This is a genomic window from Gordonia sp. NPDC057258 (genome assembly GCF_042668985.1).
Classification (GTDB): Bacteria; Actinomycetota; Actinomycetes; order Mycobacteriales; family Mycobacteriaceae; genus Gordonia; species Gordonia hongkongensis.
This window is the reverse complement of sequence record NZ_JBHUXZ010000014.1, coordinates 1-56190: the sequence shown is the minus strand read 5'-3', so window position 1 is coordinate 56190 and position 56190 is coordinate 1. Positions and strand designations below refer to the sequence as shown.

54 protein-coding genes (1 of these 54 only partly in view) are annotated in these 56190 nt (G+C 68.6%); 24 read left to right on the top strand and 30 right to left on the bottom strand.

Going from position 1 to position 56190, the window contains the following annotated elements; genetic code table 11:
* The 3 genes in view from ACFUEJ_RS12335 to ACFUEJ_RS12325 are tightly spaced (at most 58 nt apart) and all read right to left on the bottom strand, a layout consistent with a single transcriptional unit that may run on beyond the window.
* Window positions 1-671: the 5' portion of a putative zinc-binding metallopeptidase gene (locus ACFUEJ_RS12335; protein WP_388029655.1), read on the bottom strand. Its footprint begins 481 nt before the window's first position; 671 of the gene's 1152 nt are visible here — the first part of the coding sequence; the start codon lies at window positions 669-671; its stop codon lies off the left edge, out of view.
* Between the two features lie 4 nt (window positions 672-675).
* The gene (locus ACFUEJ_RS12330) at window positions 676-1485 is read right to left on the bottom strand and encodes a transglutaminase family protein (RefSeq protein ID WP_058251255.1); all 810 of its coding nucleotides are present in this window, start codon (window positions 1483-1485) and stop codon (window positions 676-678) included.
* 58 nt (window positions 1486-1543) lie between these two features.
* Window positions 1544-2671, bottom strand: a complete 1128-nt coding sequence (locus ACFUEJ_RS12325) for an ROK family transcriptional regulator (protein ID WP_058251256.1) — start codon at window positions 2669-2671, stop codon at window positions 1544-1546.
* Between the two features lie 38 nt (window positions 2672-2709).
* Here ACFUEJ_RS12325 and ACFUEJ_RS12320 point away from each other — a divergent pair, with 38 nt between their 5' ends.
* Window positions 2710-3474, top strand: a complete 765-nt coding sequence (locus ACFUEJ_RS12320; protein WP_058251257.1) for an SDR family NAD(P)-dependent oxidoreductase — start codon at window positions 2710-2712, stop codon at window positions 3472-3474.
* 3 nt (window positions 3475-3477) lie between these two features.
* Here ACFUEJ_RS12320 and ACFUEJ_RS12315 read toward each other — a convergent pair whose 3' ends face one another.
* Both ACFUEJ_RS12315 and ACFUEJ_RS12310 read right to left on the bottom strand, forming a co-directional pair.
* Window positions 3478-4734 carry an Ig-like domain-containing protein gene (locus ACFUEJ_RS12315; protein ID WP_058251258.1) on the bottom strand — a complete coding sequence of 419 codons (1257 nt, stop codon included), beginning with the start codon at window positions 4732-4734 and terminating at the stop codon, window positions 3478-3480.
* Between the two features lie 63 nt (window positions 4735-4797).
* Window positions 4798-5400 carry a helix-turn-helix domain-containing protein gene (locus ACFUEJ_RS12310; RefSeq protein ID WP_058251259.1) on the bottom strand — a complete coding sequence of 201 codons (603 nt, stop codon included), beginning with the start codon at window positions 5398-5400 and terminating at the stop codon, window positions 4798-4800.
* Between the two features lie 47 nt (window positions 5401-5447).
* Here ACFUEJ_RS12310 and ACFUEJ_RS12305 point away from each other — a divergent pair, with 47 nt between their 5' ends.
* Together ACFUEJ_RS12305 and ACFUEJ_RS12300 are read left to right on the top strand one after the other, a co-directional pair.
* Entirely contained in the window at window positions 5448-6341 is an 894-nt protein-coding gene (locus ACFUEJ_RS12305; RefSeq protein ID WP_058251260.1) for a trans-aconitate 2-methyltransferase, read from the top strand.
* Window positions 6338-7315 (top strand): NAD(P)/FAD-dependent oxidoreductase, encoded by a 978-nt coding sequence (locus tag ACFUEJ_RS12300; RefSeq protein ID WP_058251261.1) that lies wholly within the window; start codon window positions 6338-6340, stop codon window positions 7313-7315. The genes ACFUEJ_RS12305 and ACFUEJ_RS12300 overlap by 4 nt, the downstream gene beginning before the upstream one ends.
* 33 nt (window positions 7316-7348) lie before the next feature.
* On the opposite strand, the gene deoC is transcribed toward ACFUEJ_RS12300, so the two are convergent.
* On the bottom strand, window positions 7349-8026 hold the full coding sequence (gene deoC, locus ACFUEJ_RS12295) for a deoxyribose-phosphate aldolase (protein ID WP_175404302.1): 678 nt from the start codon (window positions 8024-8026) through the stop codon (window positions 7349-7351).
* A gap of 27 nt (window positions 8027-8053) precedes the next feature.
* Between deoC and purU the strand changes: the two genes are divergently transcribed.
* Window positions 8054-8950, top strand: coding sequence for a formyltetrahydrofolate deformylase (gene purU, locus ACFUEJ_RS12290; protein ID WP_058251262.1), 897 nt, complete (start codon window positions 8054-8056; stop codon window positions 8948-8950).
* 516 nt (window positions 8951-9466) lie between these two features.
* Here purU and ACFUEJ_RS12285 read toward each other — a convergent pair.
* Window positions 9467-9595 carry a hypothetical protein gene (locus ACFUEJ_RS12285; RefSeq protein ID WP_264186680.1) on the bottom strand — a complete coding sequence of 43 codons (129 nt, stop codon included), beginning with the start codon at window positions 9593-9595 and terminating at the stop codon, window positions 9467-9469.
* A gap of 231 nt (window positions 9596-9826) precedes the next feature.
* Between ACFUEJ_RS12285 and ACFUEJ_RS12280 the strand changes: the two genes are divergently transcribed.
* Window positions 9827-10450 (top strand): hypothetical protein, encoded by a 624-nt coding sequence (locus tag ACFUEJ_RS12280; RefSeq protein WP_058251263.1) that lies wholly within the window; start codon window positions 9827-9829, stop codon window positions 10448-10450.
* Window positions 10451-10463: 13 nt separating this feature from the next.
* Here the strand turns inward: ACFUEJ_RS12280 and ACFUEJ_RS12275 are convergent, their stop codons facing one another.
* The 5 genes from ACFUEJ_RS12275 to ACFUEJ_RS12255 form a co-directional block, all read right to left on the bottom strand.
* Window positions 10464-11645, bottom strand: a complete 1182-nt coding sequence (locus ACFUEJ_RS12275) for a hypothetical protein (protein ID WP_388029647.1) — start codon at window positions 11643-11645, stop codon at window positions 10464-10466.
* Window positions 11642-12517, bottom strand: a complete 876-nt coding sequence (locus ACFUEJ_RS12270; RefSeq protein ID WP_388029644.1) for a carbon-nitrogen hydrolase family protein — start codon at window positions 12515-12517, stop codon at window positions 11642-11644. Before ACFUEJ_RS12270 ends, ACFUEJ_RS12275 begins: the two co-directional genes overlap by 4 nt.
* Window positions 12518-12527: 10 nt before the next feature.
* Window positions 12528-13226: a class I SAM-dependent methyltransferase gene (locus ACFUEJ_RS12265; RefSeq protein WP_226512403.1), complete on the bottom strand. Its 699-nt coding sequence runs from the start codon at window positions 13224-13226 to the stop codon at window positions 12528-12530.
* A gap of 110 nt (window positions 13227-13336) precedes the next feature.
* Complete coding sequence (locus tag ACFUEJ_RS12260) at window positions 13337-13849, bottom strand: DUF2505 domain-containing protein (protein ID WP_058251265.1); 513 nt, start codon at window positions 13847-13849, stop codon at window positions 13337-13339.
* A gap of 10 nt (window positions 13850-13859) precedes the next feature.
* Entirely contained in the window at window positions 13860-14366 is a 507-nt protein-coding gene (locus tag ACFUEJ_RS12255) for a DUF2505 domain-containing protein (RefSeq protein ID WP_137810494.1), read from the bottom strand.
* A gap of 38 nt (window positions 14367-14404) precedes the next feature.
* Here ACFUEJ_RS12255 and ACFUEJ_RS12250 point away from each other — a divergent pair, with 38 nt between their 5' ends.
* The gene (locus ACFUEJ_RS12250; protein WP_388029640.1) at window positions 14405-15499 is read left to right on the top strand and encodes a UDP-N-acetylmuramate dehydrogenase; all 1095 of its coding nucleotides are present in this window, start codon (window positions 14405-14407) and stop codon (window positions 15497-15499) included.
* A 13-nt stretch (window positions 15500-15512) separates the two neighbouring features.
* Here ACFUEJ_RS12250 and ACFUEJ_RS12245 read toward each other — a convergent pair whose 3' ends face one another.
* From ACFUEJ_RS12245 to ACFUEJ_RS12220, 6 genes are all read right to left on the bottom strand, one after another.
* Window positions 15513-16628 (bottom strand): alpha/beta fold hydrolase, encoded by a 1116-nt coding sequence (locus ACFUEJ_RS12245; RefSeq protein WP_137810496.1) that lies wholly within the window; start codon window positions 16626-16628, stop codon window positions 15513-15515.
* Window positions 16629-16686: 58 nt separating this feature from the next.
* The gene (locus ACFUEJ_RS12240) at window positions 16687-17505 is read right to left on the bottom strand and encodes a MerR family transcriptional regulator (RefSeq protein WP_388029636.1); all 819 of its coding nucleotides are present in this window, start codon (window positions 17503-17505) and stop codon (window positions 16687-16689) included.
* A gap of 6 nt (window positions 17506-17511) precedes the next feature.
* A complete protein-coding gene (locus tag ACFUEJ_RS12235) occupies window positions 17512-17835 on the bottom strand; it encodes a DUF2516 family protein (protein WP_058251270.1) in 324 nt (107 codons plus the stop codon).
* A 68-nt stretch (window positions 17836-17903) separates the two neighbouring features.
* Complete coding sequence (locus ACFUEJ_RS12230; protein WP_338856741.1) at window positions 17904-19106, bottom strand: heparin-binding hemagglutinin; 1203 nt, start codon at window positions 19104-19106, stop codon at window positions 17904-17906.
* A gap of 3 nt (window positions 19107-19109) precedes the next feature.
* Entirely contained in the window at window positions 19110-19631 is a 522-nt protein-coding gene (locus ACFUEJ_RS12225; RefSeq protein WP_065630156.1) for a helix-turn-helix domain-containing protein, read from the bottom strand.
* Between the two features lie 146 nt (window positions 19632-19777).
* On the bottom strand, window positions 19778-21118 hold the full coding sequence (locus tag ACFUEJ_RS12220) for a DUF445 domain-containing protein (RefSeq protein ID WP_058251273.1): 1341 nt from the start codon (window positions 21116-21118) through the stop codon (window positions 19778-19780).
* A 41-nt stretch (window positions 21119-21159) separates the two neighbouring features.
* Here ACFUEJ_RS12220 and ACFUEJ_RS12215 point away from each other — a divergent pair, with 41 nt between their 5' ends.
* The 3 genes from ACFUEJ_RS12215 to ACFUEJ_RS12205 are packed head-to-tail and all read left to right on the top strand — an operon-like array spanning window position 21160 to window position 23659.
* The gene (locus ACFUEJ_RS12215) at window positions 21160-21987 is read left to right on the top strand and encodes a TetR/AcrR family transcriptional regulator (protein ID WP_338857706.1); all 828 of its coding nucleotides are present in this window, start codon (window positions 21160-21162) and stop codon (window positions 21985-21987) included.
* Window positions 21987-22811, top strand: coding sequence for an SDR family NAD(P)-dependent oxidoreductase (locus tag ACFUEJ_RS12210; RefSeq protein WP_137810855.1), 825 nt, complete (start codon window positions 21987-21989; stop codon window positions 22809-22811). The genes ACFUEJ_RS12215 and ACFUEJ_RS12210 overlap by 1 nt, the downstream gene beginning before the upstream one ends.
* The gene (locus ACFUEJ_RS12205) at window positions 22808-23659 is read left to right on the top strand and encodes a PPK2 family polyphosphate kinase (protein ID WP_159370047.1); all 852 of its coding nucleotides are present in this window, start codon (window positions 22808-22810) and stop codon (window positions 23657-23659) included. Before ACFUEJ_RS12210 ends, ACFUEJ_RS12205 begins: the two co-directional genes overlap by 4 nt.
* 129 nt (window positions 23660-23788) lie before the next feature.
* On the opposite strand, the gene ACFUEJ_RS12200 is transcribed toward ACFUEJ_RS12205, so the two are convergent.
* Window positions 23789-24982: a benzoate/H(+) symporter BenE family transporter gene (locus ACFUEJ_RS12200; RefSeq protein ID WP_311277753.1), complete on the bottom strand. Its 1194-nt coding sequence runs from the start codon at window positions 24980-24982 to the stop codon at window positions 23789-23791.
* 73 nt (window positions 24983-25055) lie between these two features.
* Here ACFUEJ_RS12200 and ACFUEJ_RS12195 point away from each other — a divergent pair, with 73 nt between their 5' ends.
* Together ACFUEJ_RS12195 and ACFUEJ_RS12190 are read left to right on the top strand one after the other, a co-directional pair.
* On the top strand, window positions 25056-25580 hold the full coding sequence (locus ACFUEJ_RS12195) for an XRE family transcriptional regulator (RefSeq protein ID WP_311277754.1): 525 nt from the start codon (window positions 25056-25058) through the stop codon (window positions 25578-25580).
* A 142-nt stretch (window positions 25581-25722) separates the two neighbouring features.
* Window positions 25723-26661, top strand: a complete 939-nt coding sequence (locus tag ACFUEJ_RS12190) for a hypothetical protein (RefSeq protein ID WP_165630622.1) — start codon at window positions 25723-25725, stop codon at window positions 26659-26661.
* Window positions 26662-26819: 158 nt separating this feature from the next.
* Here ACFUEJ_RS12190 and ACFUEJ_RS12185 read toward each other — a convergent pair whose 3' ends face one another.
* The 4 genes from ACFUEJ_RS12185 to ACFUEJ_RS12170 all read right to left on the bottom strand — a co-directional run bounded on the left by ACFUEJ_RS12185 (window position 26820) and on the right by ACFUEJ_RS12170 (window position 31456).
* Window positions 26820-27605 (bottom strand): heparin-binding hemagglutinin, encoded by a 786-nt coding sequence (locus ACFUEJ_RS12185; RefSeq protein WP_388029629.1) that lies wholly within the window; start codon window positions 27603-27605, stop codon window positions 26820-26822.
* A gap of 288 nt (window positions 27606-27893) precedes the next feature.
* Window positions 27894-28760, bottom strand: a complete 867-nt coding sequence (locus ACFUEJ_RS12180; protein ID WP_159370043.1) for a 3-hydroxybutyryl-CoA dehydrogenase — start codon at window positions 28758-28760, stop codon at window positions 27894-27896.
* Window positions 28761-28922: 162 nt separating this feature from the next.
* A complete protein-coding gene (gene aceA, locus ACFUEJ_RS12175) occupies window positions 28923-30218 on the bottom strand; it encodes an isocitrate lyase (RefSeq protein WP_058251280.1) in 1296 nt (431 codons plus the stop codon).
* A 467-nt stretch (window positions 30219-30685) separates the two neighbouring features.
* Window positions 30686-31456: a hypothetical protein gene (locus tag ACFUEJ_RS12170; protein WP_159370042.1), complete on the bottom strand. Its 771-nt coding sequence runs from the start codon at window positions 31454-31456 to the stop codon at window positions 30686-30688.
* Between the two features lie 60 nt (window positions 31457-31516).
* Here ACFUEJ_RS12170 and ramB point away from each other — a divergent pair, with 60 nt between their 5' ends.
* Window positions 31517-32959 (top strand): acetate metabolism transcriptional regulator RamB, encoded by a 1443-nt coding sequence (ramB, locus tag ACFUEJ_RS12165; RefSeq protein WP_058251281.1) that lies wholly within the window; start codon window positions 31517-31519, stop codon window positions 32957-32959.
* Window positions 32960-33027: 68 nt separating this feature from the next.
* Here ramB and ACFUEJ_RS12160 read toward each other — a convergent pair whose 3' ends face one another.
* Window positions 33028-34440, bottom strand: coding sequence for a lipase family protein (locus ACFUEJ_RS12160; protein WP_388029625.1), 1413 nt, complete (start codon window positions 34438-34440; stop codon window positions 33028-33030).
* Between the two features lie 298 nt (window positions 34441-34738).
* Here ACFUEJ_RS12160 and ACFUEJ_RS12155 point away from each other — a divergent pair, with 298 nt between their 5' ends.
* On the top strand, window positions 34739-36145 hold the full coding sequence (locus ACFUEJ_RS12155) for a lipase family protein (protein WP_388029623.1): 1407 nt from the start codon (window positions 34739-34741) through the stop codon (window positions 36143-36145).
* 20 nt (window positions 36146-36165) lie between these two features.
* Here ACFUEJ_RS12155 and ACFUEJ_RS12150 read toward each other — a convergent pair whose 3' ends face one another.
* A complete protein-coding gene (locus ACFUEJ_RS12150) occupies window positions 36166-36630 on the bottom strand; it encodes a MaoC family dehydratase (RefSeq protein ID WP_388029620.1) in 465 nt (154 codons plus the stop codon).
* A gap of 25 nt (window positions 36631-36655) precedes the next feature.
* On the opposite strand from ACFUEJ_RS12150, the gene ACFUEJ_RS12145 reads away from it, so the two are divergent.
* Both ACFUEJ_RS12145 and ACFUEJ_RS12140 read left to right on the top strand, forming a co-directional pair.
* Complete coding sequence (locus ACFUEJ_RS12145) at window positions 36656-37192, top strand: carboxymuconolactone decarboxylase family protein (protein WP_247451241.1); 537 nt, start codon at window positions 36656-36658, stop codon at window positions 37190-37192.
* A gap of 16 nt (window positions 37193-37208) precedes the next feature.
* Window positions 37209-37853, top strand: a complete 645-nt coding sequence (locus ACFUEJ_RS12140) for a class I SAM-dependent methyltransferase (protein WP_247451239.1) — start codon at window positions 37209-37211, stop codon at window positions 37851-37853.
* Window positions 37854-37868: 15 nt separating this feature from the next.
* Here the strand turns inward: ACFUEJ_RS12140 and ACFUEJ_RS12135 are convergent, their stop codons facing one another.
* Window positions 37869-38753, bottom strand: a complete 885-nt coding sequence (locus tag ACFUEJ_RS12135; protein ID WP_388029616.1) for a DNA-3-methyladenine glycosylase family protein — start codon at window positions 38751-38753, stop codon at window positions 37869-37871.
* Window positions 38754-38757: 4 nt separating this feature from the next.
* A complete protein-coding gene (lpdA, locus tag ACFUEJ_RS12130) occupies window positions 38758-40143 on the bottom strand; it encodes a dihydrolipoyl dehydrogenase (protein ID WP_065630145.1) in 1386 nt (461 codons plus the stop codon).
* A 118-nt stretch (window positions 40144-40261) separates the two neighbouring features.
* On the opposite strand from lpdA, the gene ACFUEJ_RS12125 reads away from it, so the two are divergent.
* The 3 genes from ACFUEJ_RS12125 to ACFUEJ_RS12115 are packed head-to-tail and all read left to right on the top strand — an operon-like array spanning window position 40262 to window position 42645.
* Window positions 40262-40864, top strand: coding sequence for a TetR/AcrR family transcriptional regulator (locus tag ACFUEJ_RS12125; protein ID WP_058251287.1), 603 nt, complete (start codon window positions 40262-40264; stop codon window positions 40862-40864).
* A gap of 22 nt (window positions 40865-40886) precedes the next feature.
* On the top strand, window positions 40887-42146 hold the full coding sequence (locus ACFUEJ_RS12120) for an NADH:flavin oxidoreductase (RefSeq protein WP_388029613.1): 1260 nt from the start codon (window positions 40887-40889) through the stop codon (window positions 42144-42146).
* Window positions 42147-42156: 10 nt separating this feature from the next.
* Window positions 42157-42645: a DinB family protein gene (locus ACFUEJ_RS12115; RefSeq protein WP_388029610.1), complete on the top strand. Its 489-nt coding sequence runs from the start codon at window positions 42157-42159 to the stop codon at window positions 42643-42645.
* Between the two features lie 3 nt (window positions 42646-42648).
* Here the strand turns inward: ACFUEJ_RS12115 and ACFUEJ_RS12110 are convergent, their stop codons facing one another.
* Entirely contained in the window at window positions 42649-44226 is a 1578-nt protein-coding gene (locus tag ACFUEJ_RS12110; protein WP_065630142.1) for a serine hydrolase, read from the bottom strand.
* A gap of 212 nt (window positions 44227-44438) precedes the next feature.
* Between ACFUEJ_RS12110 and ACFUEJ_RS12105 the strand changes: the two genes are divergently transcribed.
* Entirely contained in the window at window positions 44439-46493 is a 2055-nt protein-coding gene (locus tag ACFUEJ_RS12105; protein WP_205334319.1) for a prolyl oligopeptidase family protein, read from the top strand.
* Here ACFUEJ_RS12105 and grpE read toward each other — a convergent pair.
* Window positions 46454-46963 (bottom strand): nucleotide exchange factor GrpE, encoded by a 510-nt coding sequence (grpE, locus tag ACFUEJ_RS12100; protein ID WP_277243861.1) that lies wholly within the window; start codon window positions 46961-46963, stop codon window positions 46454-46456. The two genes, ACFUEJ_RS12105 and grpE, sit on opposite strands and share 40 nt — an antisense overlap.
* A gap of 76 nt (window positions 46964-47039) precedes the next feature.
* Here grpE and ACFUEJ_RS12095 point away from each other — a divergent pair, with 76 nt between their 5' ends.
* The 5 genes from ACFUEJ_RS12095 to ACFUEJ_RS12075 all read left to right on the top strand — a co-directional run bounded on the left by ACFUEJ_RS12095 (window position 47040) and on the right by ACFUEJ_RS12075 (window position 54245).
* The gene (locus tag ACFUEJ_RS12095; protein ID WP_388029606.1) at window positions 47040-48716 is read left to right on the top strand and encodes an Hsp70 family protein; all 1677 of its coding nucleotides are present in this window, start codon (window positions 47040-47042) and stop codon (window positions 48714-48716) included.
* 27 nt (window positions 48717-48743) lie between these two features.
* Window positions 48744-50942, top strand: a complete 2199-nt coding sequence (locus tag ACFUEJ_RS12090; protein ID WP_388029605.1) for an Ig-like domain repeat protein — start codon at window positions 48744-48746, stop codon at window positions 50940-50942.
* A gap of 104 nt (window positions 50943-51046) precedes the next feature.
* Window positions 51047-51781, top strand: coding sequence for a tellurium resistance protein (locus ACFUEJ_RS12085; protein ID WP_078111705.1), 735 nt, complete (start codon window positions 51047-51049; stop codon window positions 51779-51781).
* Window positions 51782-51795: 14 nt separating this feature from the next.
* The gene (locus ACFUEJ_RS12080) at window positions 51796-52575 is read left to right on the top strand and encodes a cyclase family protein (RefSeq protein ID WP_065630168.1); all 780 of its coding nucleotides are present in this window, start codon (window positions 51796-51798) and stop codon (window positions 52573-52575) included.
* Complete coding sequence (locus ACFUEJ_RS12075; protein WP_068970975.1) at window positions 52575-54245, top strand: thiamine pyrophosphate-binding protein; 1671 nt, start codon at window positions 52575-52577, stop codon at window positions 54243-54245. The genes ACFUEJ_RS12080 and ACFUEJ_RS12075 overlap by 1 nt, the downstream gene beginning before the upstream one ends.
* A gap of 88 nt (window positions 54246-54333) precedes the next feature.
* On the opposite strand, the gene ACFUEJ_RS12070 is transcribed toward ACFUEJ_RS12075, so the two are convergent.
* Entirely contained in the window at window positions 54334-55578 is a 1245-nt protein-coding gene (locus ACFUEJ_RS12070) for a DUF222 domain-containing protein (protein ID WP_388029602.1), read from the bottom strand.
* Between the last annotated feature and the right edge of the window lie 612 nt (window positions 55579-56190).

Genomic DNA, 56190 nt, shown 5'->3' with positions numbered 1-56190 from the left:
CACCGGTCGAGGTAGCGTTCCGCGCCCGGGCCGGTCTCGACGAGGACGTGTTCGTAGTAGTGCCCGGTCTCGTGGCGGAAATGACCCAGCATGGTGCGGTACTGCTCGCCGAGGTCGACCCGGAGGCGCTCCCGATAGGCGTCCTGGGTCTCGGCGAGGTCGATGGTCACCACCCCGCCCGCGTGCCCGATCATCACCGGCCGGCCGAGGGTCTGACTCGACAACAGGTCGAAGGCCAGGCCGCCCTCGGTGCGCCAGAACGGCTCCACCGGCAGACCCAGATCGACGAGTTGGTACACCAGCAGCCGCAGGTCGAACGATGCCGGCGCGAGCTTCTCGAGCGCGAGCGTGTCCTCGGCGTCGGGCTGACGCCGGATCAGCGACTCGGGGAAACACCGACCCCGCAGGCCGATGCTGTCCTCGGTGACCTCGGCGAGGGTCAACCAGTTGCATTGCGTCCGATCACGATTCGCACACCACACCCACAATTGCTTCTTCGGCCCGCTCGCTCCGCTCCCGGCGCCGGCACCGTCGATCTCGACCCCCTCCGGCCCGACCGCGTACAGCGACCGCGACGGCAGGTGCACGCCCATGGTCGTCGCACAGTTCGGGCAGGTCTGACGATCGAAGCCCGACAACGCATTGCAGACCGGACAGGTGAGCGCATGCACGCGCTCACCCTATCCGGACGCGCCCATTCCCGTCGTCGATCGGCAGCTCGCCGCGCACCGTCGCCGTCACTTCGTAGGAGTTGAGGTTGATCGACCCGCGATGGTTGTCGAGGAACGCGGTGTCGGCGGCATCGCGGCCGGTCGAGATCCGCACGAGGCTCTGACGTGGGGCAAGCCCGGTCGCGTCGACCACCACCCACTCACCGTCGACGATCGCCTCGGCGACGGCGTGGAAATCCATCGGCGAACACCCTGGGGCGTACACCGCGACGAGGCGGGCCGGGATGTTCAGGGCCCGCAGCAGCGCGACGACGAGATGCGCGTAGTCGCGGCAGACCCCGGCACCGGCGAGCAGGGTGTCGGCGGCGCCGTCGATGGGGTCGGAAGTCCCGGGGATGTAGCTGAGGCGGTCCGAGACGTATGCGGCGACCTGGGTCAGGATCTCCCCGTCGGGCAACGATGCGTCGAACTGACCCGCGGCGAAGCCGAAGAACTTGTCGCACTCGGCATATCTGCTGGGCCGCAGGTACGTCGAGCGGTCGGTGATGTCGACGGGCAGCGGATCGGCGGGCGTGAGGACCGACGCCCGGTAGTCGATGGTCAGCAGACCCCGCTCGAGCTGCAGCCGATGGATCCGGGAACCGTGCGGCCCGATGATCTCCTCGGGCGTCACCGACTGTCCGTCGAATTCGACCTCGAGTTCTTCTTCCAACTGGAGGCCGGGCAATCGGGCGACGGTGATCTGCATCTCCAGTTCGGTGGGGTCGTCGACCCGCACCTCGAGCCGTGCGGATACATCGCGGGGCAGCGTCATGGACACACCGTAGGGGATGCGTGCGACGACGGCAGAGGCAGGCGGGCCGACGGCCTGTCTACAGCGTCGCCATCGCCGCGATCGGATCCGCGTAGATGACGCTGAGCGCCACCACGACCGCCGCGCTCTCCTGCACGCGCACACCGAATCTCGACGGCGCGATCTCCAGCGGCCAGGTCAGCGTGGTCGCCTCGTCGAAGGCCGCCTGCACCGGCGCGAGCCCGTGCGGGTGTGCGGCGAACGCGTCGCCGGCCACGACGATGGCATCGGGGTTGATCACATCCCGGATGAGCGCGACCGACTCTCCCAGCACCCGGGCCCGCTCGTCGGCGATCCGGGCCGAGGTCGGGCTGATCCCCAGCCGACGCGCCGCGACCTCCGCGGCGTCGTTGCCGATGACGTTCTGCAACCGGACCCGGGTGAGCCCGGGGGCGAGCACCGGAGCCGTGACCGGCAAGTGCGCGATGGTGCCCGCGCCACGCTCCGGTACGTGCACGCGGCCGTCGAGAGTCATTGCCATCCCGGCCGTTTCGCGGGCGTAGAAGAACAGCCCAGAACCCCCGTCGTCGCGCGGATGCGACAGGAGCAACTCGGCGGCCGCCATCGCCTCGACGTGCTCACAGACCGACACCGGCGTGTCGAGGCTCCCGGCAAGTGTTGCGCCCACGGCGAGTTGATGCCAGCCCAGGACCCGGTGGTTCACCACCCCGGTCTCGGCATCGACCGCGCCACCGACCGCGACACCTCCCCACAGCACCCGCCGCCCGCTGAACCGGGCGGCGAGTTCGGCGAGCAGTCCGCTGAGGTGCGCGAGCGCGTCCTCCTGATCGCCGGTCGGCGTCAGCACGGCGTGACTGTGCAGTGTGCGGCCGCCGAGGTCGGCGATGACGAGCACGGTCCGACGGGCACCGATGTGCATACCCGCGACGCACAGCGAGTCGCGGTCGATGGTCAGCGGATTCTTGGGCCGGCCAATCGCTTTCGGCCCGGCGAGATCGGGGCGTTCGACGACCAGACCGTGAGCGGCCAGCGCGTGCACCTGACGGTTGATGGTGGCCGGCGACAGACCCGTCGTCGCGGCGAGCTGATCCCGCGTCACCGGTCCGCCGACCCGGATCGCGTGCAGTACCGCCGCCGCCGGAGTGGAGGTCAGTTGCAGCGCCGCCGGGATCACTCCCCCACGCATGCGACGAATGTAGCAGCGCGGTCCGTAAGGTTGAGCCCATGAGCACCGACAACGCCTCCCAGTCGACGGACAACCGACCGATCGCCGTGGTCACCGGCGCCAGTTCGGGGATCGGCGCGGCCACCGCGCGACAGCTCGCCTCGCAGGGCTTCCACGTGGTGCTGGGGGCGCGCCGGGTCGATCGGGTGACCGCGCTGGCCGACGAGATCGGCGGCACCGGAAGACAACTCGACGTCACCGACGAGCAGTCCGTGGCCGCCTTTGTCGACGGCCTCGACACGGTGCACGTGCTGGTGAACAACGCCGGTGGCGCCAAGGGACTCGACCCGGTGTCGACCGCCGACCTCGACGACTGGCGCTGGATGTGGGAGACCAACGTGCTGGGGAGCCTGCGGGTCACCAAGGCGTTGCTCCCCGCACTCATCGCGTCGGGTGACGGCCTGATCGTCACCGTCACCTCGATCGCGGCGTTCGAGGCCTACGACAATGGCGCCGGGTACACCTCGGCGAAGCACGCGCAGGGTGTCACCCACCGGACCCTGCGCTATGAACTCCTCGGGAAGCCGGTCCGGCTCACCGAGATCGCGCCGGGCATGGTCGAGACCGACTTCTCCCTCGTCCGCTTCGAGGGCGACCAGGAACGCGCCGACAAGGTCTACGAGGGCCTGACACCGCTCGTCGCCGAGGACGTTGCCGAGGTCATCGGGTTCGTCGCGTCCCGGCCGCCGCACGTCAACCTGGACCAGATCATCCTCAAGCCGCGCGATCAGGCCTCGGCCCGGCGGAACATCAAGACCGGCTAACGGCTAGCGCGGGGCCGGGGCGTTCGAGGTGGGCGCCCCGCTGGGCGTGGCCGGGACCGAGGTCTCGCGGACCTCGCCCTTGATGGCCGACATGCCCTGCCAGGTCTCCCAGTCGTAGATCCAGTCGTAGATGTCGCCGTCGGCCTCCGACAACGCGATCCGCGTCCCGGTCACCTCCACCGGGTCGCCGTAGACCGCGACCCGGAAGTAGCGTTCGGCGTCGGCCTCCGACAGGTTGATGCATCCGTTGGTGACGTTCGCCGATCCCTGCACGTTCACGGTCGCCGGGTTCGCGTGGATGAACTCGCCGTTGTTGGAGATCCGCACGGCCCAGCGTTCCCGGATGTTGAAGTAACCCGCGGCCGGGTTGCTCATGAAGAACTCTTCGTACTTCTCGGTGACCACGTGGATGCCCGAGCGCGTGACGTTCCGGTCGAGGTCGCCGCCGCCGTAGCTGCACGGCAGCGCCATGAGTTCGACACCGTCGCGGAGCACCACGATCCGGTGCGAGGACTCCTCGGCCTTCACCACCTGGGCCCGCCCGATGGTGAAGTCGCTGGTCACGTCGGCCGCTCCGTACGCGCCGCCGCCGTGGTCGAGGCCGTACAGCTTGGCTGCCATGCCGACCTTCGTGCCGGGTGCGTAGTACTCGCGGGGGCGCCAGTGCACGCGGGAGCCGTTGTCCTCGCCGAGCCACGCCCACGACCCCTCGGTGGGTGGTGTGGTGGTGACGGTCAGCGCCCGCTCCACGGCCTCCTTGTCCTCGACCGTCCCGTTGAACTTCAGGATGATCGGCGCCGCGATGCCGACCTCCTGACCGTCGCCGATGTTCACGACGACGTTCACCTGACTCGACGGCTGCAGCGTGGTGAACGTCCCGGCGACCGGCACGACCTTGCGATCGAGACCCACCGCCGTTCCGCTCCAGGTGTATTCGGTGCCGTAACCGAGGGGCTCTCCGATCGTGTAGGTCGTCCGGTCCTCTGACAACTGACCCTTCACCACGACGCCGCGCGGGTTGGTCAGCTTCACGTCGGGGTTGAGAGAACCGTCGGTCGCCTTGACCGAGAACTCGGCGGTCGGGGTGGCCGGCTCGGCATCGAGGGCCGGGGTGAAAGTCAGGGTGACCGGCGGGTCGGCCGGTGTGTCGTCTCCGGGGCCGAGGCCGGAGCCGGAGCAGGCCGCCACCGCGACCCCGAGCGCTCCGACCCCGGCCGCGGCGAGCACGGAGCGTCGGTTCACCGAGGTCTGGGGAGTCATCACCGCAACAACAGTACCGATGCGCCGCCTCGCATCGGTGGTGTGAGGCTGCGGGGCAGGTGGTCAGGCGTCCGGGGCGTCGTCGTCGCGGGCCGCGCGTCCGGTTCGCACGGACGGCAGGTGCGCGCGCTCGCCGGCGTGGTCCATCATCGACAGCACCTCCGCCGGGCCCTGATAGGCGCAGATGGCGTGCGGGATCATCGTCGAGAATTCCGCGGCGTCACCCTCGGGCACGAGGATCGTGCGGTCGCCCAGCCACAGCCTCACGGTTCCCGACAGCACCGTGAACCATTCGTAGCCCGGATGGACGCGCAGGTCACCGACGGGTTGCTCGCGGTCGAACCGCATCTTCGCCACGGTGACACCCTGTGGGGCGTTCTCCCGCGAGAGCAGCCACATCGTCATGCCCTCCACCTCGTGCGGCTGGGGCCGGATCACGACGTCGGTGTCGTCCGCCGGTTCGACCAGCTGATCCAGGGTCGTGCCCAGCGCGCGGGCGATCGGCACGAGCTGGTCGAGCGCCACCCGCCGATGCCCGGTCTCGATCCGACTCAGTGTGGACGGCGACAGATAGCACCGGGCGGCGAGCGCGTCGAGCGTCCAGCCCCTGGCGATGCGGAGGCCGCGGATGCGCTGGCGGACCACCGCGTCGAGTTCTTGCGTCATTGGCAAGATTCTATGCCATCCGGGCATGCCGGCGCTACCGTGAGGTCATGACCAGCACGCACCATCCCTATCCGACCGGCGCACATCACGAGCACGCGAACCACGCCGACCACCACAACCACGCCCGGCTCGCCGCGGTCCTCGACCTCGACGCCGAGCTCATGGCCGACTACCTCGGCGACGCCGCCCGTCTCGTCGCGGAGACCCTGGGGCGCGTACCCGCGCGCATTGCCGACCTCGGGGCGGGGACCGGCACCGGCACCGAGGCGCTCGCTCGCCGCTTCCCACAGGCCTCGATCCTGGCGGTCGACGGGTCGTCCGACATGGTCGCGCTCGTCGAACGACGCGCACGGGAGGGCGGTTTCGACGATCGAGTGACCGCCGTCGTCGCCGATCTCGACGACGGACTGCCGCCGCTCGGAATGCCCGACGTCGTGTGGGCGGCGATGTCGCTACATCACGTCGCCGATCCGCAGCGCCTGTTGCGGGAGGCCGCGACCTCGCTCGGACCGGACGGCATCGTCGTGATCACCGAGATGGCGGGCGTCCCGCGTTTCGTCCCCGCCCACGAGGACGCCGAACTGCTCGGGCTGCAGGACCGCTGTCAGACCGCGGCCGCCGGGGCCGGGTGGGAAGCGCTCGTGGACTGGACCGACGCGTTTGACGACGTCGACTACGAGGTACTCCGCGCCGAGACCGTCCACGTCCGGCGCAGCGACCCGAGCCCTTCGGTCGCGCGGTACGCCCGGCACTGGTTCGCCCAGTTCCGGCACCGTTTGGCCGACACCCTCGAACCCGCCGACCTCGCCCTGCTCGACGACTTGACCGAGGCAGACGCGCGGAATCGTCTCGATGACCTGGCCCTCGCCGCCGGACGACTCCTCTGGATCGCCCGGCCGCGCACCTCCCCCATTCCCACCCCCGAGAGCGAGCAACGATGACCAACTCCTCATCCGCCCGAAAAGATTTCCCCACAACCGAATACGACGTGGCCATCGTCGGCGGCGGAGCTGCCGGACTCAGCGCCGCGACCGTCCTCGCGCGATCACTGCGCAAGGTCGTGGTCATCGACGCGGGGCAACCGCGCAACGCACCGGCGGCCGGCGCCCACAATGTGCTGGGGCAGGACGGGATCGCACCCCTGGAGCTACTCGCCCGCGGCCGGGCGGAGGCGACGGGATACGGCGCCGAGATCCGTTCCGGCACAGTCGTCGACGCGGCCGGCACCGTCGACGACTTCACCCTGCGGCTGTCCTCCGGCGAGGTCGTCGCGGCCCGTCGCCTCATCCTGGCGACCGGCCTGGTCGACGAACTCCCCGACCTCCCCGGCGTCGCGGAGTTGTGGGGACACGATGTGCTGCACTGCCCGTACTGCCACGGCTACGAGGTCCGCGGAACACGCATCGTGCAGATCGCGACGAGCCCGATGTCGGCGCATCAGGCACTGATGTTCCGCCAGCTCAGCGACCGGGTGACCGTGGTCGCGCACGATCCCGACGCCCTGTCGGACGACGACCGGTCGCACTTCGCCGCGGTCGGCATCGACATCGTCGACGCCCGCGTCGAGCGCGTCCGGACGCGCGCGGAGAACGGTTCTGCCCACCTCGACGGCGTGCTCCTGACCGACGGCACCGTGGTCGAGGCCGACGCGGTGGTCGTCTCGCCGCGATTCATCGTCCGCGGCGACCTCTACGAGCGACTCGGCGGCACCCTCGACGACGGCCCGATGGACGGGTTGGTCGGGACCGGCCCGATGGGCGAGACCGCGTTGCCGGGCGTATGGGCGGTGGGCAACACCACCACCGTGCATGCGATGGTGACCGTCGCCATGGGCGAGGGCGTGTCCGCCGGTGCCGCGGTCAACGCCAGCCTGGTCATGGCCGACCTCGACGCCAAGGTCTCCGCCCTGGCGTGACCGATGCCGGTCCGCAGATCCGCGGCCGGCCGCCTACACGGGGAATCCGTCGAGCACGGCGGCCGACGCGGACAGCCCGAGCCGGGTCGCCCCCGCGGCGATGAGCTCAGCGGCCGCCTCGGCGGTCCGAATGCCACCGCTCGCCTTGACTCCCACCCGGTCGCTCACCGCGGCGCGCATCAGTTGCACCGCCTCGACGCTCGCGCCGCCCGCCGGATGGAACCCGGTCGACGTCTTCACCATCGACGCACCGGCCCGCTCGGCGCGGCGGCACACCTCGGTGACGGTGTCAGGCCCGGCGAACTGCAGCAGCGCGGCCGATTCGATGATCACCTTCAGGAGGGTGTCGTCGCCGACGGCCTCCCGGACGGTCAGGACGTCGGCGAACACCTCGTCGAACCGGCCGTCGACGGCCGCACCCACATCGATCACCATGTCGATCTCGTCGGCCCCGGAGTCGACGGCCAGACGCGCCTCGGCCGCCTTGACCAGCGAGTGGTGTTTCCCTGACGGGAACCCGGCCACGACACAGGTCCGCAGTTCCCCGGTGTCGATCGGCAACATCGACGGCGAGAGGCAGACGGCGAGCACCCCGAGTCGTGCGGCCTCGGCGACCGTGGCCTCCGCGTCGGCCCGGGTCGCCTCGGGTTTGAGCAAGGTGTGGTCGATGATGGCGGCGACGTCGCCGCGTCGCAGGTCCTTGTTCGTCACACCGACGAGCTTGGCACACTGACTGTCGTGGCCCCCGCACAGACGATCCCGACAGACCAGACCGAGCGCCGCTACGTGCTGACGCTCGGCTGCCCCGACCGCACCGGCATCGTGGCGCGGATCTCGACCTTCCTCACCGATGTCGGGGGCTGGATCACCGAGGCGGCCTATCACTCCGACGAGGAGACCGGGTGGTTCTTCACCCGCCAGGCCATCCGCGCGGATTCGGTGTCGTCGACCGCGGACGAACTGCGCGCGCGCTTCGCGTCGGAGGTGGCCGCCAAACTCGGACCCGAAACGGATTGGCGCCTCACCGATTCGCGAGAGACGAAGTCCGTGGTCCTCCTGGTGAGCAAGGAGACCCACTGCCTCATCGACCTGCTCGGACGTGCACATCGTGGAGAACTGCCGGCGGCCATCCGGGCGGTCGTCGGCAACCACCGCGAACTGGAAGACCTGGCCACTCGGTTCGGTATCCCGTTCCACCATGTTCCGTTCGCGAGCGAGCGCAAGGCCGAGGCCTTCGGCGAGCTGGGGCGGATCGTCGAGGGTTATGACCCCGACGCCGTGGTGCTCGCGCGCTTCATGCAGATCCTGCCGCCGCAGCTGTGCGATGCGTGGGCCGGGCGGGCCATCAACATCCACCACAGCTTCCTGCCCAGCTTCATCGGCGCCCGGCCCTATCATCAGGCCTTCGCGCGCGGTGTGAAACTGATCGGCGCCACCTGCCACTACGTCACCGCCGACCTCGACGCCGGTCCGATCATCGAACAGGACGTCATCCGCGTCGACCACAGCGACTCGGTCGCCGACATGGTCCGACAGGGCCGCGACATCGAGGCCCTGGTGCTCAGCCGAGGCCTGCGGTGGCACCTCGAGGACCGGGTGCTCGTCCACGGACGTAAGACCGTCGTCTTCAACTGAGGGCCCCACACAGCGAACCGCCCCGCGACTTCCGTCGCGGGGCGGTTGCAAAGTCTGGGCACTCAGCCGGCGGGGGTCTCTTCCTCGCCACCGAGCGAACCGGTGACCAGGTTGCCGATGATCTCCTCGATAGCGCCGGAGATGCCACCCTCGATTGCGTCAGACATATCTGCTCCCTTCGTCATCGGTGAGATTGTTCGTCGATCACCGTCCGCTCTCACCCGTGCGTCGGCTCGACGCCGACGTTACATATTCATTTCGGGAATGTCTCCCCTATCAGCGAAACCAGCTTTCGCATATCGCAACAATCGGACCCACGGAAACAGCGTTTTCCCTGCTGAAAGCGCAACGTTGCCCGAATTGAAATCATCGGAAATCGAATGTGATCACCCGTGTAATGCATCGAAAATGCAACGTCCGGACGCCTGCGTCAAATACTGACTCGGCCCAGAAACAGTTCAGCAATTGATGCCGTCGGGGCCATCAACTGCTGAACCGGTGGTGAGTCGGGTCGATTCAGGTCTCCGAATCGCTGCCACCGAGCGAACCGCCGCCGATCGAACCCGCGTCACCGAGCCCGCCGATGATCGCCTCGACCGCGCCTCCGATCGCACCCGCGAGACCGCCCTCGACTATGCCTGCCATATCCGTCTCCTCTGATGATGGTGAGATGCCTGAGTGTCGGTCGCGCGTCTCACCTGGTCACACGACTCGGGGGCGACGTTACAGACCGATCACGGAATCGTCCTGCGATATGAATAATTCTTGGTTTGGGTTCTCAAATGCCGTTCTAAACAACACATGAATCTCGTGCCATCGACCGCGGAATACACCCGACCGGAAACATTCGCGGGGATTTCATGGTGGCATGGAACAATGGTCAGCATTCACGCGACCGGGACTCGATCACGGTCGTTGACGGCCGCCGACCGCCCGCCCGCGCTCGACCTTCTCGCGGCGGGAATGCAGGAGGTCCCGGTCTATCGATGGCTCCTGGGCGAGAACTCCCCGCCCGAAGTGTTCCGGTGGTATGGCGACGTCCTCTTCACCGATCTCCTACCGGGCCTGCGGGGCCTGTTCGCCACCACCGGGGAATTGACCGGACTGATCGCGGTGGCGGGCCCCGATCATCGGACCCAACCGGTCGACGACGAACTGGCGAACCGTACACGCCATTTCGTGACCGCCCTGGATGGTTTGATTCCACGATTCCGTGAACTCCAGGAGAAATCGCGTGCGCTCGCGATCGATTCCGCGCACAGCATCGTGTTCGCGCTCGTCCACCCGGCCCATCGAAGGAACGGCACTCTCGCGGCGATGCTCGAACCCGTCCTGCAGGAGGCCCTCGGCGCGGGGTCGCCGGTCACCGCCAGCACGGCCGACGCCCACATGGTCGACGTGTACGCACGGAAGTGGGGCGGCCGGGTCTACGGAGAGTTCACGCTGACCGACGGACCGACGGTCTGGTTCCTGACCGTCGACCCGCCGCCGGCGGTCTGAGTCCCAGTCCCGGTCAGACCGAGCAACCGCCCGACTGGCTCTGCGACGACGTGCCGGTCATCTCACTGGTCAGCTGCACGTCCGAACCGCTGATGGCGAACTCGAGCCCGCTGTCGGTCACCTCGAGCGAGTCGACCTGCACCTCGTCGAAGAACGGGCCGAGCGACGACGTCGTGATCTGGTCGACGATCTGCTGCGCGAAATCCGGCGGGATGCCGAAGACCAGGGCGCTGGCCTTCACGACCTCGAAGTCGACCCGCCCGTCGTTCAGCACCGGTTTGATGGTCGCCGACACCGGCACCTGGAAGACCATGACCGGGAACGCTGCCTGCACCTCGAAGGTGCCATCGGCCGCATTGCCGGTGATCTGCTCGACCGCGCCGACGCCCCCGGTCGGAGTGCCGGTGCTCTGACCGGACGCCCCGGCCTGCTCCTTGCTGAGTTCGACGATCCGCTCGTAGGGGATGAAACCCGTGCCGTCGAGACTCTGGATGTCGGTGGAGTTCTCGGTGCCCGAGATGCCGTCGGCACGCATGTGCAGACGGACGCCCCCGGCGCTGTCATCGGTGTCGACCTGTACGAACGGGATGTCGCCGCTGCCCTGCAGGAGGATCGGCTTACGGCTGAGCGACACCTCGGTCGGCACGCCGGTCAGCCCGCTGAAGGATTCCTCGAGACAGTTGGTGACCTTGTTGCGCAGGTACAGCTCGCTGCCGACCGCGGCGATGACCGCGAGGAGCAGCACACCGACGAGGCTGAAGGCCACGATCTTTCCCGTGCTGCGCTTCTTGCGCGGCGACGTCATGACCGGACCACCGCCGGTCGGGCCGCCGGTTTCCGGCGCGATCGGTCCCGACGCGGTGCCGGGCCCGTAGGGATCTTCGCCGGGCGGGAACTGCGACGTGGGGGGCTTGGTTCCGCCGATGTCGGCCGTGTCCGCGTCGGACGGGGGGATGGCGGAGTAGGCCTGCGCTCCCGGGACGATCGGTTCGGTCGCGAACTGCTCGGTCGCGGGCGGATCGCCCTGTTCGGCGCCGGACACCGAACGCCATTCACCGCCCTGGCCCGTCGAGGTCGGCTCACCGGTCGCGGGATCGGGATCGCCGGGGTTGTTCGTGTTCGGATCGTGCTTGCCGGTTGCGTCGGCGTTGTCCCCGGATGAGGAATCGGGGCGGGGCGTGTTGCTGTCGCTCATGGGTTCCGTCCTGGGTCGTCTGACTCGCGGAGCCGCGTGTGGGCCGGCGTCACGTCGTTGTCCGTCTCGCCGCCGACCGGCAGTGGGCGCTCGTTGGCGAGGACTGCCAGTTGCGTACGGGCCTTCTCGACCAGTGCTAGGTCGAGGTCGTGCACGTCCACCCGGATGCTATCCGGATACGCGGCGACCAACGTACCGAATGGGTCTGTGATTTGGCTGTGTCCGATTCCGGTCGGCGCGCTCGACGACGCGGCCGCGTCGTCGGTGGGAAACGCCTGGTCGACGGCCACGACGAAGGTCGTCGAGTCCAGCGCCCGGGCCGAGGCGAGCACCTCCCACTGACGCAGTTTGCCCGGTCCGGAACCCCACGACGTGGGTACCACGATCACCTGGGCGCCCTTCCGTGCGAGGTGGGTGAACAATGCGGGGAATCGGATGTCGTAGCAGGTGGCCACGCCGACGGTGACGTCGCCGACCGCGAAGGTCAGCGGCTCCGCTCCGGCGGCCACATTCTTCGACTCGGTGAATCCGAAGGCGTCGTAGAGATGGATCTTGTGGTACCCGCGGCGTGTCCCGTCCGGGTGTGCTACGACGACGGTGTTGCGGACCCGGCCGTCGCCGGCGGGTGTGAACATCCCGGCCACCACCGTGACGTCCGACGCCGCGGCGACTTCGGACACCCCGCGCGCCCACGGACCGTCGAGATCCTCGGCGACCGGCTTCAGCGGCACCCCGAACCGGCACATCGTGGCCTCGGGGAAGACGACGAGCTCGGCGCCGCGTGACGCCGCGTCGGCGGTGGCCGCACGCACCGTCTCGAGGTTGGCGGTGGGGTCGTCGGTCGAACTGATCTGGGCCATCGCGACACGCATGACGGCCACATTATCCAGCCGGTGCGACGGTCTCCCAGGGAACCGTGAGCACGTTGTCGGACAGGCGGCGCCGCGGCACCTCGCAGTCGACCCCACGGTCGCGCAGCAGACCGACCGCATGCACCCACCGGGCGCGCGGGCCGTACGGCGCCAGCGGCGCGGCGATGTCCCAGCACTGATCGGCCAGGGCCAGCAGCGTATGGATCCGCTCACCCGGCACGTTGCGATGGATCAGCGCCTTGGGCAGTCGCTCGGCCAGGTCCGACGGACGGTCCGAATGCTCCGGCGCCCAGCTGAGGGTCAAGCTCACCGGCCCGTCGGCGTCGAGCAGGACCCAGCTGCACCGTCGGCCGATCTCATCGCACGTGCCCTCGACGATGACCCCGCCCGGCGCAAGCGCGGAGCGCATTCGTGCCCATGCGTCGTCGACCTCGTTCTCGTCATACTGGCGCAGGACGTTGAACGCACGCACCACGCGCGGCCGCAGGCCGCCCAGCTCGAAGCCGCCGAGCCCGAACCGCACGCCGGCGCGGGGCTCGACCACGCGGGCGGGGTCGATCTCGAGACCGACCATCTCCAGATCCGGGGCGACCGCGCGGAGCCGTTCGGCCATCTCGACGGTCGTGTCCGGACGCGCACCGTAGCCGAGGTCGACGACCAGCGGCCGGGGCACGTCCAGGGCGGCACGCACCCGCGGGGAGTGGACCATCCACCGGTCCACCCGCCGGAGCCGGTTGATGTTCGTCGTGCCCCGGGTGACCCGGCCCTGCGGTCTGTGCTCGATGCGCTCGGACCTGACGGACGGGCGGCCGGCTCGGATCACAAGTTCTTGTCGACCCAGTCCTTGGCGTACTCGGCCTCGGCGCGGAACAGGTCGACGAGGTTGATCAGGATCATCTGCTCGAGCTTGCCGTTGACGAACGGGACGAAGACCTTCGCCTCACTGGTCCGGCGGATCGTGCAGCCACCGTTCTCGGTGGGGAACAGCTCCTGCCAGCCGTTGAGGCTGCCCGGTCCCGCCGGGATCGAGGCGTTGTAGGTGCCCTTGGTGTTGTCCGGGTCGAACGGGCCCAGGGTCTCCTCGCGGGTGATGACCATGTCCTTTTTCATCACCGTCTGCGCGAGCGCGGGCAGCTGGTCGCGCCCGATCGTCTGCTTGAGGACCACCCGGATACCCGTCTCGTCGGAGACGAAGGAATCGACCTCGCAATGCGGGGAGATCATCTGGAAGCCCGCCATCATGTCGTCCCAGTACTGCTTGATGCTCTGGGCCTGGTAGAGCTTCTCCGCGGACTGCGTGTACCGAGCGGAGTAGCTGAGCCGTCGTGCCATGCAGACCAGGCTACGTCAGCGGATTCTCGGTCTCCCACTCGACGGTGTGTCCGCGCTCGGCGTCGAGCAGCGCCGACAGCTCGCTGACCACCGACTTCTCGATCTTCCCGCCGAACAGCGGGAGATTCACCGACACCTCGGCGCGGTTGTCGGTGGTCGCCGGGTCACCCGACGTCACGGTGGTGCCGGTGACGTCGACCGGCACCGGCGCCCCCTCGACCGTGGCATGTGTCTCCCCCTCGATCCGGTCGCCGACCAGGCGGTACGTGTTCTTGCGCGGGATTCGGAGGTCGCCGGGCATGACCTTGGTGACCGCGGAGGGCAGCTTGTCGGCGGGAATGCCCTGCTGGATCTCGACGGTGACCGTGTCCTCGCTGATGGTCACCTTCTCGACATGCCCGTGCCCGGAGTTCATGCGCTCGACGAGGTCGTGCCAGTACTTCTCGGTGGTGTAGATCGCCCACAGACGCGCGGTGGAGAAGGGATAGGACACCGTGTGCTGCAGCTTGCTCGCCATGGAGAGAACGCTACCGCCCGCCGGTTAACGTTGAGGACGTGACCGACACGCAGGCGCCGCTGAGCGCGCCCCTCGCCGAGCTGACCACCCTTCGCCTGGGTGGGCCCGCGCGCGAGATCATCCGCTGCGAAGACACCCGCACCATCGTGGAGACCATCCTCGACCTCGATGCACGGTCCGAGCCGGTCCTCGTCGTCGGCGGCGGTTCCAACCTCGTCATCGGCGACGCCGGGTTCGACGGGACGGCGGTCGTACTCGCCAGCGGCCGCGTCGAGTTCGGTTCTGGCCGTGAGTCGGGACGGCCGCACGTGGTCGCCGACGCCGGCGTGGGCTGGGACGAGCTGGTCGCCGCGACGGTCGACGCCGGTTTCGGCGGGCTCGAGTGCCTCTCCGGGATCCCCGGCGCGGCCGGGGCGACCCCGGTGCAGAACGTCGGGGCCTACGGCGTCGAGGTGGCCGACATCCTCCGATCGGTTCAGGTCCTCGATCGACGCTCCGGCAACCTGCGGTGGGTCTCCCCCACCGAGCTCGGTCTCGGCTACCGGACCAGCAAGCTCAAGCACCGGCACGACTTCGTGGTCGTCGCGGTCTCGTTCTGGCTCAACGACGATCGCGTGAGCCAGCCGATCCGCTACCGCGAACTCGCGACCCGCGTGGGGGTCGAACCGGACGATCGGGTCGACGCCGCCACGGCGCGTGCAGCCGTGCTCGACCTGCGCGCGGGCAAGGGCATGGTGCTCGACACGACGGACTTCGACACCTGGAGCGCCGGCTCGTTCTTCACCAACCCGATCGTGCCGGGCGATGACGCCCCGGCGGTGCTCGACCGGATCGCGGCGCGCGTCGGCGACGATGTCGCGATCCCCACCTATCGCGCAGGCACCGATGACACCGACGCGGCGATCAAACTGTCGGCCGGGTGGCTGATCGAACGGGCAGGCTTCCACCGTGGGCACCCGGGCCCGGACGCGGCGGTCCGACTCTCGACGAAGCACACTCTGGCGCTGACCAATCGGGGCGCCGCGACCACCGCCCAGCTCCTCGATCTGGCTCGCGAGGTCCGCGACGGCGTCGTCGAGGCGTTCGGGGTGACATTGCGGCCCGAGCCGGTTCTGGTCAACTGCAGTCTGTGACGGGAAGGACCGGTCAGACCGACTGGGTGTCCTTCAGATCCGCTGTCTCCCGGGAACTCTCGGCGACGACCTCGTCGAGCAGGGCGTTGAAGCGCTCGGCGGCCTCGATGCTCGACATGTGTCCGACACCCTCGTAGACCACCAGGTCGCGCAGGGAGCCGTTGCGCCGCAACACCTCCGCTATCTGCTCGGCGTGTACCTGCGGGGTGAGCCGGTCCTCGGTGCCGACGACCACGGTGGTCGGCACCGTCAACGCCTCGAGTCCGGCGGTCACGTCGAGCTTCCCCATTGCCGAACCCCATCCGGCCCGAGCGCGCGGCGGGCACGAGCCGATCATCTCGTCGACGAGCTCGACGTGCGCCCGGCGGGCGTGCGGCCCCAGCGCGATGTAGTGCGAGAAGCGGACGCCGTAGGACGTCTTCGGGATCGGAACCGGGACCGAGGTGATCATCTTCGCGGCGGCCGGCGCGAACGGTTTGGCGTACACCGGCAGATCGACCGGGATCAGCAGGTGGTTGTCCATGACCGCCTTGGCGGCGGTCGAGACCAGCACCACCGACGACACCAGCGATCCGACCTTCTCGGGATACTGGGCCGCCCACGACATGATGGTCATGCCACCCATGCTGTGTCCCACCAGGATCGCGCGGCGCCCGGGCGGCACTGCCGCCTCGAGCACCGCGTCGAGGTCCTCACCGAGCATGGCGACGGTCGGTCGGCGGTGGCCGCGCTCACTGCCACCGTGGCCGCGCTGGTCGTAGGTGACGACCCGGCGGGAGCCACCCTCGGAGGCGGCCAGGTGGTTGATCTGCGGGTACCAGTAGGCGGTGTTGCAGGTCCAGCCGTGGACCATCACGATGACGTCGCCGGTGTCGTCGGCGCCGGGGCCGTCGGGGTCACCGTAGACCTCGACATTGAGACGGGCCCCGTCCGCGGTCGGGACCTCGAGACGTTGCGGGGCGTTGTCCGGGCGGGTGAGGAGATCGTCCGGGCCGTCGTCGACGGCGAATTCGGCCTGCAGTGCCTCGCGCGCGAGTCGCGCGAAGACGGTTCCGATCCCCAGCGCGACCACGCCCGCCCCGATCGCGGTGGCAACGCTGCCCGCACTGGCCACTGACTTCGTGTTCATCCGGCACTCCTCACCTGTCGAGGACCTCACTGGTCCTCTGCAAGGCACCGAATCCGGCTCAGCGCCCCGTCTCGGGGTTCAATGTACCAACGTCCGTTGTCTCACAGTCCGCCTGTGCCGGCTCTGACTCCTCGTCGGCGGGCAGGACCGGCGGGGGCACCTCGGCGTCGAAGTAGGTCGCCGCCTCCCCGATCGCCTTGGAGATCTGCTCGTCGAGCGCCTTGCGGAACGTCGTCTCGACGATGTCGTGGGCGATGGGCCGAACCGTCTGGATGAGGTCGGCCATCTCGCTGACGCCGGCCTCGCCCAGGTCGGGGAGGTTCTCGTCGAAGTACTTGTCGGTGATGATCGAGACGAAGCTGGTGGCGACATCTTCGAGGTCTTCCTGAACGCGGACCCACCGGTCGAGCAGGACATCGATGTCGACCCCACTCTTGACCAGGATTTCGGCCCCCTCGAGCAATTCCGGGTTGCGAATCGCGTAGTGCGCGCCGTCCTTCGCCAGCAGTCCGAGCTTCTGGCTGAGCGCGATCGACCGGTCGCTGGCGTTCAGCGTCTTGCGCAACTCGGTGATGGTGATCGTCGCCGCGCGCTTGAAGTTGCGGAACCGGCCGCCCTTCGGTGTGCCGCGCAGGATCTGCTCCACCCGCATGCCGTGATGCGCCGCGTGCAGCAGCTCACTGATGGTGGCGAAGGTGTAACCGCGCTCGAGCATGCGCGAGATCAGGTTCAGCCGGACGAGGTGCTGGTCGGAATACCAACCGGCGCGTCCGCGAATGGTGGGCGGCGGCAACAGTCCGCGGTCCTGATAGACCCGGATGTTGCGAACGCTGACCCCGGACGCCTCCGCCAGGTCGTTGATCCGATACTCCGCCACGATGCGTCAGGCCCTTTTGCTGAACCAGGACTTGCCCTGGATGTCGTCGACCCGTTTGCGTACGTCGACGAGGTAGACGAGCATCGCGACCACTCCGATGATGCCCAGGAAGTTCACCGCACCGAAGAACCAGATGAACAGGGTCGCGGCGGCGAGGATCGAGACCCAGATGACCTTGCTCTGCCGATCCACCGCCGGGAAGGCGTCGGGCCGCTGGATGGCGGCGTGGATGAGCGCGACGGTCGAGGCGATGCCCGCGACCACCGTGAGGGTCAGCATGATCAGACTCTGGCCGTAGGCCATTACGCTGAAGAAGTCCACGTCGAACACTGTAGTCGCGCGAGTGCCGTTTGCTGCGACACCCTACGACGCGGTGCGGTCACCCGGCCCGTCGACGATCATTCGGCGCCGGGAGACGCCTTTTTCGCCGGGGCCTTTTTGGCAGCAGCCTTCTTGGCCGGGGTCTGCTTCGCGGCGGCCTTTTTCGCCGGGGTCTTCTTGGCCGCGGTCTGTGTGGTCGCAGCCTTCTTCGCCGGAGTCTTCTTTGCCGGGGTCTTCTTCGCCGGGGCCTTCTTGGCGGCGGCCTTCGCGGCAGCCCGCTCGGCCGGACCCTTGACGGCGGCGGCCTTCTTGGCGGGCGCCTTGGCCGGCGCCGCCGTCTTCGTCGCCGCCTCCTTTGCCGCCGCCTTCTTCGCCGGAGCGCTCTTGGCCGGGGTTTTCTTGGCCGGCGAACTCTTGGCCGGGACCTTGGTCGCCGGAGTCTTCGTCGCCGGGGCCTTCTTCGCCACTTCTTTCGCCGGCGATGCCTTCTTCGCCGCTTCCTTGGCCGGCGCCGTCGTGACCGCGGCTTTCTCGGCGGGTGCCGCCTTCTTCGCCGGTGCCGCCTTCGTCGCGGCCTTCGCCGGCGGAACGATGTCGCCTTCCGACTTCACCGGCGGCTCGATGCGTGGCTTCTCGTCGCGGGGCGCGTCGTCGGCCCGGTTCGCCAGCTTCAGCGCACGTTCGCCGACCGCCCGCGTCTGCTCGGAGATCGTCCCCAGCGCGTCTTCGGTGAGACCGACGGCGTCGTTGTACACCTTCTCGAGCTTCGGCAGGTTCTCGCCGACGAGCGGTTGTGACTTGAGCTTCTCCACCGCCTCGTCGCGTCGTTCCGCCAGCGCGGTCAGCAGTCCCGCGGCCACCGCGAGGTACGCCTCGGCCACCTTGCGCAGCTCCTCCGGGGAGAACCGCGCCTTCAGATCCTCGATCTCGGCGGGCAATTCGACCGGCAGCGCCGACAGTTTGGTCCTCGCCTCCTCGAAGATGGCCAGTGCCGTGGCGAGCGCCTCGTCGATCCGGGCCTGGGCGTCGTCCCGCGAACCGGTGATCCGCGCCTCGAGCTTGGACTGTGTCGAACCGACCGTCTCGGCGAGTTTGGACTGGGTGTTCTCGACGGTCTCGGCGATCTTGGATTGCGCGTCGGCGACCTTCGCCTGGGTCGACCCGACGGTCTCGACGAGCCTCGTCTGGGCTTGCTCGCTCGCGGCCTCGCCGCGCTCACGTACGTCTGCGAGCAAGGCAGCCACCTGCCCCACGGCTGTGGTCAACGGGTTCTCGCTCATCAACTACTCCTTGCCGGTCGACTCGATCGTGTTCTCTTTCCGGAACGACTCGTAGATCTCCAGCAACATCTGCTTCTGACGTTCGTTGATGGAGTCATCTGCGATGAGAGCATCACGGACCGGGCTCGCGGGCCGTTCTTCGAGTATCCCCGCCCGCACGTACAGGACCTCGGCCGACACGCGGAGACCCTTGGCGATCTGGGCGAGCACTTCCGCCGACGGTTTCCGCAGGCCGCGTTCGATCTGGCTCAGGTAGGGGTTGCTCACGCCCGCCCGCTCGGCGAGCTGGCGCAGCGAGACCTTGCCCGCGACCCGCTGGGACCGGATGAACGCACCGATGTCCTGGGCCGCGTTGGCGACGGCCTCGACCGCCTCCACCGCGATGGGGGTCGTCGAATCAGGGTCGTCGCCGGCCACCTCGGCGCCGGAAACGCGGTCAGCAGTGGAGCTTTCACCCGGTGCGGCGGAGTCGGCGACCGAGGCGTGGTCCGCGCCGGGGGACGCTTCATCCTTCTCGGACTGCATCAACGCTCCGTTCTCATGGTGGGGCCCGACGTTCGGCGATGTGTCCGACTTTCGGCCCGTTCTCCCAGTATCAACACCAGTGCTAGCCCGTGCAAGCACACAGCAAACTCCCGGTTCGACGCCGCGAACGATGCGGCGACGATGCGTCAGGAGAAGATCAGCACCGAGGTGGAGTAGATGACGAGCCCAGCGAGTGCGCCGACGACGGTGCCGTTGATCCGGATGAACTGCAGGTCGCGGCCGACCTGTAGTTCGATCTTGCGGCTCGTGTCATCGGCATCCCAACCACGCACGGTCTCGGTGATGACCGAGATGATCTCCTGTGAGTAGTTCGCGGCGACGTGGTGCGCGACCCGCGCCACCCAGCCGTTCATCTTCTCCTGCAGCGGCCGGTCGTCGCGGACACGTTCCGCGAGTTGGATGATGGAGTCCGACAAAGTGTTCCGCAGCGTGCTGTTCGGGTCCGACAGCATCTCCTCGATGACGGCCTTGCCGGTCTGCCACGCCGTCGACGCGGCACCGGTCACCTCGTCGCGCCCGACCAGTTCGAGCTTGAGAGCCTCGAACTTGGCGATCATCTCGGGGTCGTGTTGCAGATCGTCGGCGAACTTCTCCACGAATTCGTGCATGGCACGCCGTAATTCGTGATCGGGATCCACTCGCACCTTGTAGGTGAAGTCGACGAGCTCGCGATAGATCCGGTCCCCCACCAGACTGTTGACGAACTTCGGCGTCCACTGGGGTCCGTCCCGGTCCACGACCCGATCGATCAGATCCTGGCTGCCGACCGCCCATTCATGAGCCCGGTCACACAGCAGCTGGAATACCGGCTCCAGACGATCCTCGGCGATCAGCTGTTCGAGGATGCGGCCGGTGGGCGGCGCCCACTGGGGTTCGGCCGCCCACTTCAACGCGGCCTGGATGAGTTGTTCGACGTCCTCGTCGCGCAGCATCTCCGCGGCGAGCTTGATCGCTCGGGCGGCTTCGCCACTCACCCGCGGCGCGTTGCGCGGGTCGGCCACCCACGTCGACAACCGTCGGGGCAGATCCAGCTGCTCGGCTCGGTACACCACCACATCGGGCGTCATGAAGTTCTCTTCGATGAAGCCGCCGAGTTGTTCGCCGATGTCGTCCTTCTTCTTGCGGATCAGAGCCGTGTGCGGGATCGGGATGCCCAGCGGGTGGCGGAACAGGGCGGTCACCGCGAACCAGTCGGCCAGCGCGCCGACCATCCCGGCTTCGGAGGCCGCGCGGACGTAGCCGACCCAGGCCGCGACGTCGGCGCCGTCGCGATGCTCGAGGTAGCGGGTGAACAGATACACGATCGCGGCGAAGACCAGGAAGCCGGTGGCCACCGCTTTCATCTTGCGAAGGTCCCTGCGTCTGCCCTCGTCGCCGGCGCTGTTCCCGCCGAATCCGGGCGCGGACGCCGTGGCCGGCGGACCGTCGTGCTGACCGGCGACTCCTGGGATGACTGTCGATGCCATGGAACCAGTGTCACCCATCGAGCGACTACGCTGGCTGCGTGATGGCCAACCGCCCGAATCCCGCCGCGGCCGCGCGCGCCGCAGTGGCGGCCGCGGCCAACGTGACGCGCGGGCTGGAACAGGTCCTGACGACGGTCACCGAGTCGGTCGCCGAGACCGGCGCCAAACCCGACGGTCGCAAACAGCGGTGGGAGAAGCACAAGCTCGCCCGACGCACCGAACTCACCGACGGTGTCATCGCCGCGGTCCGTGAACTGGGCGCCGACGTCGGAATGGACGAGATCGCCGCCCACATCGGCGTCTCCAAGACCGTCCTGTACCGCTACTTCGCCGACAAGAGCGACCTCGGCGTCGCGACGACGGTGCGGTTCTTCGAGAAGACGATCTACCCGCGGCTGACCGAGGCCATCGCCGACGATCTCGACGAGTACACGCTCACCCACACCATCATCGGGGTGTACGTGCACGCCGTCGACGACGAACCGCAGCTGTACCGGTTCGCCCTGGCCAGTTCGCCCACCTCGTCACCAGCGCCCGCCGATTCGGTGCGTCTGGTCACCCAGTTGGTGATGGGGAACATCCAGCTGCGGATGGCCGAACGCGGCGCAGATACCACCGGCGCCGAGCTCTGGTCGCACGCGCTCGTGGGCGGTATCCAGCACGTCGTGGACTGGTGGATGACCAAACGCACCCTCAGCGCCGACGAAGTCGTGGATTATCTGACCATGATGGTCTGGAGCGCGGTCGTGGGTGTATGGCAGGTCAACGGGTCCCGGGAGAAGTTCCTGGCGGCGCCGCCTGCGCTCTTCGATCCCCCACCCGCCGACCCCCTGCCCGCCGATCCCGCCTCCGGGACCCCCGGCGCCTGATGACGCGCGTCGCTCTCGTCACCGGCGGCAGTCGCGGCGTCGGGTACGGCATCGCTCGTGCGCTCATCGACGACGGGTGGACGACGTATGTCACGTCGCGACAGGGGACCGGCCCCGACGGCGCCCGCGCGCTGCCCTGCGATCACGCCGACGACGCCGCGGTGGCCGCGGTGTTCGACGAGATCACCTTCGGCGCAGGCGGTCTGGATCTTCTCGTCAACAACGCGTGGGCCGCGCCGAAGGGTTTCGGCGGGTTCTCCGACCCGTTCTGGAAGCGACCGGTCGACGACTGGGACACCCTGATCGGCGTCGGACTGCGAGCGCATTACGTGGCCTCGGTGCACGCGGCCCGGCTCATGACCGACGCCGGCCGCGGACTCATCGCCAACATCTCGTCGTTCGGCTCGCGCGGCCATCTGCACTCGGTCCTGTACGGGATGAGCAAGACCGCCCTGGACAAGATGGCCGCGGACATGGCGGTGGAGCTGCGGGGCACCGGTGTCAGCTCGATCTCGTTGTGGCTCGGCCTGATCCGCACCGAGCTGTTGCTGTCGCTGGGCGTCGACGAATTCGCCGGTTTCTCGCTCGCCCGCGCGGAGGACCCCGAGTTCGTCGGCCGGGTCATCTCCCGGCTCGCGGCCGATCCCGGGCTGTCCGACCTCAGCGGCCGCACGCTCGTCACCGCCGAACTCGGTTCCGCCTATGGGATCGTGAACAACGATGGCACGCCGCCGGATTCACATCGCACGGCGTTCGGTGGCGGGCCGCTGTTCCCACCCCCGGCCGAGCCGGCGCCCGCATCCGACCCCGAAAGGACCCCATGACCGCTGGTTGGACCACTCCCGCCGCCGATGCCCTGCGCGCCGGGGCCATCGGGCCGATCGCGTCGTTCGACCCGGAGACGACGCCGGGCTTCGAAGGCGACAAGGCCTCCGGCACGGAGTTGCTCGCGCAGCGCGGCGAGGTTCTCGCCGATCTCCAGGAGTTGTTGTACGCCAACGGCCGGGCCGGTGACCACCGCTCGGTTCTGCTCGTGCTGCAGGGCATGGACACCGCCGGCAAGGGCGGCATCGTGCGCCACGTGGGCGGGATGATGGACCCACAGGGTCTGTCGATCAAAGGGTTCGGCAAACCCACCAAAGAGGAGTTGCAGCACGACTTCCTGTGGCGTATCCACCGCGCCCTTCCGCCCGCGGGCCGGATCGGGATCTTCGACCGGTCGCACTACGAGGACGTCCTCCCCGTCCGGGTGCACGACCTCGTCCCGCAGTCGGTGTGGGAGAAACGCTACGACCTGATCAACCAGTTCGAGTCCGAACTCGTCGCCGGCGGGACCACCGTAGTCAAGTGTTGCCTCGTGGTGTCGAAGGACGAGCAGAAGAGCCGCCTCGCCGCGCGCCTCGAAAGACCCGACAAGTACTGGAAGTACAACCCGGGCGATGTCGACGAACGCGGTCACTGGGACGCCTACCTCGAGGCATACCAGGCGATCTTCGACCTGACCGACCGCGACTCCGCGCCGTGGTTCGTCATCCCGTCGAACCGCAAGTGGTTCGCGCGCCTCGCGGTGTGCGAACTGCTCATCGACGCGCTCACTCGCCTCGACCTCGACTGGCCCGCCGCCGATTTCGACGTCGAGGCCGAGAAGAGACGACTCGCCGCCGCGGACTGAATTCCGCTCCCCAATCCGAAAGAGCCGCACACCAAATGGTCCCTGAGGTGCGAGGAGCGCAAGCGACGAGCCACGAAGGGCTTGGTGACGTGCCTCGCCAGGCCCTTCGTGGCTCGCTTCGCTCGCACCTCAGGGAGCAGGAACCGGGCGCCGACTGAGCACCCCGTGCGCCGCCAGCCCGACGACAAGCGCCCAGAACGCGCCACCGATCCCCCCGAAGGTAACGCCCGCGGCCGCGGTCACGAACGCCAGTGCCGCAGGAATGCGGAACTCCGGCTTCTCGAACGCCCCCATGATCGCGGCCACGAACGTGGCCAGGAGCGCAAGTCCCGCAACGGCTTCGAGCAGTCCGTCCGGCGCGATCGCCGTGACGACGACCAGCGCACCCGACAGCACCGCTAGTACGAGGCTCGTCGACCCCGTCGCCACACCGGCGATCCATCGCCGTGATCGGTCGGCGCCCGCCTCCGGACCCGCGGCCAGTGCCGCGGACAGCGCCGCGAGGTTGATGGCGTGTCCGCCGAACGGCGCTCCGAGTACGGTTCCCGCGCCGGTCACGAACATCGCCGGACGCCAGGGCGTCTCGTAGCCGAAGGACTTGAGCACGGCCACCCCGGGAACGTTCTGCGAGGCCATGGTGACGATGTAGAGCGGGACCGCCAGTCCGACGATCGCCGTCGCGTCGAAAGCCGGTGTCGTCCAGACCAACTGCGGCCACCACGTCTCACCCGCCCAACCGTCGTATCCGTCGACGGCGAGGTTGACCCCGATCACGACCAGCGCGGTGACCAGGGCCAGTGGCAGCGCCCACCGGGGCAGCCACCGCATCGCGAGGAGCCACACGACGAGGATCGGAAGTGTCGACCACGGTTGTGCGGCCAGCGACGTCATCGGCGCGAGGCAGAGGGTGAGCAGCACGCCGGCCAGCATGGCCTGGGCGATCGGCGTCGGAATCCGGCCGATGAGTTCGCCGAGTGCGGGGACCAGTCCGGTCGCGAGGATCAGCAACCCCACCACCAGGAACGCCCCGACCGCCGCCGTCCACCCGGCGTCGTAGGACGCACCCGCCGACACGAGGAGTGCCGCGCCCGGGGTCGACCACGCCAGCGTCACCGGTCGGCGGGTGCGCAGCGACAGCACAATCGATCCGAGTCCGAACAGAATCGTCAGCACGAGCAGACCCGACGCCGCTTGTGCCGGACTGGCGCCCACGGCCCGCAAGCCGGTGACCACCACGACGAACGACGAGGTGAAACCAACAAGCGAGGTGACGACTCCGGCGATGATCGGCTCACTGCGAGCCGGCGGCGCGGGACTGGTCATGTCGCGAGCATAGCGGTATCGTTCCGTAAACAGAACAGTGGTTGTCGGCAGCGACGGGAACGAGACGAGGACGATGACACCCGGCGAGGATCGACGACGCGCGGTCGGGGCCCGGATCTCCGCCATCCGAAAGCAGCGGGGCCTGAGCTTGTCAGGCCTCGCCCGGGAAGCGCGGATCGGCAAGGGTTCGCTGTCCGAACTAGAAAGTGGACAACGAAATCCGACCCTCGACACGCTGTACGCCATTGCCGGTCCGCTCGGCGTGCCGCTGTCCGCCCTCCTGGGCGAGGAATCCGGAGTCGAAGGCGCCGGCCCCCACCTCGCCGCCCGGGTGCTCCACGTCGAGCATCACGACGACGGCTCGGTCACCGAGGTTTTCTGGTTGCGCGTCAGCCCGGGCGGGACCAGGGAGTCGCCCGCGCACGGGCCCGGCGTCATCGAGCACGTATATGTCGTCAGCGGCCATCTCCGGGCCGGTCGCGCCGGCGAGGAACGCGCGGCGGGACCGGGCGAATCCCTGCACTGGCTGTCCGACGTTCCGCACACCTACCGCAGCGACGACGGCGCGCTCGCGGTCCTCACCATCCGGACGCCCTGACCGGCGCCGTCGCGGAGTCTCGCTCCCGCGGTGCTGTTTCCGTCCCGCTGATCGGATCTCATCAGCGGGACGGAAGCGGGACCGCGGGAAGGTTGGGGAAAACCCGATGGAGCCGAGACGCCCTCCGCTGCGTCGAATAGAGATGACCAGCTACCCACTGGACCGCTACGGTCTGATCCGTCGCGGCGCCGCACTCGATGCGGCCTTCTCCGACAACCTGCTTGCTGCAGCGGTATCCGCCGGGGACCTGATCCGGCTCATCCCCGGCGTCTACGTGCCGGCATCCGACGACTTCGCCGGGCACGAAGGCGACCAGGAGTTGCACCGCCTCAAGTCTGTCGCGATCGCCACGTCACAGCCGGCGAGCGCACCACAGTTGCCACTGAGTCACGTCTCGGCCGCCGCGGTGCTCGGCATTCCGCTGCTGAAGCCCGCCACCGAACGCGTTCACGTCACCAACGGCAAGAAGGCCGGCGGATTCATCGCGACGCATCGTCACGTTCACGCCGCCGCCCTGACGGCAGACGAGCTCGCCGTCGTCGACGGAATACCCGTCACCAGAATCGAGCGAACCGCTGTCGATGTAGCGGCCGGGGGCGACTTCGCACAGGCCCTCACCGCCTTCGACCAGGCACTTCGAGCAGGCGCCGATCGTGAGCTCATGGGCCGGATGCTCGCCTCTCGTCGTCGGCGCGGAGGTCGAGTGGCTCGGCGTGCGCTGGCACTGGCCGATGGGGCGGCCGAAAGCGTCGGCGAATCGTGGAGTCGGGCGCAGATGATCGAGGCCGGCCTGCCTGCTCCACGACTGCAACGCGAGTACTGTGCGCGGAGCGGCGTCTACCGTGTCGACTTCGACTGGGGGGCGAAGCTCGTCGGGGAGTTCGACGGCATGGTCAAATACGGCCGCCTTCGGCCATCAGGGATGACGGTGGCCGACGTCGTGCTGCAGGAGAAGCTGCGCGAGGACGAGATCCGCGCGCTGGGCCCCGTCGTCGTGCGCTGGACCTGGTCGATGCTCGAGGACGGGTCCTTCATCGGCCTGCTCCGGCCATGGCTGGAGAAGTTCGAGTCGATGAGCTGAGTCCCGCGGCCCCGCTTCCCTCCCGCTGATCAGATCTCATCAGCGGGACGGAAACACCACCGCGGGACAGGGACCTCGTCCCGAGACAAAGGCGCCCCCCACACACGACAACGCCCCCGCCGGAAGCGGGGGCGTTGCCGTATGCGACTGTGTGCGACTTACTTCGCGGTGGTCGGCTTCTTGACCGGGGCCTTCTTGGCCGGCGCCTTCTTGGCGGCGGTCTTCTTCACGGCCGGCACCGGGGTGTCCTTGGCCTCGGCGACCTTCTTGGCCGGCGGAGCCTTGGCGGCACGGCCCTTGGCCTCGACAGTGCCTGCGGCGCCGTCGATCTCCTTGGCCGCGTCGTCGGCCTGCTCCTTGACGCTGCTGCCGGCCTCTTCGATCGCGACGGCGACGTCCTCGACCTGCTCGCTCGCACGGCCGGCGAGCTTCGCCGCACGATCACCGACGAGGCGGGTCTGGGTCGACACGACGCCGAGGGCGTCCTCGGTCAGGTCGACGGCGTCGTTGTAGACCTTCTCGGCGCGCGACAGGTTCTCCTGGACGAGCGGCTTGGTGCGCAGGCGCTCGAGGGTGGCCTCGCCGCGCTCGGCGAGCGAAGTGTAGAAGCCGTAGGCCTTCTCGACGTAGGGGTCGGCGAGGCGCTTGAACTCCTCGGCGGTCAGCTTGCCACGCAGTTCGTCGAGGTCGCTCGGGACCTCCTCGGACAGCGAGCCGATGCGGGTCTTGGCCTCGTCGAAACGCGTCTGGGCGGCCTCGGGCAGATCCGTGATCAGGGTCTTGGTCTCGGCGTAGCGGGCCTCGAGACGCGACTGGGCGGTCTCGGCAGCAGCCTCGGTGCGCTCACGCAGTTCGGTCAGCTTCTCGGTCACCTGGGCGAAGGCGTAGTCGCCGGCGCCGACGGCGGCATAGAGGGGGGCGTAGTTACGTTCGGTGGTGGTCACAGTGGACTCCTTCGGTCGGGTCACCAATCGCGCTGCAGCACATGCGGTCTCGTTGATCTCGGCGACTTCGCCGGGCGCATGTCGGAACAATCCGTCGCCTGCCGCCTCGAAACGGTCGGTGTTGCAAGCCAATTCGATTCGGCTCACACCGCGCGAGATAAGGGAACCGCGGCGCCATCGGTATTGGTGTTTCCGATAACCAGTATCCACGCTGTGCTAGCAAATGCAAGCATCTTGCTAACACTCGTGACACACGTCACCCCAGAGGGCCCGCCGGACCGGCGTCGATCAGGCGTACCGGTAGAAGCCGTCGTCGGCCTTCTTGCCCAGTCGCCCCGCCTCGACCATGCGCAAGAGCAGCGGAGGCGGTGCGTAGAGCGGCTCCTTGAACTCCTCGTACATCCGGTCGGCGATGGCCTTGATCGTGTCGAGTCCGACTAGATCGGCCAGCTTGAGGGGACCCATCGGGTGCGCACACCCGATGACCATGGCCTTGTCGATGTCGTCGACGGTCGCGACACCGCTCTCCACCATCCGGATGGATGAGAGCAGATACGGGATCAGCAAAGCGTTCACGACGAATCCGGATCGATCGGCCGACCGGACCACCTGCTTGCCCAACACGTCGTGGGCGAAGGTCTCGGCGCGCTCGACGATCTCCGGAGCGGTCGTCAGGGTGGTGACGAGTTCGACCAGCGGGAGAACCGGTACGGGGTTGAAGAAGTGCATGCCGATGACGCGGGCGGTGTTCTGGGTTGCCATGCCCAGCTTCATGATCGGGATGGACGATGTGTTCGACGCCAGGACTGCCCCGGGGTCGGTCACGACCTTGTCGAGTTGGGCGAAGATCTCGGTCTTGACCACCTCGTCCTCGACGACGGCCTCGCACACGAGGTGGCGATCGGCGAAGTCGCCCAGGTCAGTGGTGAAGCGGAGTCGCATCGACGCCTGGTCGCGTTCGCGTTCGGTCAGTTTGCCGCTCGACACACCGCGATCGAGTGATCGGAGAATCCGGGCGCGACCGGCGACGACGAGTTCTCGGCTGTGCTCGTAGACGAGCACGTCGGCGTGGGCCCGCGCGCACACCTCGGCGATCCCCGCGCCCATCTGCCCCGCCCCCACCACGCCGACGCGGGAGATCTTCTGGTTTGTCATGTCGGCTCCTCGGGTGAAAACGTCCTCGGCAAGAACCGATTTCGCAAGAACATGGGTGACCCTCCGGGCACGCGTCGAGCCCGGGATACGCCAACAGGCGGCCCGCAGCGAAAGCCGCGGACCGCCTGCCTGGTTCGCCTAGATCACAAAGGTGGCGAGTTCCTAGTGGAACTGGCCTTCCTCGGTCGAGCCCTTGAGAGCAGCGGTCGAGGTGTTGGGGTCGACGGTGGTGGCGATGTTGTCGAAGTAGCCGGCGCCGACCTCACGCTGGTGCTTGACGGCGGTGAAGCCGCGCTCCTCGGCAGCCTTGAACTCGCGGTTCTGCAGGTCGACGAACGCCGACATCTGCTCGCGGGCGTAGCCGTAGGCCAGGTCGAACATGCCGTAGTTCAGCGAGTGGAAGCCGGCCAGCGTGATGAACTGGAAGGTGAAGCCCATGGCGCCCAGCTCGTTCTGGAACTTCGCGATGGTGCTGTCGTCGAGGTGCTTGCTCCAGTTGAACGACGGGCTGCAGTTGTAGGACAGCAGCTGGTCGGGGTACTCGGCCTTGACGGCCTCGGCGAACTTGCGGGCCAGCTCGAGATCCGGGGTACCGGTCTCCATCCAGATCATGTCGGCGTAGGGCGCGTAGGACTTCGCACGCTCGATGCACGGCTCGATGCCGTTCTTCACGTGGTAGTAGCCCTCGGCGGTGCGCTCACCGGTGACGAACTGCTTGTCGCGGTCGTCGACGTCGGAGGTGATCAGCGTCGCGGCCTCGGCATCGGTGCGGGCGATCACGACGGTGGGGACACCGGCGACGTCGGCGGCGAGACGAGCCGAGTTCAGGGTGCGGACGTGCTGCTGGGTCGGGATGAGCACCTTGCCACCGAGGTGGCCGCACTTCTTCTCCGACGCGAGCTGATCCTCCCAGTGGGTACCGGCGGCACCCGCGGCGATCATGGCCTTCTGCAGTTCGTAGACGTTGAGGGCGCCGCCGAAGCCGGCCTCACCGTCGGCCACGATCGGCACGACCCAGTTGTCGACCGAGTTGTCACCCTCGACGCGGGCGATCTCGTCGGCACGCAGCAGCGCGTTGTTGATGCGACGCACGACGCTCGGGACCGAGTTGGCCGGGTAGAGCGACTGGTCGGGGTAGGTGTGGCCGGACAGGTTCGCGTCACCAGCGACCTGCCAACCCGAGAGGTACACGGCCTTCAGGCCGGCGCGGACCTGCTGCACGGCCTGGTTACCGGTGAGAGCGCCCAGGGCGTTGATGTAGCTGCCGTCACCCTTGGTCACGCCGTCCCACAGGATCTCGGCGCCGCGGCGGGCGAGGGTGTGCTCCTCGACGACCGAGCCCTGGAGCTCGGCGACCTGCTCGGCGGTGTAATCGCGCTTGATGCCCTTCCAGCGCGGGTTGGTGTCCCAGTCCTGCTGGATCTCCGCGGCGGTACGGGGCTTTCCGACGTTGCTCATTGGCTGCTTCGCTTTCGTTGTCCTGCTCGTCCCGACCGGGGACCGGATCGGGGCGACGGCCCGGCGCGCCGCCGGAACCTCTCTGCTGACAGACAGCCGATGTCCTCGTCTGGGGTGTGTGATCGCGATCGGCGTCAGTCTCGGCCGAGGTTTGCGAACCCGTCGACGTGGTATCGGTGGTGCCTGCAGCAAGGGTGCCACAACACAAACCCGCAGGTCCAACCCTCGAAGCATGTAAATGGGGGCTATTTTTCGCCAACTGTTTGCAAAGTTTGCGAATATAGTTCTGTGAACGCAGGGTCTACTTCCGCCAAAAAGTACGTCCGTACTGGGATTTTCTACTCACGAGTAGTCGCGCCGATCCATCAGCCCGGAGGCCCTCGGACCCCGACCTCGACGGCCGGATACCCGAAAGTGATGTCCATCACACCAGTGCGGCACGGTCCGCGGACAGCGGACGGCGGCCGTCAGGGTGTGGTGACGCGCTCGACGGCGGTCTCGAAGAGATCCGCGAACACCGACGGTTCGATCGGCTCCACCGGGATGGACGGCGGATCGCTCGCACGGGTGGTCGCACCCGACACCGTCAGCTGCATCGTCAACGGCCCTGATGCCGGCCGGTCGAGCACGGCGTACCCGGCGAACCCGATCTGCCGCCGGACACCGCCGTCGGGCAGGGTCGTCGTGACGTCGGATCGCGTGAGCAGCATCTGCTCCCCTGGCAGCAACCCGCCGTCGATCTCCGGCTGGGGCAGTTCGGTGTACACCGTGAGCACCCGACTGCCCGCCAGGTTGCCGGTGGTGATCTCCGTCGTGGTCCGAGAGCAGCGGCCGGTCGTGGTGAGCCGGTCGGCGTCGATGTCGCGCGATGCGGTGGTGACCAGTTCGACGAGGGTGCCCGTCGCGCCGTCACGGGCGGCCAGCACCGCCGAGTTGTCGGCGGTCAGCTGGTCGTTGAGCGCGGCGTCGGAGGTGGGCCGGCAGTACTCGGGCGTGACGCGCACCGATCGGGAGGCGTCGATGGCGGCCCGGTTCCCGGCGACGAGATCCACCGCCGACAGCGGGGCGGATGTGTACCCCGGCGGCAGCTGGGCTTCGGACAGCACGAGATCGGCGGGACCGCGGGGAGCCGTCGTTTCCCCCGGGTCGCCCGCGCACCCCGCGAGGCCGAGCGCCACTGCCACGATCGACGCGGCCAGCGCTGCCGGCGGGCGGCGTCGGCCGAGGAGGGGTAGCACGCGGTCACCGTACCCTGGGGACGACGCGCGACGCGGCAGCACCTGTCCGGGAGGTGGACGATGAGCAGGACCTACGTGGGCTCGCGGTTGCGCCAGTTGCGTTCCGAGCGCGGCCTGTCGCAGGTTGCCCTCGCGCAGACCCTGTCGATCTCGGCGTCGTACCTGAACCAGATCGAACACGATGCCCGTCCGCTGACCGCGTCGGTGCTGTCCAAGATCACCGAGGCCTTCGGCGTCGACGCCGGGTTCTTCGACAGCCAGGACGATGTCCGGCTGGTCGCCGAGCTGCGTGAGGCGCTGCTCGACGACGACCTCGAGGCCTCCCCCGGCGCGCTCGACGCCCAAGGGCTCAGCGCGATGGTCGCGTCGCATCCCGAGATGGCCCAGGCGATGGTGAACCTGCACCGCCGCTACCGGGTCGCCACCGATCAGCTCGCGGCGGCGACCGACGAGCGGGGCGACCGCAGCATGCGCGGCACCATCAGCGCGCCGCACGAGGAGGTGCGGGACTATTTCTACCAGCGCCGCAACTACATTCACGAGCTCGATGTCGTTGCCGAGGAGATGACGACCCGGATGCGGATGCACTCCGCCGACATCCGGCGCGAGATCATGAACCGCATCGAGAGCGTCCACGGCATCAGCATCGTGCGCCGCGTCGACCTCGGGGACTACACCCTGCACCGGTTCGACCGCGAGGCCCGGCGTCTGGAGTTCTCCGCGTCGCTCTCGGCAGGTCAGCGGACGTTCAAACTCGCCAGCGAGCTCTGCTATCTCGAGTACCAGGACCTCCTGGACAAACTGGTCGACGAGGCGAACTTCAGCGGCGAGGACGCCCGGGCGCTGGGACTCCTCGGTCTGGCGAACTACTTCGCCGCCGCAGTCGTCCTTCCCTACAGTCAATTCCACGGCGCCGCAGAGGATTTCCGGTACGACATCGAACGCCTCTCGGCCTTCTACGCCGTCTCCTACGAGACGATCTGCCACCGTCTCTCGACGCTGCAGCGGCCCAACCTGCGGGGCATCCCCTGGTCGTTCGTGCGCGTGGACCGAGCCGGGAACATGTCGAAACGTCAGTCCGCCACCGGTTTCCACTTCTCGTCCAGTGGCGGCACCTGTCCGCTGTGGAACGTCTACGAGACATTCGCCTACCCCGGCAAGATCATCACCCAGATCGCCGAGATGCCCGACGGCCGGAACTACTTCTGGGTGGCGCGCACCGTCGAACGCCGCGCCACCCGCTACGGACAGCCCGGCAAGACCTTCGCGATCGGCATGGGATGCGAACTGCGCCACGCCGCGCGGGTGATCTACTCCGACGGTCTGGAGATCGGACCGCAGGCGCATGTCACACCGATCGGCGCCGGTTGCCGGGTGTGCGAGCGGACCAACTGCGCCCAGCGCGCGTTCCCCGCGGTCGGAGCGTCACTTCGCATCGACGAACACACCAGCAGCGTCTCGCCGTACATGAGCCTCACCGAAACGCGCCCCGCCGCGCCCTGATCCACCCCCCTCTGCTCCCTGAGGTGCGAGGAGCGATAGCGACGAGCCACGAAGGGCCGCAGCACAACTCATCGACACTCGTCCCGAGCGGGCACTCCGCGCAGACGTTCGTCGAGCCAGGTCGCGGTGTCCGGGAACCCGACCGCAGCCGCCGTCACGTGTTCGGCCTCGTACTCCCGGTACGTCACCGTCGCACCGAGATCGCACTGCTGGGCGGCGAGCGCCCGTGCCTGGGTTGCGGGAACCCACCACTCGTAGCGCCCGTGGTAGATCAGCAATGGCATCGACGCCTTCAGATCCGACATGGACGTGACCTCGAAGAGCTCTTCGGCGATCGCGGAGTGGAACGGATCGGGGTCGGTCGACAGGAGCTGCGTCGGCAGGTGAGCGATCCCGAGGTTGCCCATGTCATCGGTGCAGATGTTGCGGATCTCCGACGTCGCAAGCCATCTCGCCAGATGGTTCGACATCTGGAGGACCTCGGGCCGTTCTCGGGCGACGCCGAGCATCGCGGCGTGGAAGACCCCGGACGCGAGGTTCGCGTTCATGGCGCCGGCGAGTGTCCGGTAGTCGGCGGGCACCCCGCCGATGGCCGCCCCCACGAACCGCCCGGCGATGTCGGGCGCATACTTCGCGGCCAGCTTGGCCGCGCCGTGGGTGGCGATCGCCCCGCCGGAGTAGCCGACCATGGCGACCGGTCCGCGGGCGAAGTTCGCCGGGTCGAGAGCGCCGGCCGCGCGCAACGAGTCGAGGATCACGTGGCCCGCGACATACGGCTCGGCGTAGGCCATCCGGGGCCCGGTGTGGTCGGGCACGAGCACCGCATAACCCCGGTCCAACGCGAGCTGGGTGAACGGCGGGATGAGATCGGTCTCGTTCGTGTTGTTGGTGAAACCGTGCGCGTAGGTGAAGCCCGTCGTGCACTTGGTGCCCAGCGCGACGATCGGCGAGTTGTTGACCAGGACGGGGCGGTCTCCCCGCCCGGTCCAGGCCTTGGCCGGCACCAGCAGGGTGGCCGTGCCGAACATCGGGGCGCCGTTGGCGTCGGTCGTCCGGAACTTGACCTGCCGCGCCGATCGCAGCGGGACGAAGACCAGGGGCTGTGCCACCCGGGTCACCGACCGCGTGGTCAGGACCTCACCGGGTGTCCGCGCGGCCAGACCGGCCGGCCAGTGGTCGAAGAACCGGTCGCCACTGGGCGACGGCATGATCGCCTCGCGCAGTTCTTGCAGTTCACGGGAGGCGCCGGGAATCCGGGACCGTTCCGGGATGCGCGACAGCTTCTCGACCGGCGGCGCCGGGATCAGGCCGTCGACGTCCGCCGGCAACTGTGGCGGGACCGCGGTGAGATTGGGCGGCTCGGCGTCGGCGGGACCACTCGCCCCGGTGGGGCCCGCGAGGAGCGCCGCGGCGGCACACGTCGCCGTCACCGCGACCGCTGCGCGTCGGACCGATCGTCGAAGAACACCCCTGGCCGGCATCGCCAACCTCCCGTCTCACCTCGGCCATCGTCGAGTCGCCCGCCCCCCCGGCAGCACCTCTGACGACTCGAACCGCGATGACCTCCGCCAATGCTAGTCGGTGACGACGGCCTGCGCGGGAGCGACCATCCATGGCGACACCCATGTAGTCCGGTCGGGTGACACGCGAAACCGCCTATCGCGCCGCACATCACGGTTACATCTCGGTGCGGCGACCATCGATGCGCAACGGAGGTCCGCGCCGGGTCGACTGTCCTAAGGTCACCGACGAAGCGCTCTTCGACGCGGAGGCACCGCCATGACGGAAACCCGGCACGCGCTTCGACGCCGGGCGGTGTGGACGGCCACCGTGCTGGTGGTCGCCGCGCTGCTGGTGGCCGCCGTCGGCTCGCTGTCCGCCGGGCCATCGGCCGCGGACCCGCCGAACATGATGCCGCTGCCGCCGCCCGTCGCAGGCGCCATCGACCGCGCGGTGCCACCGCCGCCCATTCCTCGGCTTCGCACGATCCCGCCTCGTGCGCGGGCCGACGGATTCGACCACCGCGCACTCGAATTGCGCGAATCTATCCTGCCGTCCCCGACAGGTGACCCGATGTTCGACCGGTGGCCGGCCGACCTGTATTCACGCGCCCCGGGAGACGTGATCGCCACCCGCGACGTCACCGCCGCCGCCGGGCCGGTGGTGACGGTACCGCTCCGATCGGCGACGCTGATCAAGTTCCGCAGCACCGATGCCGTCGGGGCGCCGATCTTCGGCACCGCGACCCTGCTGGTCCCGCGTCGAACGGCCAGGGCACCGACGCCGATGCTCGTGAACAACCTGCCGATCGACTCACTCGGTGCCGCCTGCACACCCGGATACACACTCGCGCACGGGTTTTCCATCGCGACGGGCGTCACCGACCTGATCCCGCCGACGACCCAGCTGGCGCTGCACGAGGGCTATGCGGTTCTCGTGCCCGACCACCAGGGACCCCGGATGGCCTACGCGGAGCCGGTACTCGCCGGGCACGTGATCCTCGACGCCGTCCGCGCGGCCCTCCATGTGCGCCCGGAATTGTTGCGCCGCAGCCGGATCGCCATGACCGGGTACTCGGGCGGCGCCATCGCCACCCACGGTGCGGCGAAACTACTGGGCGAGTACGCACCCGAGCTCACCGACCGTGTCGTCGGCGCGGCTCTCGGCGGTGTCCCGGCCGACTTCCGCATGCTGGTCGGGAGCATGAACGCGAACCTCGCGACCGGCCTGTTCCACGCGGCCACCGTCGGCATCGCGCGCGAGCGTCCGGAGATCCTGGCCCTCACGAACCGGCCCGCGCGTTGGCTCGCGTCGTCGCCGTTGAAGAACGTGTGCGTGATCCCCGAGGCGGTGGCCGGTGGCACCTTCCTGCCGATGCAGTTGCTCTCGAGTGATCCCGACCCGTTCCGGTCGCCGACCGCCGAGCGGATCTATCGGCTGACCGCGATGGCCGACCGCGCCTCGGTGATCCCGCTGCTGATCTACCACGGGACCCACGAGTGGTGGATACCTGCGGCCGGCGCCCGCGCCCTCTACCGCGAACAATGCGCCCTCGGTGCGGTCATGGCCTACCGCGAGGTCTTCGGTGAACACATCAGCGCGGCGCTGCTCGGCTTCCCCGTCGCCCTCGACTGGCTCGACCGCCGGCTACGCGGCGAACCGGCCGTCGACGAGTGCCGCCGCTGAGCGTCGAGGAGCCGCCCCGGTCAGAAGACGAGGACGCGAAGGTTCTCGGCGACGCACGCGGGCTTCGCCTCGCCCTCGATCTCGACGGTGTTGGTGACGACCATGTTCACGCCCTTGGGGGTCTCCTCGACCGAGGTGATCACCGCGTTCGAGCGGATGCGGGCGCCGACCTTCACCGGGTTCGGGAAGCGCAGCTTGTTCATGCCGTAGTTCAGGACCAGCTTGGGGCCCTCGACGGTGAAGATCTTCCCCGCGATCATCGGCAGCAGCGACACCGTCAGGTATCCGTGCGCGATGGTCGTCCCGAACGGACCGGACTTCGCACGCTCGGGGTCGACGTGAATCCACTGGTGATCGCCGGTCGCATCGGCGAAGGCGTCGACCCGTTCCTGGGTGATCACGAGCCACTCGCCCGAGCCGAGGTCCTCCCCGATCGCGGCCTTCAGTTCGTCGACACTGGTGAACGTCCGTGTGGTGTGCGTCATAGTCCGCGTAGTCTACCGTGGGCCCATGGGCACACCTCGCGTCGCACCGGGTGGTTTCCGGGAGCTCGGGCCGGTCAATTTCGTCTTCGCGCGGGGGGCCGCACGCGTCATGGGTGTCGACGACGCGCACATCTTCTCGACCCTGGGTCGCGCGAAGGGGTTGTTCCGCGGTTGGCTCCACTTCAGCAGCCGGCTGATGCCGTTCGGTGTGTTGCCGCGCAAGGACTCCGAGATGGTGATCCTCCGGGTGGCCCACCTGAGGCATTGCGACTACGAACTCGACCATCACCGACGCCTCGGTCGTCGGGCCGGGATCACCGCCGACGAGTTCGACCGCATCCTCGAGGGTCCCGACGCCGGGTGGGGTGATCGTGAACGGGCGATCCTGCGCGCGGTCGACGAACTCGTCGAGACCAAGGACGTCTCCGACATCGCATGGCAGGCGTTGTCCCGGCACCTCGACGACCGGAAACTCATCGGGTTCACCCTGCTCGTCGGTCAATACGACAGCCTCGCGACCACCATCCACACGCTGCGCGTCCAGCGCGACGCCCGCTCCTGACTGCGACACCCCTGACATGGAGTCGATCGCGCAGCGCCTGATGCGCAACGAGTACTTCGCCGAGATCTACGAGCATCTCTGGCGGCCGACCTTCACCCGGCTCTTCAGCCTCGGCGGCCGTTCCACCGCCGACTTCGACCGCGCACTACGCGCCTACCTCGCCCGCCCGGGTGACCGGTTGGTCCTCGATGTCGCCTGCGGCCCCGGCAATTACACACGCGAGATCGCCGACGGACTCACCGGCGACGGTCGCTGCATCGGCATCGACTTCTCCGCGCCCATGCTGGCGCGGGCCGCGCAGACCAACGCGGTGGGGCGGGCCGCGTTCCTGCGGGGTGATGCCCACGCATTGCCGTTCGCCGACAACACCTTCGACGTGGTGACCTGCCTGGCGGCGCTCTATCTGATCCCCGACCCGCTACCGGTCGTCGACGAGCTGGTGCGGGTGACCGCACCCGGTGGCGAGATCGTGGTCTTCACCTCGGTGACGACGCCGCTCACCTCGTTCCCGGGCGTCCGGCCGCTCGCCGGGGCGAGCGGGTACCGCATCTTCGACGACCACGAGATCGTCGAGCGCCTCCGACGCGCCGGTGCGGACGACGTCGAGCAGACGATCACTGGCCAGGGGCAGTTCGTGCTGGCGCGCAAGTCGGCGTCGTAGACGGCCCGAGGCGCCTCAGAACTCCCGGTAGTCGCGGACCGTCATCCGCGGGCCGCGCCGTTCGGGCCGGACGCCCCGCCGCGCGACCAGCCTGATGATTCGTTGACGTTGCCCCGCATAGGGTTCGAGCAGTTCGAGCATCCCGGCGTCGTCGACGGCCTCGCCGATCAGGGTGAGCCCCACCAGTTTCGGGATGTGGTAATCGCCGACGTTGACCACGTCGGGGTCGCCGAGCGACCGCGACAGCGTCTCGGCCTCGGTCCACTGGCCGACACCGCGGAGCACAGTGAGCTTCCGCGCATGACGTTCGACGTCGATGGTGGTGGCGCCGCGAATGGTCCGCATGCGGACCGGTTCGATGCCGCTGCGGTGCCACTCCCAGCTCGGGATGCGCACCCAATCCTGCCGGGCGGGCGGCACACGCATGGTCTCCGGGACCGGTCCGGGCGCGGGAGAGCCGAAGCGGCGCACCAGATATCGCCAGGCACGGAACGCCTCCGCGCCGACGACCTTCTGTTCCAGGATCGCGGGGACGAGCGCCTCCCAGACCCGGTCGGTGCGTGAGAGCCGCAAACCCTCGGCGCGGCGCACCAGTTCCCGCACTACGGGATCGCGGGGAACGAGGGCGTCGGGATCGTCTCGCGCACCGAGGAAATCCGGCATCTGGTCGAGCAACCAGTCCGCGCCGGGACCCCATGCGCGACCGACGACGACGCCGGACCGCACGGCGATCGTCAGGGTGCCCGGCCCGTCGGGGGTGTGCACCGCCCGCCAGACCGAACCGTCCCTGGCGTAGACGAACGCCGGGTCGCCCGCACCGCGCCGGTGCAGGCCGACCGTTGCCCGCAGGTCGAGCGGCCACGGGAGCGTCCACTCCCGGACCCGCTCGTCTGCACTCACACGTCTACAGGTTGATCATGTGCCCGAGAGCGCCGTGGAACGTCTCCTGCAGTGCTTCCGACATGGTCGGGTGCGTGTGCACGTTCCGCGCCAGCTCCTTGGCCGTGAGATCCCACTTGTGGGCCAGCGTCATCTCCGGGAGCATCTCGGAGACGTTGTCGCCCACCAGGTGTCCGCCGAGCAGCTCGTCGGTGTCGGCATTGGTGACGAGCTTGGCGAAGCCCGCGGTCTCGCCGAGCCCCTGGGCCTTGCCGTTGGCCGAGAACGGGAACGTGGTCGCTTTGACGTTGTAGCCCTCGTCCTTGGCCTGCGCCTCGGTGAGGCCGAACGATGCGACCTGCGGCTGACAGAAGGTGGCACGCGGCATGAACCGGTAATCACCGAGGGTCATGGTCTCGACGCCGGCGATGGTCTCGGCGGCCACCACGCCCTGGGCCTCGGCGACGTGCGCGAGCTGCAGTTTGGCGGTGACGTCGCCGATGGCGTAGATGCCGTCGACGTTTGTGCGCATGTAGTCGTCGATGGCGATGGCGCCGCGATCGGTGAGTTCGACACCGGTCTTGTCGAGGCCGAAGCCCTCGACGCGCGGGGCGAATCCGACGGACATGAGGACCTTGTCGACGGTGAGCTCACCCTCTTTGTCCTTGGCGTCGGTGTAGGCGACGGTGACGCTGTCGCCGTTGTCGGTGACCTTCTGGACCCGGGTGGAGGTCAGCAGCTTGATGCCGAGCTTCTTGTACTCCTTGGCGAGGGCCTTCGAGGAGTCGGCGTCCTCGTTGGGGAGCACGCGGTCGAGGAACTCGACGATCGTGACGTCGACGCCGTAGTTGGCCATGACGTAACCGAACTCCATGCCGATGGCGCCCGCACCGACGATGACGATGGACTCGGGCAGTTCACGGGTCAGGATCTGCTCTTCGTAGGTGACCACGTTCTCCGACAGTTCGACGCCGGGGAGCAGCTTGACGGTCGACCCGGTGTCGATGATGACGTTGTCGAACGTGATCTCCCGGTCGCCCACCTTGATGGTCTTGGCGTCGGTGAACACCCCGTATCCGTCGATCTCGGTGATCTTGTTCTTCTTCATCAGGTAGTGGACGCCCTTGACGATGCCGTCCGAGACCTTGCGGCTGCGGTCGAATGCCGCTCCGAAGTCGAAGGACACGTCACCACTCATGCCGAAGGTCTTGGCCTGATGGTTGAAGATGTGTGCAAGCTCCGCATTGCGCAACAGGGCCTTGGACGGGATACATCCGACGTTCAGACACACACCGCCCCAGTACTTCTCCTCGATGACGGCGGTTTTCATGCCCAGTTGAGCCGACCGGATCGCGGCTACGTACCCACCTGGACCTGCACCCAATACAACTGTTTGAAAGTGTTCAGCCACGACTGCCAGCCTACGTCGCGCCCGACCGTCGCCGCAGAGTGTCCCACTACTCGCCGGTAGCAACCTGCGCATTCAATCATTGATTGAAACATCGACTGAACTGTGCTTTCCTCGACGTGTGACCCAGACCACGCGCGCCGGACGCGGTGAGCGCCGCGATTCGACGTCGCTGCCCACCCGCGACGCCCTGCTGGCCGTCGCCGAACGTCTCTTCCTCGCCGAGGGATACGACAAGGTGTCCGTCCGGGCGATCTGCGCGGCCGCCGAGGCGAACCCGGCGGCGGTGCACTATCACTTCGGCACCAAGGACGACCTCACCATCGCTCTGCTGGAGTCTCGCCTGGGTCCGCTGTGGGCCGACCCGCTGGCCTCCCTCGACCCGGCCGGTACGCCGATCGCGCATGTCGTCGACGTTGTGGTGGCCCCCTTCGTCGACCTGCAGTCCGACCCAACCGGACATCTGCACCTACAGCTGCTCGCACGGTTTGTGTTCGCCCATCCCACCGCGAGCTGGACGTCGCGCTGGTTCGATCTCGATCCGTTCGCCGACATGCTCGCCGAGGCCGTCCCCGGCCTGACGGCGAGCGAGGCGCGCCGACGCTGGGCACTCGCCTTCCAGTTGATCCTCCTGCGGTTCGGGGGCACCGAGACCTCGAGCCCCGCCGCCGTGACGGCCCTGGCCGGCTTCGTCACCGCCGGACTGACCGCACCCGCCACGTGAGACACGAGTGAGAGGACCCGTTGTGGACAGCCCCACCACCGGACCGTTCAGCCCCGCCCGGCTGGGACCGCTGCACCTGCGGAACCGCCTGATCAAATGCGCCACCTTCGAGGGGATGACGCCCGACGCCCTGGTGACCGACGAACTCATCGAGTTCCATCGCGAGGTCGCCGCCGGCGGGGTGGCCATGAGCACGGTCGCCTACTGCGCGATCTCACCTGAGGGCCGCACCGACCGCCACCAGATCTGGATGCGCCCCGAGGCGGTTCCCGGATTGCGCAGACTCACCGACGCAGTCCACGCCGAGGGCGCACTTGCGGCGGCCCAACTGGGGCACGCGGGCGCGGTCGCGAACTCGGCGTCGAACCGGGCCGCCTCCCTGGGACCGTCACGGATACCCGCGCCGATGGGAATGTCGGTAACCCGTGCGATCAGCGTCGACGACATCGCCGACCTGCGGACCACGTTCCGCCGGGCCGCACGGCTTGCGGTGGACTCCGGCTTCGACGGACTCGAGATCCACTGCGGCCACAACTATCTCATCTCCAGCTTCCTGTCCCCGCTGCTGAACCGGCGTCGTGACGCCTACGGCGGGAGCCTCGTCAACCGCGCCCGCCTCGCCCGTGAGGTGGTCGATAGCGTGCGCGACGAGGTCGGGGACGAGGCTGCGATCTGGGTGAAGCTCAACCTCTTCGACGGCGTCGGCCGGGTCGACCTCGAGCGCTCGCCCGCGGCGCGGGCCCGGGGCCGGGCGAGGCTGAGTGGCTTCAACGTCGACGAGGCATGCGAGGTGGCACAGCTACTGGAATCCGACGGCCACCTCGACGCCATCGAACCCACCGCGGGGAGTTCACTGCTCAACCCGATGTACCTCTTCCACGGCGAGGCACCCCGTAAGGAGTTCGCCGATGCGTTCTCCGGTGCCATGAAGTACGGACTGAAGGCCTTCGCACCGGTCTTCCTGAAGCACTACCGCTATCACGACGCCTATCTGCTGCCTCTCGCGCGCGAACTCCGTAAGGCCGTCGATCTGCCGCTCATCCTCCTGGGCGGCGTCACCGATCGCGCCTCGATGGATCTCGCGCTCGCCGAGGGCTTCGATTTCATGGCGATGGGGCGCGCGCTCCTGCGTGAACCCGACCTACCGCTGCGTCTCGCCGCCGACCCGTCGACGACGTCGAAATGCGTCCACTGCAATCTCTGCATGCCGACGATCTACTCCCACACGCGATGCCCGGTCCGGACCGGCGAGGTCCCCGACCCGGTGGCCGCACAGCATTAGAGTGGGGGCCATGCCTCCCCGCCGTCGCAAGGACACTCCGCCACCGGCGACCGGCGGTTCGGAGAAGGAGGTGCTGGTCGGTTTCCTCGACTACCTGCGCGCCTCCGCGGTGGCCAAACTCGACGGCGTCTCCGAGGTCGACGCGCGTGCGGCCGCGGTGCCGTCGGGCACCAGCCTGTTGGGGGTGGTCCGCCACCTGACGTTCGTCGAACGGTTCTTCTTCCTGGGCGAGGACGCGGACGACTGGCAGGCGACGTTCGCATGCCCCGACGACGAGACCGTGGCGTCGGTGCAGGCGGCATACCGCCGCGCGGTGTCCGAGGCCGGCGAGGTCATCGACGCCTACACCGATCTCGCCGAGGCGGCGCCCAGGGCGAGCGGACGTCGCTCCTCCCCGTCGATGCGGTGGGCGTTGACCCACATGATCGAGGAGACCGCCCGTCACGCCGGCCATCTCGACATCATCCGCGAGGGCGTCGACGGCCGGACGGGCCGCTGACCGTCAGCGCCGGATGAACTCCCCGTTGCTCTCCTCGTCGTCGTAGTACTCGATCGTCATACGCGGGCCGTCGAACGTGACCTGTGAGATCGAGCCCGGTTCGGCGTTCTCGTTGAGCAGATCGAACGTGAACGTGTTGCCGTCCCAGTGAGCGAGTTCGTGTTTACGGACTCCGCCCGGCCCCATCTCCAGGACGAGCTTCCCGTCGCGTTCGACGATCTCCGCCGGTCCGTACACCGCGTTGGCGTAGGTACCCACATACGACGGCAGTGGTTGCGACGGTGCGGGATTCGACGGCGGTTCCTTGCCGACGAGTTCGCCGCTCGGCACGCTCAGGGGCGCATACGCCTTGGCGTAGAGGTCGCGCCAGTCGTTGCGGATCTCGCCGAACTGCACGAGATCCATGAACTCGGCGGCGATCGAGTCCACCGCACCGAGGGGCGCGGCGTTGGACAGGACGACGATGGCGGTGTCGGCCGACGGCAGGATCGAGAACACCGTGCCGGCGCCCGACGCGAACGCGCCGGCATGGTTGAACTGCGTCCGCGCGTCCTCGGTCACCCCGACGTTGAAGCCGTAGCCGTACGATCCGGCGCGGTTGTCGGGCGTCTGGGGCGGGCTCGACACGATCTGCGGTGAGAGGGCCGGGAGCAGCGCGTCGGGGGCCACGACCTCCTGGCCGTTGTGCTTGCCCTGCGCCAGCACCATCTTCAGCCACGTCGCCATGTCGTTGACGTTCGAGCTCACACCGCCGGCGGGTGACTGCGCATCGGGATCGCGCGGGATCGGGGTCTTGACCCACTTGTCGTCTTCCTTGATGTGCCCCACCGCGCGATCGGCCCGGCGCTCGAAGTCGACGTAGCGGGAGCTGGTGCTGGTCATGCCCAGCGGACCGTAGATGAGGTCCTGCGACAGCGTCGCCCAGTCCGTCCCGGCCTTCACCGCCACCGCCTCGCCACCGGTCGTCACCCCGAAGTTGGTGTAGGCGTAGCTGATCCGGAACGGGTCGAGCGGCATGAAGCGCATGCGCTGCATGATCTCCTGCTGCGAGTACCCCATGTCCTCCAGTTTGTCGCCCGCGTGGTCCGGCAGACCGGATCGGTGCGAGTACATGTCGCCGACGGTCACGGTGCGCGTGACGTACGGTTCGGCGAGCGCGAACCACGGCAGCGATTCCACGATCGGCATCTCCCACGTCACCGTCTTGTCGGTGACGGCGGCCGCGACCACCGTCGATCCCACCGACTTCGACACCGACGCCAGCTGGAAGACGGTGTTCGGGTCGACGGCCTCACCGGTCGTGATGTCCTTGACGCCGAACCCCTTGGCGTACTTGGTCTCCCCACCGGACACGACCGCCACGGCCACACCCGGGATCTTGGTCGACTCCATCATCGAGTTGACCAGGTCGTCGAGTTGCCCGACCGCCTTGTCGACCGCATCGGCCGGCAGCGGTTCGGCGGCGACGGCATTCGGGTTCTCCAGAGACTCCGATGCGGACGGTGGCGCCCCGGTGCCCGACGACCCGCTGTCGCAAGCCGCGACGAGCGCAACAACGGCGACGACGGAACAGGTGGCCATCGAGAGGCGGGCCCATCGCGTCGTCCGTGGGGGTTCATGGCCGGGACAGCGGGCGGGAACGGAATGGGCAGTGGCCATGGGGGTCTCCTCGACGTCGCTGCGTCACGATACCCCGCGCGGACAACCTGTAGTGGGCGTTTTGCCGGGGCCGACACCGTGAGCGCTCCTGCGCGGAGCACGGTCGCGACGGCCGCCCGCGTAGTTTGGACGCCATGACCGAGCACGGCTACGACGCCCCCACGTCCGACACCGACCCGTACCTGTGGCTGGAGGACGTCACCGGCGACGACGCGCTGTCCTGGGTGCGCGCGCACAACGAGCCCACGGTGGCGGCGTTGACGTCGTCGGAACGCTTCCGCGAGTTGGAGGCCGCAACGCTTGCCGCCCTGGACACCGACGACCGCATCCCCTACGCGCGTCGCCGCGGGGAGTACCTGTACAACTTCTGGCGCGACGCGACCAACCCGCGTGGCCTCTGGCGTCGCACGACGTACGACTCCTACGTGACCGACACCCCCGACTGGGATGTCCTCATCGACGTCGACGAACTCGCACGCGCCGAGGACGAGAACTGGGTGTGGGCCGGCGCCTCCGTACTGCGCCCCGAGTACGAGCGCGCGCTGATCTCCCTCTCGCGCGGCGGCGCCGACGCCTCCGTGGTCCGCGAGTTCGACATCCCGTCGCGCACCTGGGTCGCCGACGGCTTCGAGCTGGCGGAGAACAAATCCGACGTCGGGTGGATCGATCGTGACACCGTATATGTCGGAACGGATTTCGGCGTGCAACCGGACGGGCTGAGCTCGCTGACCGATTCCGGTTACCCCCGCATCGTCAAGCGCTGGACGCGCGGCACCCCGCTGTCGGAGGCCGTGACGGTCTTCGCGGGCGAGACCGGGGACGTGTCGGTGCGGGCGAGCTACGACAGCACACCGGGATTCGAACGCCACTTCGTCGGTCGCGCCACCGACTTCTTCAACTCACTCGACTACGAACTGCGCGACGGCCGCCCCGAGTTGCTCGACGTGCCCACCGACGCGCACGCCGGGGTCCGGATGAACTGGCTGCTGGTGCTCACGCGATCGGAGTGGGAGATCGACGGCACCGCGCACGCACCGGGCACACTGCTGGCCTTCGACTACGAGGCCTACCGGGCGGGCGACCGCGACGCGGCCGTGCTCTTCGCGCCCGATGCGCACACGAGCCTCGTCGACTACGCCTACACGCGTTCGCATCTCATCATCGTGAAGCTGCACGACGTGCACACGCGGGTCGAGGTACTCGAACTCGGCACCTGGCAGGCCGTGGACATGCCGGGTCTGCCCGACCTCGCCACGGTCTCGGTCCTCGACACCGATCCCGACGAGAGCGACGAGGTGTTCTGGTCGGCGACGTCGTTCACCGATCCGCCGAGTCTGCTCCACGGCCAGAGCGGCCGGGCTCCGGAGGTCATCAAACACAGCCCCGCGTTCTTCGACTCCGACGCGGTGACCGCCGAGCAGCACTTCGCGACGTCCGACGACGGCACGCAGGTGCCGTACTTCGTGGTGCGTCGGCGCGACGTGTCCCAGGGACCGACGCTGCTCTACGGCTACGGCGGATTCGAGAATGCCCTCACCCCGAGCTATCTCGCGATCGCCGGGCAGAGCTGGATCGAGCGCGGCGGGATCTACGTCATCGCCAACATCCGGGGCGGCGGCGAATACGGCCCGTCGTGGCACACCCAGGCGCAGAAAGCGGGACGGCACAAGGTGTACGAGGATTTCGCCGCCGTCGCGCGTGCCCTCGTCGACACCGGACTCACCACTGCGTCACAGCTGGGCGCCCAGGGCGGGTCCAACGGCGGGTTGCTCATGGGCGTGATGCTGACGCGCTATCCCGAGCTGTTCGGCGCCCTGGTCTGCCAGGTCCCGCTCATCGACATGAAGCGCTACCACCTCCTGCTGGCCGGGGCGTCGTGGATGGCCGAGTACGGCGATCCCGACGACCCCGAACAGTGGGAGTTCATGAAACCGTTCTCGCCGTATCAGAACGTCGATGCGGACGCGACCTACCCGCCCATCCTGGTCACGACGTCGACCCGCGACGATCGCGTCCACCCCGGTCACGCGCGCAAACTCGTTGCCCGCCTGGAGGAAACCGGTCACGACGTGCAGTACTACGAGAACATCGAGGGCGGCCACGGCGGCGCGGCGGACAACAAGCAGGCCGCGTTCAAATCGGCCCTGGCCTACGAGTTCCTCTGGCGGACACTGTCTCCCGAGGACTGACCGCTCCGGAAGACCACCACGGCCGCCGGCCGGACCGAGCGCTCGCCGACGACCAGCCCGGGACGGAGCAGCTCGGCGACGGTGCGGTCCGCGGAGGTGTCGTCGGTCGGATGGACGTCGACCGCCTCCATGGTGCGGGCATCGAAGTCGGTCCCGGCCGGCGGTGCGACGACCGCTCCCCCGCGGCCGACGATGAGGCGTTCCAGGCCGGCGCGCAGCAGCTCGAACGCGGGCCGGTCGGCCTCCGACGCCGAGACCGCGCACGTCGCCGCATCGGTGTGGAGCGCGAAGAGGTCGACCAGCAGGGCGGAGTCCACGCCGGCCGCGGCGGCCGGGGTCTTCGCGGCGTCGACGAGCCGCTCGATCGTCCTGGTCTGCCGCGCGACCACGAGGGCGAGGTCGGACACCTGCTCGCCCAACTGCGCGAGCCCGTCGATTCGCTCGGGCACATCACCCTCCGGAGACGTCATTCCGCCAGCGTAATCAACTCCGCCGGCCGATCGTCCGGCACCGGCGAGACCGTCTGCGCTGCTAGCATCCCCGATCGTGGGCGTAATCGGGATCGACCTCGGAACCACCAACTCGGCGATGGCGAAGATCGACGCCGACGGCCGCCCGGAGGTGATCGTCGGACTGACCGGCGCACCGACCACCCCGTCGACGGTGTTGTTGACGTCGCCGACGGATCACGTCGTCGGCGAAGGGGCCCGCCGGCAGGCCAGGCTCGACCCGGAGAACGTCTGCAGCCTGGTGAAGCGGCGGATGGGCGATGCCCAGTGGCGTTTCGTCGCGCACGGTCAGACCTGGTCGGCCCCGGCGATCTCGGCGCTCATCATCAAGTCGCTGATCTCCGACGCCGCGTTCGCCGGTGAGCAGGTCGAGCGCGCCGTGATCACGGTGCCCGCCTACTTCGGTGACGAGGAGCGGCGCGCGACGATCCAGGCCGGCACCTATGCCGGCCTCGAGGTCGCGGGGGTCCTGTCCGAGCCGATCGCCGCCGCTCTGTCCTACGGCTTCAGCCGCCTGACCGACCCGCTGGCCAAGGGCACACCCGACGAGACGGTCCTGGTCTACGACCTCGGCGGCGGGACCTTCGATGCGACGGTCATCGAACTCGCCGACCGCCGGATCACCGTGCTCGCCGTCGACGGCGATCACCAGCTCGGCGGTGCCGACTGGGATGAGCGGCTGGCGCTGCACCTCTCGCGCGCGTTCTGCGCCGAACATCCCGACGCCGAGGACCCGCTCGACGACTCGGTCGGCTCGCAGTCGCTCATCCTCGCCGCAGAGCGCGCCAAACACGAACTGACCGAGTCGGATTCGACCTCGGTCATCGTCGCCCACGACGGCGCCCGGTCGGTCATCACGCTCACCCGGGCCGAACTCGAGGAACTCACCCGTCCGCTGCTGGCGCGGACCGTCGAACTCACCCGGTCATGCCTGGCCGCCGCCGAACGCCGAGGCGTGTCAGCCGTCGACCGTGTCCTGCTGGTCGGCGGTTCGTCGCGGATGCCGATGGTCGCGCGGGAACTCGCCGCCGCACTGGGCACGACACCGGAACTGAACGACCCCGACCTCGCCGTCGCCCGCGGGGCAGCGATCTACGGCGAGAAGCTGGAGATCGAACGACTCGTCCGCGCCGACCTCACCACCCGCGGACGCCTGCGCGAGGACCGCGGTCTCGACGGCGTCGCACCGGCCGACCTCGACGAGTCCTGCACCCGGGTCGCCCACGCGTTCGCGCTGCCCGTCAGCAGTGTCCGCCGCACGCTCGAGGTCGTCGTGGACACAGTGGTCTCCCGCGGTTTCGGGGTGCTGGCGGTCAACGGCCACAACGGCGAACTGGAGGCCAGCTGGCTGGTCCAGCGGAATTCGACTCTCCCGATCCGGGTGCGACGGTCGTTCGGGACCATGCGACGCGACCAGTCCCGCATCGAACTGGTCGTGCTGGAACAGCAGGGGCAGTCGGCTTCGCCGAGACCGGAGGACGCCAAGGTCCTCATCGAAGGAGCGATCACCGACATCCCGCCCGGATACGACGAGGGCAGCGAGGTGTCGGTGACCTTCGAGATGGCCTTCGACGGCGTCCTGCACGTCACCGCGTTCCACGTCGATGCGCAGATCCCGCTCACATTGTCGGCCAAAACCGGTGCCTCGCTGTCGAAATCGGAGGTCGAGCGGGAACTCGACCAGGTCCACCGCTCCCGGCGCCGCGACCACTGACCGCCTCCGCCGGAGGAGAGAGACCTGATGGAACCGTTTGTCGGCAACGACTATCGCAAACGTGTGCTCGCCGCGGTCGAGAAGCGCGGAGGCCCGAGCGAATCGGATTCGTTCGAACTGTATGACCTCCCGATCGAGGAGGCCGAGCGACTCGACGACGCCGCGGTGGCCGCCCGACTCGACGAGGTGTGGGCCTTCTGGCAGAAGCAACGCGACCACCCGAAGTACCGCATCCTGGTGGCCCGGTTGGTTGCCGAACACGACGAGCGGTCGGCGCCGTTGCGGCACAAGACCGGTCGGATCGCCGAGGCTCGTGCGGTGAGCACCCGACGCGAACTGCGCGATCAGCAGCGATTCGAACTCCTCGACAACGCGATCGCGCGGCTCAACGAGCGCTACGGCGGAATCCCGAGATCCAAGCGCGCCGGGCTCGACGAGATCGGCGCCATGGGCGGCCTCGATCCGGCCGAGATCGACACCCGACTGCGGCGTCATCGCATCGTCGACGACGCCCCGCCCGCGTCGGCCGAACCCGCGCCGCCGCGGGTGTCCTTGTCGGCGCAGCAACGCGGTCAGATCGCCGACCTGCTCGCCGAGTTCGACCGACTCCGCGACGGCGATCCCACCCCGACGCTCCTGACCCTGCTACACCTCGACACCGACGCCGCCGCCGATCGCGGCGTCATCGAGTCGCGGGCCGTCGCGCTCAACGAACGAGCCCGTGAGCTCGCCGCCGGCCGCTTCCGCGCGGTCCTCGACGAGCTGCTGGTCCACGTCCACGACGTCCTGCTCTCCGATCCCGTGCTGGCGCAGGAGTATCGGCAATCGGTCGTTGACGCCGTGACCGACCATCTCCGACCACGGGTCCGGGCCGCGGTCCTGGTCGAGGACGAACTGGGTGCGCAGGACCATGAGTTCCTGCTCGACGAGGCCCGCACCCGCGGACTCGGCACACGCGATGCGCGCACCGTGATCGCCGGACTCGCCGCCGAATTCGGAGCAGCCGTGAGCCCACCGGCCGGCCCCCCGCCGTCGGCCGAGTCACCCCCGCCGTCGGCCGAGCCACCCACGCCGCCGGCCGAGCCACCCCCGCCGCCGGCCGAGCCTGTCGAGGTCCCCCCGCCAAAGCGGTTGTGGGAGAACGATCTCCGCGCCGCCCGCGCGGCCTTGCGCGACGGCCTGCCCGTCCGGGCGCGCGCGGCCATCGCCGATGCGCGTGCCGGAGCCGGCGACGATGCCGCGGCGCTCCGGCAGATCGCGGCGGTCGCCGACGAGGTCGAACGGGTCATCGCGCAGGCGGTGGCGGACTCCCGCCGGGCCCGGGATCTCGCGGACGAGATGCGCCACGTCGCGGCGCTCGAACTGCTGGAGGACGTGTTCCGGCGGGCCCGGGACATCGACCGTCTTCCCGACTCGGGCGGGTCGCTCCAGGCCCGCCTCGAGGCGTCGCGGGACATCGTCGCCCAGGCGGGCGAGATCGCGCGGTCGGCATCCGTGAGCAACCCGGCAAGCCTCACCGCCGCTGCCGAGATGCGACGTCGGATCACCGATCACGAAGGCCTCAACTCGGCGGCGACGGTGCTGACCGTGGAGCCGCCGCGCAACGTCCGGTTCGTCGCCGAGAGTGGTGCGATCACCGTCTCCTGGGATCCGTCCGCGACGGAGTCGGTGACCTACCGCGTCGTGCGCATCGGGTTCGACGGGTCGACCCGGACGCTCGGCCGCACCGCGGGGACCGAACTCTCCGACGGCAGTCGGCCCGACCCGGTGCCGCCGGTGTACGAGGTCACCGCCGTGCTGGCCGGAAACCAGTCCGCCCCCGCCCGCTCCGACGCCGCCCCCGCGCCGGCCGCCCCCGCCTCGGCGACCACAGCGCCGCAGCCGCCGGCGACCCCCCATCCCGACGATCCGCCGCCGATCACCGCGGTCCGCGTCGACGCCGACACCGTGCGCTTCGAGTGGCCGGCCGGTGTCACCGAAGCGATGGTGGTCATTCGGGCGGATGCCGCTCCGGAACACCCCGCCGACCCGGCGGCGGTCGCGTCGAAGATCACCAACACCCGGTACCAGATCGACGACGGCTTTCCGATCCCCGCGAACGTCCCACGTCCGTGCCATGTCGCCGTTGCCAGCTGCCGCCGGAATCCGCAGGGGCGGCTCGACGTCGCATCGAGTTTCGGCCCGTCCGCGCGGGCTCACGCCCCGGCAACGGACACCGGCCGTTGACGTTGGTCCACTACGCTGGGCGCCAACACCTGCGGCGAGTGTGTTTTCGCCGTCCGATCACCGCACCCGACGACGATGTCACCACGACGAGATGAGGAACCGAGATGGGGATCGACTACACGAAGCGTCCGAAGGCCCAGCCGCCGCAGCCGCCCGCCCAGCCCCCGGCCGCTCCCGCGGGTTACGGCCAGCAGCCGCCCACCCCCGCGGGCTACGGTCAGCAGCCGCCCGCGCCGCCGGTCTCGCTGTCGAAGATCACCCTCACGAAGTCGGCGCCGAGCATCTCGCTGAGCAAGCAGGGTGCGACCTCCGGTCAGGTGCGCGTCAATCTGAGCTGGACGTCGAACTCCAAGGGCGGCGGGCTCTTCCGCAAGGCGCAGGGTATCGACCTCGACCTCGCCTGCCTGTGGGAGTTCACCGACGGGAGCAAGGGCATCGTGCAGGCCCTGGGCAACTCGTTCCGGGCGCCCCGTGACGGACAGCCGATCATCTATCTCGACGGCGACGACCGGTCGGGTTCCGGTGGCGAGAACATGTACATCGACCTCTCCGCGACCGACCGGATCCGCCGGATCCTGATCTTCGCCTACATCTACGAGGGCACCCCGAACTGGGCCGGCGCCAACGGCGTCGTCACCCTGTTCCCGGCCAACGGCCCGGAGATCGAGGTCCGGCTCGACGAGGCGGATCAGTCGGCGCTCTCGTGCGCGATCGCCTTGTTCGAGAACCGTGGTGGCGAGCTGGTTCTCAACCGCGAGGTGCGCTACATCCGCGGGGCACAGGACAAGGTCGACGAGGCGTACGGCTGGGGCATGAACTGGCGCGGAGCGCGCAAGTAGTGGCCGGCTCCTTCGTGCCCGACACCGCCCTGTCCGGCTTCGTCGCCGGCCTCGCCGACGGGTCGCTCCGCGTCGTCGATCTGACGACTCCGTTGAGTGCGGCGACGCCCGCGCTGCGACTGCCTGCCCCGTTCGCGAACCTGATCGACTTCAGTCTCGAAGAGGTCAGCGCCTACAACGAGCCGGGGCCGTACTGGCGGCACAACAACATCCACACCGGCGAGCACATCGGCACCCATCTCGACGCACCGATCCACTGGATCAGCGGACGCGACGGGGATGACGTCTCGCAGATCCCGGTGCAGCGGCTGATCGGCCCGGCGGCCGTCCTCGACCTGACCGACGAGGTCGCCGACGACCCGGATCATCTCCTGAGCGTCGCCGAGGTCGAGGCCTGGGAAGCCGAACACGGACGCCTCACCGCCGGCACCTGGTTGCTGTTGCGGACCGGCTGGGAGTCGCGGGGCGGCTCCGAAGCCGAGTTCCTCAACGCCGACGAGACCGGGTCGCACACCCCCGGGGTGTCGGTGGAGTGCGCGCAGTGGCTGGCCACCGAGCGCGAGATCACCGGCCTCGGAGTCGAGACCGTCGGTGTCGACGCAGGGCTGGCGGGCGGCTTCGATCCCGCCTTCCCCGTGCACTACCACTTCCTCGGCAACGACAAGTACGGGCTCACCTCCCTGCGCAACCTGGGCTCGCTCCCGCCGACCGGCGCGGTGATCGTCGTGAGCCCGTTGCCGATCGTCGGCGGCACCGGCAGTCCGTCGCGCGTGCTGGCGATCGTCGAGAGTTGATGGCGGCACCCGGCCGCTACGGCCCGACGGTCGCCGACGTCGCGGGCCGCGTTCTCGCCGATCTCGGCGTCGGCCATGCCTTCGGTGTGGTCGGCAGCGGGAACTTCGTGCTGACCAACGCCCTTCGGGCCGGCGGTGTCCCGTTCACCGCCGCCCGCCACGAGGGCGGGGCTGCCAGCATGGCCGACGCCTATGCGCGGATGTCGGGACGGGTGGGCGTGCTGTCGGTGCACCAGGGCTGTGGGCTCACCAACGCGATGACCGGCATCGCCGAGGCCGCCAAGAGCCGCACGCCGACGATCGTGCTCACCGCCGATGCACCCGCGTCGGCGTTGCGGTCGAACTTCCGGATCGACCAGGAGGCCCTCGCCGCGAGCGTCGGCGCCGTGAACGACCGTGTCTACGGGCCGACCACGGTGGTGGCGGATGTGATCCGCGCCTTCCGCACCGCGGTGACGCAGCGCCGGACCGTCATGCTCCATGTCGCCATCGACATCGCCGCCGCCGCAGCGGATTTCGAAGGACCTGTCGAGCTCTCCGCCGAACCGCCACGGCCGCGGCCCGAAGCCCGGTCGGCCACTCGCCTGGCCGAGTTGCTCCGTGCCGCCCGGCGTCCCATGTTCGTCGCGGGCCGAGGGGCGCGCTGCGCCGGTCCCGAAATCGCGGCCCTGGCCGAGGCCGCCGGTGCGCTGGTGGCGACGTCGGCGGTCGCGAACGGCCTGTTCGCGGGAAACCCGTTCTCGTTGGGCATCTCCGGCGGCTTCTCCTCCCCCACCACCGCCGAGCTGATCGCCGACGCCGACCTCATCGTCGGATGGGGTTGCGCCCTGAACATGTGGACGATGCGGCACGGCCGACTCATCGGCACGGACACGACCGTGGTGCAGGTCGACGTCGACATCGACGCCATCGGCGCGCATCGCCCGATCGACCTCGGGGTGGTCGGCGACTGCGGTGCAACGGCGACGGATGTGCACACGATCCTCGCGGCCGATGGCGGCACCACCGGTTATCGCACCGAGGAAGTCAGGGAACGGATCTCGGTGTCATCGAGGTGGCAGGACGTCCCCGTCACCGGCGAGGTGACCGCCGGCCGGGTCGATCCGAGGGCACTGACGATCGCGCTCGACGAGATCTTGCCCGCCGACCGCGTCGTCTCCATCGACTCCGGCAACTTCATGGGTTATCCGTCGACGCATCTGTCCGTGCCAGACGAGTTCGGCTTCTGTTTCACGCAGGCCTTCCAGTCGATCGGACTGGGCCTCGGCACAGCCATCGGCGCGGCGTTCGCGCAACCGGACCGGGTCCCGGTGCTAGGGACCGGCGACGGCGGATTCCTCATGGCCATCGCCGAATTGGAGACCGCCGTACGTCTGGCACTGCCGCTGGTCGTGATCGTCTACAACGACTCCGCCTATGGTGCCGAAGTGCATCACTTCGGCGACGCCGACATGACGACGGTGACGTTCCCTGAGGTCGACATCGCCGCGATCGCCCGTGGACACGGCGCGACGGGCGTGACGGTCACCGGCCTCGACGACCTCGACGAGGTACGGGACTGGGTCGCCTCGCTGCCCTCACCCGAACCTTCCGGGCCTCTCGTCATCGACGCCAAGATCACTGACGACGGCGGCGCCTGGTGGCTCGCGGAGGCCTTTGCCGGGCACTGACCCCGCCGGGATCGCCTCACACTGTGGAGTTGTCAAAGGTCGTGTGGCGCCGGGGTCGACGCCGGAGGGTCTGGTCTGCGCGGGGCAGTTATACGAGGGCGTCGTCGAGTCGCATGGTGCGCCGGTTGTAGGCGGGTCGGGGTAGGCGTCGGGGGTCGATGTCGGCGGGTGGGATGAGCCATGGGTGCCGGTCGGGCCCCATCACGACCTGCCAGCCGTGGTGATGGACCTGGGTGTGACAGCGTTGGCACAACAGGCACCCGTTGTCCAGATCGGTCGGACCACCATCGACCCAATGAACCAGATGGTGAACCTGCGTATGCGCGGCTGGCGCCCCGCATTTCACACAACACCGATCGCGCACGATGATCGCCTGCCGCAGGTGATGCGGGAACAGTCGCTTCGTGGTGCCCATCCGCAACGGCACCCCTTCGTCGTCGAGGACGATCTCGGCCACCCCACCATCACACGACAGTCGTCGTGTCGTCGACTCTGAGACCGCCCCCATCCACGGCAGGCGCGCCGGATCAGCGCAGTCGGCGGGGATGGTCACCATCAGTTGGGTGCGGGGTGCGCCGGCGGTGGTCATCGCCGCGCCGATCGCGGCTTGATCCAACAGCAACTCCAGCGCATCGGCGCGTCGCTCGGCCGCACCTCGACGATCGGCAGCGCCGTCGGGTTCGGGACGCGGGCAGGATCGTTCGTCGATCATGGACACGAACTTCTCTCCGATCACCGCGGTCACATCTCCGGTGATCGCGACCCGCCCGTCTTCGGTGATGCGGGTGTGCACGGTGTTCAGTGATGCGTCATCGGCCGCTGCCACAGTGCTGGGGTCGGTGGCGGCGACCCGGATGGCGATCCCACGCGCGTGGTCGTCGATCTGAGCGGGGGTGGCTCCGGAGAACGCCTGCGCAAGCAACTCACTCTCGTATCCGCTGCGCTCGTCGTCGGACAGCGCTGTGGCGCAACGTTTGTCAATAAGCGCTAGTCCGCGGATCACCGCGTCGACACACTCGGCAGACAGATAACCCTCCGAGGCACAGTCGTCAACCTTCGGCACCGACTCCAGCCCGCCGGCGATGCGCACATAGCGGTGCGCGGCCGCGGGTGGCATGCCCATCTCGATCAGTGCGTTTCGTGTGGTCGACCCCGCCCGCGCTGCCGCACCTGTGTCGTCGAATAGTGCTGTGTGCACGGCGATCTGGTGATCGAGCACGTTGCGCAACATCCGTAGTTCGTCGAGCCGCTCGTGTAGCGCGCGGCCACTGCCGTCGTCGGGCGGCGGTTGCAGGACGGTGAGGGTGTCGCGGAGTTCGGTGATCGAGGGCATGACACCAAGCTACTCGCAATCACATTCGACGACGAGATTTCTCCACAGGCCTGATCGTCATCGAATCCTGTTGCACCGCAGTCGCTGCCACTCACGTCTCAGCGGTGAACGGTGGTGAACTGCGGTGAACAAAAACCCCACCAGTCACATAGGGTCAGCGTCTGCGACCCAACAACCACCGTGGTAGAGCTCAGACGAACTGCTTCAGCGAGCCGGCCCGACCTCGCACTGCATCCGGCTCCGACCGATGAACTCGAACTCGACGGATGCACTTCGATCGAAGTCCATCGGTCGAGTTGAGGTCCATCAGTCGGGGGTGCTCAGCGGACCCTGCGTGACGCGCCCTCCGCAAGCTCCGGGCACTCCTCAGGGAACGGGCGTGACGCACACTCCGGGTAATTTTCAGTATCCGAGGCCTGGCGACCCGTCGTGGAGACGAAAGAACTCTGCTCCCTGAGCTGAGGAGGCCGGAGCCAGCGGAGGCCGTCTCGAAGGGTCCTGGCGAGATGCGTCGCCAACCCTTCGAGGCTCGTCGCTGATATGTAGTGCTGCTCTGTCAAGTCCCATGGCGAAATTGCCTCCTTCTCAGGGGCTGTTGTGGGGTTGGCCACC

Coding starts and splice junctions, on each gene's coding strand:
- ACFUEJ_RS12330 (WP_058251255.1), bottom strand. CDS start 1,485: ATGACGCTGCCCCGCGATGTATCCGCACGGCTCGAGGTGCGGGTCGAC.
- ACFUEJ_RS12325 (WP_058251256.1), bottom strand. CDS start 2,671: ATGCGTGGGGGAGTGATCCCGGCGGCGCTGCAACTGACCTCCACTCCG.
- ACFUEJ_RS12320 (WP_058251257.1), top strand. CDS start 2,710: ATGAGCACCGACAACGCCTCCCAGTCGACGGACAACCGACCGATCGCC.
- ACFUEJ_RS12315 (WP_058251258.1), bottom strand. CDS start 4,734: ATGACTCCCCAGACCTCGGTGAACCGACGCTCCGTGCTCGCCGCGGCC.
- ACFUEJ_RS12310 (WP_058251259.1), bottom strand. CDS start 5,400: ATGACGCAAGAACTCGACGCGGTGGTCCGCCAGCGCATCCGCGGCCTC.
- ACFUEJ_RS12305 (WP_058251260.1), top strand. CDS start 5,448: ATGACCAGCACGCACCATCCCTATCCGACCGGCGCACATCACGAGCAC.
- ACFUEJ_RS12300 (WP_058251261.1), top strand. CDS start 6,338: ATGACCAACTCCTCATCCGCCCGAAAAGATTTCCCCACAACCGAATAC.
- ACFUEJ_RS12285 (WP_264186680.1), bottom strand. CDS start 9,595: ATGGCAGGCATAGTCGAGGGCGGTCTCGCGGGTGCGATCGGAGGCGCG.
- ACFUEJ_RS12280 (WP_058251263.1), top strand. CDS start 9,827: ATGGTCAGCATTCACGCGACCGGGACTCGATCACGGTCGTTGACGGCC.
- ACFUEJ_RS12275 (WP_388029647.1), bottom strand. CDS start 11,645: ATGAGCGACAGCAACACGCCCCGCCCCGATTCCTCATCCGGGGACAAC.
- ACFUEJ_RS12270 (WP_388029644.1), bottom strand. CDS start 12,517: ATGCGTGTCGCGATGGCCCAGATCAGTTCGACCGACGACCCCACCGCC.
- ACFUEJ_RS12265 (WP_226512403.1), bottom strand. CDS start 13,226: ATGGTCCACTCCCCGCGGGTGCGTGCCGCCCTGGACGTGCCCCGGCCG.
- ACFUEJ_RS12260 (WP_058251265.1), bottom strand. CDS start 13,849: ATGGCACGACGGCTCAGCTACTCCGCTCGGTACACGCAGTCCGCGGAG.
- ACFUEJ_RS12255 (WP_137810494.1), bottom strand. CDS start 14,366: ATGGCGAGCAAGCTGCAGCACACGGTGTCCTATCCCTTCTCCACCGCG.
- ACFUEJ_RS12245 (WP_137810496.1), bottom strand. CDS start 16,628: ATGAACACGAAGTCAGTGGCCAGTGCGGGCAGCGTTGCCACCGCGATC.
- ACFUEJ_RS12230 (WP_338856741.1), bottom strand. CDS start 19,106: ATGAGCGAGAACCCGTTGACCACAGCCGTGGGGCAGGTGGCTGCCTTG.
- ACFUEJ_RS12225 (WP_065630156.1), bottom strand. CDS start 19,631: ATGCAGTCCGAGAAGGATGAAGCGTCCCCCGGCGCGGACCACGCCTCG.
- ACFUEJ_RS12220 (WP_058251273.1), bottom strand. CDS start 21,118: ATGGCATCGACAGTCATCCCAGGAGTCGCCGGTCAGCACGACGGTCCG.
- ACFUEJ_RS12215 (WP_338857706.1), top strand. CDS start 21,160: ATGGCCAACCGCCCGAATCCCGCCGCGGCCGCGCGCGCCGCAGTGGCG.
- ACFUEJ_RS12210 (WP_137810855.1), top strand. CDS start 21,987: ATGACGCGCGTCGCTCTCGTCACCGGCGGCAGTCGCGGCGTCGGGTAC.
- ACFUEJ_RS12205 (WP_159370047.1), top strand. CDS start 22,808: ATGACCGCTGGTTGGACCACTCCCGCCGCCGATGCCCTGCGCGCCGGG.
- ACFUEJ_RS12200 (WP_311277753.1), bottom strand. CDS start 24,982: ATGACCAGTCCCGCGCCGCCGGCTCGCAGTGAGCCGATCATCGCCGGA.
- ACFUEJ_RS12195 (WP_311277754.1), top strand. CDS start 25,056: ATGACACCCGGCGAGGATCGACGACGCGCGGTCGGGGCCCGGATCTCC.
- ACFUEJ_RS12190 (WP_165630622.1), top strand. CDS start 25,723: ATGACCAGCTACCCACTGGACCGCTACGGTCTGATCCGTCGCGGCGCC.
- ACFUEJ_RS12180 (WP_159370043.1), bottom strand. CDS start 28,760: ATGACAAACCAGAAGATCTCCCGCGTCGGCGTGGTGGGGGCGGGGCAG.
- aceA (WP_058251280.1), bottom strand. CDS start 30,218: ATGAGCAACGTCGGAAAGCCCCGTACCGCCGCGGAGATCCAGCAGGAC.
- ramB (WP_058251281.1), top strand. CDS start 31,517: ATGAGCAGGACCTACGTGGGCTCGCGGTTGCGCCAGTTGCGTTCCGAG.
- ACFUEJ_RS12160 (WP_388029625.1), bottom strand. CDS start 34,440: ATGCCGGCCAGGGGTGTTCTTCGACGATCGGTCCGACGCGCAGCGGTC.
- ACFUEJ_RS12155 (WP_388029623.1), top strand. CDS start 34,739: ATGACGGAAACCCGGCACGCGCTTCGACGCCGGGCGGTGTGGACGGCC.
- ACFUEJ_RS12150 (WP_388029620.1), bottom strand. CDS start 36,630: ATGACGCACACCACACGGACGTTCACCAGTGTCGACGAACTGAAGGCC.
- ACFUEJ_RS12145 (WP_247451241.1), top strand. CDS start 36,656: ATGGGCACACCTCGCGTCGCACCGGGTGGTTTCCGGGAGCTCGGGCCG.
- ACFUEJ_RS12140 (WP_247451239.1), top strand. CDS start 37,209: ATGGAGTCGATCGCGCAGCGCCTGATGCGCAACGAGTACTTCGCCGAG.
- ACFUEJ_RS12115 (WP_388029610.1), top strand. CDS start 42,157: ATGCCTCCCCGCCGTCGCAAGGACACTCCGCCACCGGCGACCGGCGGT.
- ACFUEJ_RS12110 (WP_065630142.1), bottom strand. CDS start 44,226: ATGGCCACCTGTTCCGTCGTCGCCGTTGTTGCGCTCGTCGCGGCTTGC.
- ACFUEJ_RS12105 (WP_205334319.1), top strand. CDS start 44,439: ATGACCGAGCACGGCTACGACGCCCCCACGTCCGACACCGACCCGTAC.
- grpE (WP_277243861.1), bottom strand. CDS start 46,963: ATGACGTCTCCGGAGGGTGATGTGCCCGAGCGAATCGACGGGCTCGCG.
- ACFUEJ_RS12090 (WP_388029605.1), top strand. CDS start 48,744: ATGGAACCGTTTGTCGGCAACGACTATCGCAAACGTGTGCTCGCCGCG.
- ACFUEJ_RS12085 (WP_078111705.1), top strand. CDS start 51,047: ATGGGGATCGACTACACGAAGCGTCCGAAGGCCCAGCCGCCGCAGCCG.
- ACFUEJ_RS12075 (WP_068970975.1), top strand. CDS start 52,575: ATGGCGGCACCCGGCCGCTACGGCCCGACGGTCGCCGACGTCGCGGGC.
- ACFUEJ_RS12070 (WP_388029602.1), bottom strand. CDS start 55,578: ATGCCCTCGATCACCGAACTCCGCGACACCCTCACCGTCCTGCAACCG.